We start from the raw sequence: 57,671 nt of genomic DNA, 5'->3' as shown, positions 1-57,671 counted from the left end.
CGACATGAATCGGCTCTTGGGCATTAGGACTCTTCTTGAAGTTTAGCAAGCGACGCGAGATCTTCGAGCGTCGACGTGTCGCCGGCCAACTCCCGGCCGGCCGCGACGTCACGCAGTAAACGACGCATGATCTTTCCGCTGCGGGTTTTCGGCAAGGCCGCCGTGAACCGAATATCGTCAGGCTGGGCCAACGCACCGATCTGCTTGCGGACGTGGAGTTTGAGTTCCTTGAGCAGTTCGTCGTTGCATTCGCGTCCCGTTGTCGTCACGAATGCCGCGATCGCTTGACCCTTCAAATCGTCGGGTCGTCCGACCACCGCCGCTTCGCAAACATCCGGGTGCGAAACCAAAGCACTTTCCACTTCGATCGTGCTGAGCCGGTGACCGGACACATTGATGACGTCGTCGATTCGACCCATGATCCAGTAATACCCGTCGCGATCGCATCGCGCGTTGTCGCCGGTTAAATAGTTCCCCGGCACGTCGGTCCAGTATTGTTCGACGAACCGTTGCTCGTCACCCCAAATGCCTCGCAGCATACCGGGCCATGGCTGGGCAATGCACAGCTTGCCACCGTGTTCGGTATCAACGTCATTGCCTAACTCATCGACGATCATCGGAACGACCCCGGGCAACGGTTTGGTACATGAGCCCGGTTTGGTTGGCGTGATCCCCGGCAACGGACTCATCATGATCCCGCCGGTCTCGGTTTGCCACCACGTATCGACGATCGGACATCGCCCGCCACCGATCTTTTCGTGATACCACATCCAAGCTTCCGGGTTGATCCCTTCCCCGACGCTGCCGAGCAATCGTAAGCTCGACAGATCGTGCTTGTCGACGTGATGGTCGCCCCATTTGATAAACGCTCGCACCGCCGTCGGGGCGGTGTAAAGTATGGTCACTTTGTACTTTTCAACCAGCTCCCAAAAACGATCTTCGGCGGGATGATTGGGTGCCCCCTCGTACATCACACACGTTGCCCCGGCGGACAACGGTCCATACACAATGTAGCTGTGTCCGGTGATCCAACCGCAGTCCGCCGTACACCAATAGACGTCATCCTCGCGATGATCAAACACCCATTGAAAAGTGCGTTTGGCCCACAAGTTATAACCTGCCGTGGTATGCAAAATTCCTTTGGGTTTGCCCGTACTGCCGGACGTGTAAAGAATGAACAGCGGCGTTTCGCTGTCGAGCGGTTTAGCCGCCAGATCGCCCGGTTGTTTGTCGATCACATCGTGCCACCATACATCCCGTCCGGCGGTCATCGGTGTGTCGTCACCGCCGGTGCGGCGAAGTACCAAGCACGTTTGCACGGTCGGGGACTTCGCGAGCGCCTCATCGACGGTTGCTTTTAGCGGCAAAACGTTCCCACGACGGTTCAAACCATCCGACGTGATCACCATTTTGGCCGACGCGTCGTTGTTCCGATCGGCGATCGATTCGGCGCTGAACCCGGCAAAGATCACCGAATGAACCGCACCGATGCGTGCGCACGCCAACATCGCAATTGCCAGTTCCGGCGTCATCGGCATGTAAATGCTGACCACGTCGCCTTGTTGGATCCCGAGTTCCACGAGGCCCTCGGCACACTTGGCGACCTCGGTCTGAAGTTCTCGGTACGTTAGCGTACGCGTATCGCCGGGTTCACCTTCCCAAATGATCGCGAGTTTATCGCCTCGTCCGGCCTGAACGTGCGAATCGACGGCGTTGTAGCAAGCGTTCGTTTTGCCACCGACAAACCAATTCGCGTGCGGTGGTTCCCACCGGCAAACCTCGTCAAAGGGTTCGAACCAATGCAGGTGCTCGTTGGCCTGGTCCCGCCAAAACGCGTCCGGCGTGTCCCGCGCGGCCGCGTACAGTTCTTGGTACTGCTCGACCGTCGAAATCACGGCTTTTTGCGTGAATTCCGGTTTCGGATGAAATAGACGTCGCTCGTGAAGAACGTGATCGATGGAACCGGATTGCGTGGCTTCGGACATAGACTTCGAGTGAATCAGGGGACGGGGAATGAGTGCAGAGGGCGAAATGCGGATTTCGGCGGCCCCAGTCTAATGGATCGCACGCGGGATGTTTTGGGGGCGGGCGAAATTTTAAGAGACGGCATGTTTTTCCGTAATCGCCCGGATCGATTCGTGCAATTTCGTGTTGCTCGCCAAAACGCTCGAACTGGCGATCGGCAGGATGCCTCCTTTAGCATCGGTGATTTGGCCGCCCGCCTCGGTCACGAACAAAGCACCGGCGGCGAAGTCCCACGGCGACAGTTTGAACTCGAAAAACGCGTCGAGCATTCCGCAGCCGACCATGCACAAATCCAGCGACGCCGTTCCGAACCGCCGGATGCCGTGAATGTCATGCGAGAAACACTCGTCGATCGCCGCCAAGGTCGCTCGCATCATCGCACCCCGGTCGTAATAAAAACCGCAACCGATCATGGCCCGTTGCAACGAATCGGCGTCACTAACGCGGACCGGCCGTCCGTTTCGAAACGCGCCCCCGCCCCGAGTCGCCGTGAACAAGTCATCGTTGGCCGGATTGAGCACCGCCCCCGCCATCGCGACACCGTTCTCGTAGTAGCCGATTGAAACGGCAAAGTGTTCGATCCGATGAGCGAAATTATTGGTTCCATCGAGCGGATCGATGATCCACAAATGACTGGCCGTCGCATCGGCACCCTGTAAAGCTTCCTCGCCCAGCAGTTCATGCGTCGGATACGCCTGTCGTAAAAACGCCGCAATCGCCTGCTCGCTTTCTTCGTCCGCGTCGCTGACAAGGTCGTAAGACTTCCCGCCATGGACGGACTTGTCACGAATGGCAACGCCCGCATCAAAATAATGCCGCAAGACCGCACCGCCAGCGCGAGCCGCCCCGACGGCCGTCTCCAAAATCGAATCAATCTCAGGCATCACTGGGTACTTTATCATTCAGGTTAAACGTTCTAACACCGCGCCGAGTCTAAGACAAACAACAGAGAGAACTCTAGCCGTCGTCGCCATCGAGCTAGAAGCCCAGAAGGTGCCACCCACGAATAAGCACCTGCAAGAAGGTGCCACCCACTATTCATCATCGAGCTGGAAGGTGCCACCCACATTTCATTGCATAAAGCTAGATGGTGCCACCCACGAATAGGCGGTTGGAACGCAGCTGGAACGAGCTAGAAGGTGCCACCCACTTTTCATCGCGGTCTGTGCACGGGTTAGTATTGACTTTCTTTCGTGCTCACCATCGCGGTGCTCGTGCTCGTAATCGATTGAAAGACGATTGGAATCGAACCAAGCGTGGTCGAACGCTGGTTCGGCCATAGGTGCAATTCGGTTGGCATTGAATCGCAATGTTGCGTTTTTTGCGTTTGGTATAACGGTCAGCGCAGCGACAAGTCCAACCGATTGGTTCAGCGGCCTGCTTGTACAAACGACGATTAGAAGCAGGCCGACTACGCGAAGCAGGCCGCGCCGCTACCCTGGCCGCGGTAGTGGTGCCGGCCCGTTTGCTCGGCGTGCTGCTTCATGGACTCGGGACGACCCACACAGGCGCTTTTGCCAAAGTAGCGCTGCCAGTTCCATACCAACTCCCGCCACATCGACACGTCAATGCCCAACGCCGCTAAACGCTTCGCCAGCCGTGGAGGCACCTCCGCTTTAACGCCCTGGACACTCTGCTTGGCCGTCCAGCAAAGCAGTTCCCAGTAGTCCTCCCAAGACAGATTCAAGAACCCACGATCACTACTGCGAACGCCACCGGTGTGAACCTCGGCTTCGCCGGACAGGACATTGGGCTTCATTCTCAAAGGACTCAACCAAGCGTCACGCAAGATCCGACGACCGGTCGGATTCCTTCGTTTTGCTTTGCGTTCGTTCCGCAGGTCATCGACCGGTGTCTCGCGGATCTTGCGGCCGGCTTCCTCCGTCGGAATCGGCTTCAGGTCGAACGCGGCGGAGTCGACTTGTTCTCCCTTTTGTGCCTCAGCGCGATCATAAGCACTCGTAAACCGACACCCTTCTGGATCTCCCGCGATTGCCGCCCGCACTGGGTTTAAATCCACGTACATGCTGCAGGCAAGTAACCCGGCGTCATCGATAATTCTTTGCGCCTTGAACCTACCTTCCCAAAATCGCCCCGTGCACTGATCTTGAAAATTAGCCATCCGCGCGATCGGCTCCGAAAGTGCCCTCATGAACCAGGACACATCGCAGAGTCGCCGCCGCACCTCCGCCAGTCGGTTCTTATCCCGGACAAGTGTTTTGACATCATTCTCGGTCGGTTCAGCCAAATGTTCTTCCATCCGTCGACCAGGAAAGACCCGTAACCAGCGAATCGCGACCTCTTCGTCGGACCACTGCGCACAGACATCGGGCCGATTTCGCAGGATCTGGTGTATATGATTGCTCATAATCGCATAGGAAAGCACATCGATCGCGAACACCGAGGCGAGTGCCTCCATTCTCCTACGAATCCATTCTTTCCGGAACGAATAATCGACTCCCGAGACCGGATCGACCCCAGCCAGCCATGCTTTCCGAACACAGCGTTGTATGCAGTGAACATAACAAATCTCTTCTGGCGAGAACTGATCGGAGCGTTGTGGACGAGGCATGGCAATCTCCCGGTTTGAGTAATTTCCCGAATCGTACGCGCCGCCGGGCTACCCGTCAACGATGGGTGGCACCATTTATGATGAATTATGTTTTGTGGGTGGCACCAAATGTTTTCCTTGTGGGTGGCACCAAATTTTTTCCCAATTTTTTTTCCTGGCACGAAAAACTTAGAAATCGCGAAACGGTCCTCGGGGTTCGACAGCTTGCATCGATTGCCGCCAAGTCTCGAACGATGCCTCCAACTCTTGTCGTTTGTCCGGGTGTTGTTGCGATAGGTCGTTGGTTTCACCGATATCGATCGACAGATCAAACAGTCCTCCTCCGGCGGTTCCCATGTCGACCCATTTCCAATCGCCGACCCGAGCGGCTTTGTGATCGCGTCGTTGCCAAAACATTTGGTCACGTGGTGATTCTCCGGCACCTCGTAAACAATCCCACCAATCGAATCCATCGAGGATCAAATCATCAGGAGTAGAAGTCTTGGTCGCCGCGAGCAGACTCGGTACCAGTTCCAGCGACGTTAGAAACGAATCGTTGACGCGTCCCGGTGGAATCCCACCGCTGGGCCAACGGATGATCATGGGAACACGTATGCCGCCTTCCCACATCTGCCCTTTCTTTCCTCGAAGAGGCGTGTTGTCGCTGCCGCCACTGCCGCCATTGTCGGAAAAGAAGATCACGATCGTGTTGTCATAACAAGACTGTTGTTGCAGGACACGAATGATCTCGCCGATCGCTTCGTCCATGCACGTGACGCTAGCGCGATAGTCTCGTTGCCGCGCTTCCGGCGTCGCCACGCGGGCAGTCGCCTTGGCGTACTTGTGTGAAGCTGACGCTTCGCGGTCCTCGTTCTCGACCGACGGGTACATCGCCTTGTACGAATCTGGTGCCTGCACGGTCGAGCGTTTGGCTGGATCGAGTGATGAGGAATTGTGAGGCGCATTGAAGGGAACATACAGAAAAAATGGCCGGTCTCGATCACGGTTCTGCAGGAAGCGAATCGCTTCGCGTTCGAAAAGTTTCGTACAGTAGGTTCCCCGGTCTTGTTCGGTTCTTTGATCGCCGCGATACATGCTCGGCACGCCGTAACGTTCGTGCGTGTAGTAATCGATTCCGGTGTTGACGAAACCGTAGAAGTCGTCGAACCCGCGTGAGGTTGGCAAGAAACGTTTAAGCGATCCCAAGTCCCATTTGCCGTAGATGGCGGTTTGATAACCGACGTGCTGCAATAGCTCGGCCACGATCCGTTCGCGAACGTCCATCCCACCAATACGCTCGAATGTGACTTCATACTCGGCCGATGGGTATTTGTGTCCGTAGTCCGGGGCTTCGTTGCGAATCATGTCGTAGATCCCATTCCGCTGTGGGTAGCGTCCCGTCAAAATCGAACCGCGAGACGGAGTGCATGCCGGCCACGCGACATAGAAATCCGTTAATCGGGTTCCTTCGTGAGCAAGCTGATCCAGCGTGGGTGTGATGATGCCGTTTCCCAAAATCCCAACGTCGTTGTAGCCCTGGTCATCCGAAACAATCAGCAAGATGTTCGGTCGGACAATATCCGCCGCATCAATTAGGTTCGATTGTCCGGCAAGCAAGCCGAAACAAAGGAACGTCAAGCAACACAGCCGACATTTGAAAAGTGTTCTGGAAGACATGGGGACCCGTAAAATAGAGGGTTAGTGGTAAAAGAGTTCTTTTTCCTCGGATTTTCGCACTAATGAATCACGTTTTGAAGCGTCACTCAATCAGGCACGGTTCTTTTTAGACACTTTCGCTTAACGCGTGGTGATAGAATGAGAACGTCGCCTGACACCGGACCCACTTTTGGGAAACCTCTTCTCTTCTTCAGGAACGAAACGATGAAACGCCTTCACTCTCTGTTTGCGACCTTGGCACTACTTTGCCTTTTCGGCAATCCGGTCGCTCCGCATGGTTCCGCGCAAGACGTGACGATCGAAGTGAAAACGGACAACGATTCGACCGTCAAGGTGAAGAAGAAAGGCAAGTCCAAGCCACCCTTCGCGGGGCAACGACCAGAAGTGAATGTCGCCATCCTGCTCGATACGTCCAATTCGATGGACGGATTGATCAACCAAGCGAAGAGCCAATTATGGAACATCGTGCAGGAATTTGCGAAAGCGAAAAAGAACGGGAAAACACCGCTGCTGCGGGTTTCTGTTTTCGAATACGGGAACACACGACTTCCGGCATCGGAGGACTACATTCGACAAGTCGCTCAGTTGACCGATGACCTCGACAAAGTTTCCGAGGCTCTGTTCGCCCTAACGACCAGCGGTGGCGACGAGTATTGCGGCGCGGTGATCGCCGAGTCCGTCAAGCGGCTCGATTGGAGTTCGGAACCCAACGCGTACAAAGCCATCTTTATCGCCGGCAACGAGCCGTTTGATCAGGGATCGGTCGACTTTCAAGGCGCCTGCAAGAATGCCATCCAGAGCGGCATCGTGGTCAATACGATTCACTGCGGCAACTACCAACAGGGAGTCGACGGGAAGTGGCAAAAGGGTGCCCAACTCGCCGAAGGTAAATTCATGAACATCAACCAAGATGAAAAGGTGACGCACATCCCGGCCCCGCAGGACAAAATCATCATCGAATTGAACACGTCGCTGAACCAAACCTACCTGTGGTTTGGCTCGCAAGACAAACGAGAAGGTTACGCGTTGAATCAGATGCAACAAGATTCCAATGCGGGAAGCTCGCTGAGCAGCCGCGCCTTGATCAAGTCAAGTCCGCTGTACCGTAACGTCGGCCGAGATCTCGTCGATACGTTTGAGGAGAACCCGGCTGCGATTGTGAAACTCGGTGACGCTGAATTGCCGAAAGAGCTTCAAGGATTGACGTCAAAACAACGCTTGGCACGAATCGAAGAAATGTCCAAACGCAGGGCGGAGATCAAGTCGCAATTGGCCGACGCCAACCGGCAGCGAGAAGCGTTTATCGCCGACCAACAAGCCAAGCAAGCAGCATCCTCGAGCGAGGTGACGTTAGGCGATGCATTCAAGGCAGCGGTGCAAGAGCAACTGCAAACCTCAGGATTCGAAGTCGAGTAGATTGACGTTCGCAATCTAGCAAGTCTAGGTAAAACAGGGGCCCTTTTTGCCGGTTGCCATGACTCATAGCCATCAAACCTTCAGACTCTCGAGGTCGTCAGGACGCCCGCACTTGACGTAGCCGAGTCTCTCCGAGACTCCAAATCACGTAGCCGACTCTCTCCGAGACTCGTAAAAACCCCAGCGTCGCTGGTAATTGGTCTGGGCATCGTCACCGGGTTTTGAGAACATCGGTTGATGCGTTCGTTGCTCCCCCCCTTTGTCGATTTCATCGCTTACGCTGCGGTTCGTTTGGTCGTGGCGTTCGTTCAAGCGATGCCGCTGGACATGGGCGATCACTTGTGTCGCAACCTTGCGTGGCTTCTATCGGGACCGTTGCCGGTTCGTCGGAAGGAGATCGACGATGCGTTGGATCGAATCTTTCCCGGTGTTGATCCGATCCGCAAACATGAGTTGACCCGGGCGATGTGGCACCACTTGATGTTGATGGTGTGCGAGGTGGCATGGGCACAGCGACGGTTACATCGCAGCAATTGGCGAGAGCATGTCGTCTTCCGTGGCAATCGCGAAATGTTACGAGCAAGTTTTTCACCTCGCCCGGCGGTGATGGTCAGCGGTCATTTCGGCCATTTCGAAATCGGCAGCTACACGATGGGGTTGATGGGGTTGGAAACGCTCGCGATCGCCCGCAATTTGGACAACCGTTTTTTGCACCGCTGGGTGGAAAACTTTCGCGGTGCGAAGGGGCAACAAATTGTCGACAAGAACGGTTGCGCCCCGATCGTTGACGCGCATCTTCGCGGCGGCGGGACGTTATCGTTGCTGGCCGATCAGCACGCCGGCGAAAAAGGATTGTGGGTGGATTTTTGCGGGCAACCCGCGTCCTGCCACAAGGCGCTCGCCTTGTTTTCGCTGGCCAATGACGCCCCGATGCTTGCCGTCTATACCCGGCGGATCGGAGGGCGGCCGATGCAATTCGAGTCGGCCATGTTGGCCCAAGCCGACCCGCGACCAAGCGAACATGGCCACACCGATCCGCACTGCGAGTCGGTGGCGACGTTGACGCATTGGTACAACCGTCAACTCGAGGCGATGATTGACTTAGCCCCTGAGCAATACTGGTGGTTACACCGCAGGTGGCGTACCCCATCGGAGAAGGTAGCGAAGCGACTCGCCAAGCAAACGACGGCGCGAGCGGCCTAACTAGTACTCCGTCAAAATCTAGTTTTAAGGTGAGCCGAAGGCGCCAGCGGACTAAATCAACATCCCGTGTCGCATCGGGTTACGATTAAATCAACAGCCCGCTAGCGTTGGGGGGCGAGTCAACGTGGGCGGCTTCATTATGGCGGGTCGTAGCCACCAGGATTCCATGGGTGGCACCTTCCGATTCGCCGCAATGATGCCCAACCACCCCGTAGTAAGCCGTACTTACGGATCGCGCCGATCGCATAAGAACTGCACGTTGGAGTGAATCGGCAATTCGGTCCCAACAACGGACTGACGAAGATCTGGTACGATCGAATAAGCAACACAAAAACGTGAATCAGTATACGGCCTACGACGCCACGGGGCGGTTGGTCGGGTTCGTCGTTGGCTTGTGCAGGTTCTTTCATCATTCCATTATCGTCCCATGAACTCACGCGAAACTAAAGCCTCCTCCGATTCGGTTATCGACTCCGATATTCATGAACACCGTGTGGATCAAGAAATATGCCGACGCGAATCGGTGGTAACCTCGCAAACCGACTATTCTCTCATCGACCCGAGCGCGTTCATTGCCCCCGGGGCCGTCGTTTTGGGGCAGGTGCACATTGCCGCGGACGCGAGCGTTTGGTTCGGCGCGGTGATGCGTGGGGATACCGAACGGATCGAAATCGGTGCCCGATCGAACGTGCAAGACCAATGCGTGTTGCACTGCGATCCGGGTAAACCGTGCATTATCGGTGCAGACGTCACAATCGGACACGCCGCCATCGTTCACGGTGCCGTGATCGAAGACGAAGCCCTCATCGGCATCGGCGCGATCGTTCTCAACGGTGCTCGAGTAGGACGCGGCGCGATCATCGGGGCGGGAGCACTCGTCACCGAGAACACCGTGATCCCGCCCGGAATGCTGGCCGTCGGCAGCCCCGCAAAACCGATCAAACCGGTTTCCGAAGAACTCGCCCGTCGCTGCCGAGAAGGCACCGCCCATTATGTCGCCTTGGCGGCCGAGTATCGGCAACGTTTCAGCACTGAAGAATAACACTATCGATCCGATCTACCGGTCTCGCATCCGACGAAACAGTGTTTAAGATAGCGATCTACTCCGCATTCGTGCCGAGGTTCGGTTTCCGCCGATCCGCACCTAGCGGGCTGTTGATTTAGTGATCCGACGGGCTAGCGGGCTGTTGATTTAGTCCGAATCGAAACCCGAAGCGTGAGCGAGGGATATATAAAGAGTTGCATCCCTCGCTTACGCTTCGGGTTACGATTGAATCGACAGCCCGCTAGAGCCACCCCCTCTATCGATTCAGAAAAGGCAAGCGTTATCAAGACCGCATTGATCACCGGCATCACCGGCCAGGATGGCTCGTATTTGACCGAGCTTTTGCTTGAAAAGGGATACACGGTTCATGGACTAGTGCGCCGAACCAGCAACACGGTTCGCTCGCGTCTGGATCCGTTGTTTGACGATAAAAATGTTTACAACCATAAGCTTTTTTTGCATTACGCGGACCTGGATGATGCGACCACGATTCGCCGAGTATTGGTCAAGACGCGGCCCGACGAGTTGTATCACTTAGCCGGACAGAGCCATGTGGGAGCGAGTTTCGAGATTCCCGAATCGACTTGCCAGTTCACCGCGATGGGAACACTGAAGTTGCTCGAGATCGTTCGCGATCTTGAAAAATCACCAAGAATTTTGCACATCAGCAGTAGTGAAATCTTTGGTCGTCCAGACGCGTCGCCGCAAGACGAACGAACCGCAATGCGACCGGTTACGCCGTACGGCGTCGCCAAAGCGTTCGCGACCCAGATGGTCCAGGTATATCGCGAATCGTTCGGTTGTTTCGCATGCAATGCGATCTGTTACAACCACGAGTCGCCGCGGCGGGGTGAATCGTTCGTCACTCGCAAGATCACCAGAGCGGCGGCCGCGATCTCGCTCGGACTTCAAAGCGAGCTTCGCTTGGGGGCATTGGATTCTCGCCGCGACTGGGGCTACGCGCCTGATTACGTACGAGCGATGTGGATGATGTTGCAACACGACACGCCCGACGACTACGTGTTGGGGACCGGACTGACCCACAGTATCGAGGATTTCTTGGGATTTGCCTTTGAACGGGTCGGATTGGATTGGCATCAATTCGTGACCACCGATGCCAAATACATGCGACCTTCCGACGTGCGCGACCTTTGTGGGAACGCTGGCAAGGCGGCCCGCAATCTAGGCTGGAAACCTTCGGGAACGTGCCGCGATCTCGCTCATGCGATGGTCGACAACGATCTTTCGTTGCTCAAGCGACAAACGACTACCGTCCGGTAACCAATCGACATTTAGTGATTGGCTGCGAAAGCTTGGCTGGCGAGAATTCCCCAAAACACGTCTTCGAAAAAAGCTCGTCTTGTTTCGGTGTCTAAGTCGGAGTCGCGTTCTAATTCCGCTTTCCAAAAAGGCGAATCCGAGGCGTCGGGTCGGGTGAGCGTCAGCAGGAACAACTGATCCAACACCCAACCGTCGTCGTTGCTATGTCGCAGCAACTGGAAAAGTTTACCGTCAACCGCCGAAACACGATCCTGTAGCAGCGGACCGTTGATCCAGTACAACGCTTGGGCGAGAGACTCACTTGCACCGTTCACGCCCGTGCAATCTGCGGTTCGATCGCAACGACCGAGCAAATCGAGCGTGCGTGACTCGGCAAGATTGTTGGTCAGGTTCACCACGCGGGTCGTCATCGGCGCGTCAAGTTCCAGAGGAATCCCGGTCACGTCGCCGATCGCATCAGCAATCACTTCGGCCTCCAACGGACGTGCTAACTTTCGAGAATAGAACGTCTCGTCGGTTTCGTTGCCTAGCACCGGTTCGCATTGACGTTGGTAAGCTTGCGAATGACAGATTTTGCCAATCGTGTGTTTGAACCGAAATTCGTGGTCGGCAAAATCTTGAGCCAACCACTCGAGCAATTCCGGATGCGTTGCGGGGTTGGTTGCCCTCAAGTCGTCCACGGGTTCGACGAGACCTCGCCCCATCAATTCCCGCCACAAACGATTGACGGTGACGCGAGCCAAATACGGTGTCCGCTCGCGTGTTAGCCAGTCGGCCAAGACCTCACGTCCGTCCTCATCGGCGGTCAAGAACCGCTGTCCTGGAATCCTTGGGATTGCCGGTTGGCCGGTGACGGGGTGCGTGACTTCTCCTCGCTTGGCGATCGATACGATACGCCCCCGTGTCAGTTTCGCAAAGATTGCGGAGAACCCGTGGTAGTCGTCTTGGGTCCAATGGTCGAGCGGATGATTGTGGCAGTTGGCACATTGCAAACGCACTCCCATCAACGAACGTGAGACATGTTCGGCGAGATCGCCGGGACGATTGCCAAACCGAGAAAAATTCGCCGGTCCGATCTCGTAGCTGTCACCTTCGGACAAGATCAATTGCCGTGCAACTTGATTGAATGGTTCGTCGTGGTCGATTCGATCGGCCAACCATCGGTGATATGCCTGAGCACCTTCGGATTGCAATTGGCCAGCGTCGATTCTCAAGATGTTCGCCCATTTGAGCGCCCAATAATCCGCGAAGGCACGCGTTTCGAGTAACTCGTCGGTGCGGATCGCACGCCGATCAGGTCTGGTGTCGGTCACAAAGGTTTCGATTTCCGTCAAAGTGGGCAAACGACCACAAAGATCCAAGGTCACGCGCCGGAGAAAAGCATGGTCATCTGCGAGCGGCGAACTTGGAATTCGCAGTTCCCGAAGTTGGGTATTGATGAACTGATCAATCGGATTGATTCGCTCTGAATCCAATGGCTCGGTGGATGTCTCAGCAAGAGCGTTCGGTTCGACGGTTGTTTGCGAGCCAGTCGGCATCGGCACGGTCAAACGAATCGGCAAAACGCGATCCATGAACCGCGCGATCACGACATGAACACCGGGTCGGTGAACAATCATACGGCTAGTCGGTCGATCGATCGTGACCGCTTCGGCGTCATTGGGAGTCAGCACCGTCCAATCCGAAACGTTCGAACTTGTTTCGTTCCGATTGTGTTCCCGCCAAGTCGCGACGACGGAAAAAGAGACCGAGTCCCCCGGACGATCCAGCACGATGCTTTCCGGAATGGTCGTCAGGGCGACCAACTCTCGAACGCGTTGGCGTCTTGCCCTCTGCTCGATCCAAGCGAACAGCTTTTGAAACGCAGCCGAGTTTTGCTCCAAAACCAAGCCGCCTTCATGACCGATTTGTTCGCTCGGTTTGAGTAACAACAAACTGCGCTCGGGTTGGAAGCGGTTGACACGCCGTCCCTCCAGCGATCGCGTGATCGAGTCGTAATCATTCGCCGCGTCGGATCCCAATAGTGACAGTTTGAAACCGCCTCGACCGATGGCGGCTCCGTGACACGATCCGGCGTTGCATCCGTGCCGGGTCAACAACGGCATGATCTCGGTATCGAAATCGATGACGACTCCTTGAGCCGCCGGCCGCTCCTCAGCCGAGACCGTAACGACGCTGACGATCGATCCAAGGGTAACGAGTTGGAGCATCACCACGACAAACGAAAACAGCTTGGAGATCGAAAATGATCGCATCGGTCATGAACCTACTCGGGCGTTTTCGTTTTCGTCGATCGGTCGTCGGGCGATGTTTCGTTTTGCAAGGCGGCTCGACGGGTCTCTCCGCCGCGACGCATCGCTTGTCCGCGCGGATACGCCAACGCTTCCAACTGCTTTTGATCGGGTGCCGGTTGATCTATTAACGCCGCGATCGGCGAGGCAATCTGCGCGGCCTGTGTGAGACTCGGTTGGATCAACGCAAAGTTGGCGGTGACTTGGTTTTGATTGGCAACCAAAATCGTCAACTCGACATTGCGGTTCAATCCGTAAGCCCCCGGGCCTTCTTCGCCGTCGATCGAAACGCCGACCGGAACGACGAACCGCAACGACGGGGCCGCCCGCCGCAGGTATGCTTCGGCTGCGGCTTGATCGTCGTCTAGCCAGACGATCGTGCATTGAACGTTGTGCGTCTTTTGTGACGCCACGTATTCCGAAATCGCTCGCGTCAACGCCATGCCCGGACGCGTTAGTTGATGGACAAAAATCAACACAGTCGGTTTCTCACTGGCGGACTCGATCGGATCGACGGTCGTCGCTTGAGCATCCTCGCTGACTAACAGGATCTTAAAGCTCGATAACTTTTCGCCAATTTGAGGTCCTGAAAAAACCGGATCCTCTGCTCCCGCGATCGCACTGAGAAATATCAACAAGACAAACGACAAAGCGCCGAGGCGAGACGACTCCACCAAACGATTTCGCTTCTCAAACATCAGGTCGTCCTTTGCTCAGGAGATCGAAGACATCAAAAGTAACCCCAACAATAAGATCATCGTAACGCCACCTATGACCAGAAACAATTTGGCGTACGAAAACGGTGACGAACCGATGATGTAGCGAGCATCCTGGCCGCAGATCACAACACGGTACAGTTCGTTTCGATAGCGATAGGCCAACACGTAGGCGGGAAAAGCGTAGCGTTGAGTGATGAGTTGACGCAGCACGATCGAAACGTGGACATGGCGAAAACGAGTCCCGGGAACGAACTCGTGCTCGACGCGAGCCGCCGCGGTCGAGTTGATTGCCGACGCGATTTGCTGCCGTGCTTGACTGCGCGAAACGTCGAATCGCTCGAGCGTTGGGTGCTCACCGCCACCACTCGGAGACGTCATGGCGGTTTCTAGCTTGAAACCTGGCGTGATCGCATCGGATTCTTTCTGTGTCAAACCTCTCGATCCTGAGACGAGTAGACTTGCGAATCGAATCGGAGTCTGGCCCGAATGCGGTGCCCACGCGGATCGGCCCGCTCCCGCATTGGAATCGGCCGTCCAACTGACGAGCGCCTCGGCATCACAAACCCAGGCAACCCACCACAGCGGTTTGATCTCGGTCAACTTGGACGCTGACGATAAATCGGACGGCTGGAACCATCCGCGAGTGCCAAGCCATGTTTTCAAGGCCGCTCGCGCCTCGTTGGCCGAGACCGTCATCGGAAGATACCACTGCGTCTGCTCCATCGGATCGTCGTTCGTTTCGACTTCCAGCACATCACCACAAAACGAACATGCCGGAGCCTGAAGGTCCGGGTCGTAGGTGATCGCAGCCCCGCATCCTTGGCATCGAAGCAACTTGACTGATACGTGCGACGAAGTGGAGTTCTTGAGATCGGGCGCGGCTTGACCACAGATCGAGCATCGCAAATCACCGGCCTCAAGCGGCGAATCGCATCGCGGACAGTGGATCTGAACATTCGAATTCGCAACGATTGGGGCGTTGGACATCCTCATTGCCTCGCCATTGCGAAGATGAGGAAAACAACACCGATCACAACCAGCACTCCGATCACGGCAAACGCGACTTTGGTCGTGGAGATCGGAACCTTCCCAGCCACTCGGCTTGTTTGACCATTGACCAGTATTTGAATCGGCGGCTGGTCGTTGGCGTATCGGATCGCGTAGACCCAAATCGGAAGCAGTACAAGATCGATGACTTCGTCGGTTAAAGTGGTTTGATGTTGCAGATTTCGATGCTTATCTCCCGGCATGAAATTCGGCAACTTCCCACCGATCTGTGCCAGAGTTTCTTGGCGGGCAAAATCAAAACAAGCCGCTTCCGTCCGCGACGGTTCCTCAGCCAACCAACCCGCAAGGTACGCATCCGAATAGGCACGCAGGGCGCGCAAATCAAACGGTTCAATCGCTTGCAACGCTTCGTTGGTCACACCGTTGGACGCCGTCACGATGACATCGACAATGTAACTGGCGTGTCGGCCGCTGAGAGGACGCCATTCGGTTTTCGTCACCGTCCGGGTTCGTCGCACGGTTTTGCCCTTTGAATCGGTCGTCGTGTAGGTTTCTGTCTCGGTGTAGTTCTCACCGATACTCGCCGAATAAGCTGAATGAGCAACGGCTCCATACAAGTACGCGGGCAGGTAGATGCCGTGCGTCAATTCAGGAACGGCCGACTTGAAATCACTACGTGCAAACAGGTGACTTCGCGATAGCCATTGACGGACCGCGGTGGTCGCTCGCTCATGATTGACCACGAATCCGACCAAAAATGTCGGCGTGGGGCGGTCGGGAGCCGAAGGACGCGTGATGATCGACGGCGAGGCGCAATAGGGACAAGTCGTCGACCGAATGTTCGCGGCCACGTTCAAAATCGCCCCGCAAGACTGACAAGCGATCTCGGTCGATTCTTGCGTAGGAGTAAGAGGAACGGGAGCGGGCATCACGTCAGTCTAACCGACATACTTGGGGGATGGGAAACAAAGATCGATCCGGCGGATCGTACGCAGTGAACCTAGGCTTCGGGTTGTGACGGGAACGAACCGGTCATCGCAACGACGCGCTGACCAATTCACGATCGTTGCGTGCATAGATCACTCCGTCAGCGATTGCCGGATGCGCCCACACAACGCCGTCGCGGCGACGTAATTGTTGCAATGTGGGCTCGAGCAGCTTGGAACGCGAACGAATCTCGATGCCTTGTGGGGACAGCGTGGTCATCAAGAGTTCACCGCGTTCGTTCAACATGATTTCATCGTTGCCGTTCTGGATCATGTGCACCGTCGCCCAACGAGCCTCAGGCACCACGCTCAAGTCCTCCCAAACACGGTCGCCGGTCATCAGGTCGAGACAGCGAAACTGACCATAACTATCGACGCCGTAAATGAATTCACCTTTAATCAACGGGTTGGAGATCATCGAGTGCAGCGAATCGGTGTTCTTTTCATCCGCGCCCCGACGCCACCACAATTGGGAGGCGGCGGGTCGGTCTTGGTTAAGTGCGATCAGCATCGATCCGTCGTAAAAAGATGAAACAAGTAACTTGTTATTTTGGACAACGGGAGTTGGAACGCCGATCGGCATGTTGATTGGTTTCATCGGTTGGGACCAGTATGTTTCGCCGTTGCTGGGATTTAGTCCCGTCACACTTTCGCCGGTCCAGCAAACCAGGACATCTTGTTGGCCCTGTTGAACGATGATGGGGGCGCTGTAGCCCGCTTTTTCATCGATCGCCCGCCAACGTTCTTGACCGGTCTCGAGATCGAACGCGACCAAGCAGGCATCCCCTGTTCCGGCAACGACTTGAATCACCATTCCATCGTGAACCAACGGCGCCGCCGTGATACCCCAAATCGGCATGCGGATTTGATAGTCCGATTCGAGATCGCGGGACCAAATCATCTTGCCGGTTTCGGTTTGCAGGCAACTTAACCGTCCGGTGCCTCCGACGGCGATCGCTTTGTCGCCGTGGATTGTGACGGCGGCACGAGGCCCGGACGCCGAGTAGCCGATCGAATACTCGACGGAATCCTCATGCGTCCATAATGTCTTGCCTGTCTCGGCATCGAAGCACAAGACACGTTCGACGACGTCACGCTCTTCGCCTTGGCGATCAGTCAAATAGACACGTCCGTTGGCAACCGTCGGTCCGCTATAGCCGGGACCCACGGGAACTTTCCATCGCAGTGGCAGTTGGCCGTCGGACAATTTTTTTGCGATCAATGGATCGTCGATTTGGGCGTCACGATTGTCCCCACGCCATTGGGGCCAATCTTCGCCTCGGCAAATCACCGGACTGGCAACGCATAGGACCACGATCAAGCAAATCGGAAGCAGCATCATCTTTGTTGTCAATCGGGACATTTTTGTTCGTGAAGTTGAAAGTGAAAAGTTGAAACGGATTCCCTGACCGAAGAAGTTAGCATGACTCTCTGCGTCGTGCCGACTCGACTTGGAACGCCGAGCTACTTTACCGACCGGTGCCAACGAACCCCGATCGGTGCGGCTACAATGGACTCCGACCGTAATCGAATCGCGTGTCAGCAGTGTTCGGTGATTAACGTGTTCCCCGCCAATCATCCCGCCTTATTGAGAGTATGCCATGTTACATCAATCCAATCGTCGTGAATTTGTACGAAATATCGTAAGTACGGGGAGCGCCATCGCTCTTTCGGCGCTGAGTTACTCACGAGTTCAGGGGGCCAATGATCGTTTTCGAATCGCAAGTATCGGAACCGGCGGCAAAGGTTGGAGCGACCTCACTGGGGTCGCGGCCAGTCCATCGGTCGAGGTTGCCGCGTTATGCAATATCGATCATTCCGCCGAGCATCTCGGACGAGCAGCCGAAACGTATCCCAGTGCGAAGCGAATGACGGACTGGCGAAAACTGCTCGACGACTCCAATGACATCGACGCCGTCATCGTCTCGACACCCGACTTCATGCACGCTCCGATCGCCTTGGCCGCAATGCATCTGCGGAAACACGTGTTCTGCCAAAAACCGCTGACGCACACCGTTTTCGAAGCCCGCCAAATGAATCTTGCGGCGAGATCGTTTGGTTTGGTCACTCAAATGGGTAATCAGATCCAATCGCACACCGCCTATCGCACGGCCGTTAAGGCGGTTCATGACGGAGTGATCGGTCAAGTGATCGAGGTACACTCGTGGCAAGGTGGGTCCCCCTCGTGGCCGCGACACATCGACCGGCCGGTCGGAGCCGACCCGGTTCCGGACCACGTTGATTGGGACCTGTGGCAAGGTGTGGCGGATCGACGTCCGTACAAGAAAGATCTTTACCACGCGTTTTCATGGCGCGGATGGCAAGCATACGGCACAGGCCAACTTGGAGACTTCGGTTGTCATATTCTTGACCCCGTTTTCAAATCGTTGGAACTCACCGCGCCGACTCAATTGGTCGCCGAAGCACCGCCGATCAAAGCGGAGACCTGGACGGATCGAGCGACCATCCGATATCGATTCCCCGGCACAACCCGGACTGCTGGGTCAACGATCGATGTGACCTGGTACGACGCGGTGGGTGCCCGACCGCCGCGCGAACGCCTTTCGCACATTCCGTCCGATTACGAGCTACCCAACGCCGGTTCGGTCTTGGTCGGTGAAAAGGGTTCCCTGGTGATTCCTCATGTCGCGATGCCGCGATTGTTTCTTGGTGATTCGGGGACCGGCAACGGTTCCGACTCGCCACTGACAATCGTCGATGGTGTCGATCATTACGTGCAGTGGGCGGATGCGTGCCGAGGCGTCGACCAAACGACTTCCTCGTTCGACTACTCCGGACCGCTGACCGAAACGGTCTTACTCGGAACGGTGGCGATCCGAATGCCCGGTGAGACGCTTCAATGGGATTCCGATAGCATGCGAATCAGCAATGCTCCGGCTGCCGAAGCCTATCTGAGCAAATCCTACCGCGATGGTTGGGAACCGACCTGGGTTTAGTGCAAAGAACGGGACGTTCTGTTGAAAATGCCGATTGAAAATTAGCCGACACCCGTCGGCTAATTCAATCAGCAGACTTCGAATTCTCAAGGCGACTACGCCGCAAACACATAAGCCCGACGCGCAACGAAGTGTTGATTTAGTCCACATCGAAACCCGAAGCGTGAGCGAGGGATACATACAGACCTTAACGGCGATGAATCCCTCGCTCACGCTTCGGGTTACGATTAAACGACCTCAGCGAAACTGAGCGGACACTACTCGCCCTACTTTCCAACCACCCACAGAATGCCTCGGGTGATCAGATTGAGGTATCGATCATCGCCCACGGTGTCATTGTTGTGCCCGAGCGTGGTGCTAAAGATTTTCGTTTGATTGGGGCCGTAAAGGTTCGTCCACGCGACGACTGCGGTCGCCGCACGAGGCTTCGCGTTCGGATCGGCTTTGAGCTCTTTCTTATTTGGTGTTTGCAACTGATCGCCCCGCGCCAACACTTCGGCACCATCGAACGTGCGAACATTGTTGTAGAGTTCCTCGTTGATCGTCGTCCAATTCTCGAGGCCCGCCACGATCGGGTGCTTTGAATCGGTGTAAGTCACATCGATGGGCAACTGCGGCCCGTGGCCGGTGGACTGCAAACCGAGCATCTCGTACCAACCTGCGTTCTCTGCACCAGGCTCGACCGGTTGGCGATAATCGCCCCAACGATAACTGTGCATCGCACAGTGCAAATTCACCGCCGGGACGCCTTTGCGGTGAGCATTCAAGATTCGATCGACGTACGGCCGTTCGGTCACCGAAGCCGAGCACTCATCATGAATCACGACGTCGAAACCTTCCGCCCAATCGTCCGATTCATAGATCTCGAACCGAGTGTCGGTTCCCTTGCTGGGGTTGTGAACGACCGTCACCTCAGCACTGATACGTTGTTCGATGCCTTCCTTGAGTAACCGCGTTTGGGTCTCATAGTCATGACAGCAACCACCCGCCACGAGCAAGACCTGAAGAGGCTTTTTGGCGTCGGCAGATTCTTCGGCATGAACGAGCACGCCCGATCCCGAAACAAAAGACAGCGAGAGAAATAAAATGGCAAGACGTTTCATGTCAGTCCGATTAAAGCAGAGGTGGGGATAGAATTGAGGCGGGAAAAACGATCAAGCGGTGACCCCGGTTGCTTCTTTGAGCACGCGTTGGGCGACCCATTGACCGATGCCACGGCCGGCTTGCAAGCCAGCCGTGTTGTCGAAGTTGAAGTGAATCCCTCCGTAAATTCGGCTGACGCCGGCCTCGTCGGCCGCTTCGCGGAAGCTATCGAACGACCGTGTTACGATCGAATCAAACGATGCCGGATCGCTTTGCGTTTCGAAGGCTACGTTGTCACCGAACAGCGATGTCAACACCGCGTCGGCGGCACCGCTGAAACTGCTGTGGCCGGACGTGTAAGCAGGGAACGGCGGGTTGATCCATTCGGGCGTCCAGTTTGGATCGGCGGTTGTTTGATCGTTGCCGTCGGCATCGGCGTGTCGAATCGCGTCGATCGGTCGCCAGAGATCGTAAAGATACTTGGCATCCCATGCGGCGATCCCCGCGTCCGCCAATGCGAGGTTCACCAATGCGAAGACGCGAGCGTTGTCAACCAAATCAAGGCCGCGATCGATCAATACGTTGCCTGTAATTTGATTCCAATGGCCCGGCGGAGTGAACGTCCCGTCCGCGTCCGCCCAAAACACGCCGATCTCTTTCTGTTCGGCCGTCCGAATCGTGCTGTCTTTGCCGCCGATCTGCATGACTTCATCGACCGCGTCGGCATACGCTTGGCTGTCCATCGGTGGTGGCGGACCGGGACGAAATTGATCGGCCGAGTCCAAGGTAAACGGAGTCACGCCCGGCCACTGCGGCAACAACCCGTCGGCGAACCCCGGTTCGGTCGGACGCCATCGACCGGGATCACTGGAAGATTGATAATCCGACACCACTTCACTTTGGTCGGTCGCTCGCAACGTCAGCATCGCTTCACCGACCTGATAGCCGAACGTGATGGAGGCCTCCTTGGACGATCCGTCGGGAATCTGACTCAAAGACTCGGCAAAGGTGGATGCCCAAAGATCGGCATATTGCGAATCGGGATAAAGATGTTTTGCAACGTGATAGGCTGCAGCGGCCGCCGCAGCGTCGCGCGATCCCGACGGGGCATTACTCAATCCGACAAGATACGACTCATAAGTGCCATTAAACGCGTTGGCGGCGTCAAACATCGCGGTATGCATCATCGCCATGTTCTTGGCCGCTTGCGGTGGTGGTGTTCGATCGGCACGGATGACATCCAAAATCACCGCGTTCCAATCGGTTACCAAATCAGTGCACCGGACCGTCACCGAGCTTGAGTCCGTCCGACCGAGCGGATCGACGGCTTTCAGCATCACCGTCTGCAAGCCGCGATTGAGGGGGACGTCGACGACAAAACGCCCCTCGGAGTCAGACTGGACTGACTGGGCGACCGGTGCTGAATCGGCCGAGTTGGCTGGGAAGACGTCGACCCGTGATTCTGGCAACGTTACACCCTGCAATCGCATCGAATCCCCGATCACGACACCGTTGCCGTTGGGGTCGTCGGCAACATCCAAATCTGCGGTCACCGAGATCGGGTCGGTGTACCGGTTCAAAGCATTGACGATCAACAACGCGTCCAGGGGCGTGACCCGCTGATCGCCGCTGGTGTCGTAGTACTGATCCGAATCGGGCCGCGTCGCCGGCAAATCCAATGTGTCCGATTGATCAATTCGTTGGAAAACGACCTGGGTGTCCGACAACGAAACATCCTCAGACCGATCGACGTCGAGCGGCAATTGCGGATTCTGCCATGCGGATGCAAAGCAAAGTCGGGGTTCGAGTTTTTCGAATCGTTTGGTCATGGCCGAACAATGATAATCAGAAAACGGCGTTACCGCCGATGGCAGTTTGTTTTTAGCTTTTGGCTTTTGGCTATCCGTTTGCTTTCGAAAAGGTAGCAATTTGGGTTATTTAATGACGCAGGCACTCGTTTGACCGCGTCCCGACTATGCGGGGGTAGACCTTCTGCCGAGCGACTCAAGCTGGAACCGCGAAATCAACCGGGCAAGATCTTGCTCATCAAATGATATCAGGCGCGGCCCCCCACATGCGTCGGGGGAGAGATAAAGGCTGAGACGGCGAGCAGTAACCGAGGCAGACATCACCGTGTCAGTATCCGCGTTTTAAACGCCAACAGCTAAACGCCAACAGCTAAAAGCTAACAATCACCGTGCCGGGTGTTCGTCGCCAAAGCTCTCCTCCACCCAGCCTGCATGGTCTAAACTGATTGACTAGATTGTTTCGTCCGCATTGGCAGAATTGGGTCCGACCGGGATGAGTGCAGCGTTTTACGTCCGAATCCGAGGCCGCGTTCATGGGCCGATCGATCGTGCGAAATTGGACACTCTCGTCGCCCGAGGCCAACTCAGCCGCATCCACGAAATCAGCGGCGATGGACAAAATTGGCGGCCGGCCGCCGCAATGCCGGAGTTGTTCGTCGCGGTAAGCACCGCCCCGGATTCGCGCTCCCCGGTTCCAAAACCGACAACGCGATCGATATCAACGGCTGCCGAAGGCCCAGTCGCCAGCGCGGATCCGGGCTTTGTTCATGTCGACGATCCATGGGAAAACGACTCGGCGTCCCCGGCCGACGATTCCACGTCCTGGTATTACGCCGTCAACGGAGCCCAACAAGGACCGATCGGTTCCGCAGAACTGGTTGAACTGATTCGGACTCGCCGTCTCTCGAACACCGACATGGTCTGGAAGAGTGACATGGAAAACTGGGCCGAAGCCGGCTCGGTCCCCTCTCTCGCCGCCTATTTCCAATCCGCTAGCGGGCGAACGTCCGGTGTGGCTGCGTCTTCAACCACCGCACCCTTCGCCGCGTCCGGCGGTACGGTCGTCGATCAGATCAACTATGAATTACAGCAATGGTCGTCGGCCGTCGGATGGGCTCGCAATGCAGCGTTCCTTTTGGGCGTAGTTCTGATCGGATTTGGCGTGGTTTGCCTTGTCGCTTGTGCAATGCTTTTCTCGATTCCACAATTGGTTCTGGGAGTGGTCCACGTCGTCGTTGGTGCATTCGTCCTTTGGCTAGGCGTCCATTTGGTGGCCTTGAAAAAGGAACTGACTACGGCTGGCGAAGCCAGGTCCGGCGCGACGATCGTCGATGCGATTCGCACGGCGACGACGGCTTGGAAATCGCTGGCGTGGACTCTTGCCGCATTGATGATGGCTTTGGTTGTCCTACTAACTACCGCATTCGCAATCTATCAACCCGTTTGAAAGTCGTCCGTGACAGTCGGTCCGCCTATACCTAACTCGTTTCCTGCGGCTTCCATGCCGGAGCCGTCTTCACGTTTGGTTTGGTCTCTGCGTGACATCGAACAGCGAATGGGATTTCGCGGCAGTCGATTCACGCGGGTCAACGGCTTGCTCAGTTCGCTGATCGCGGCGGCGATGACCATCGCGATCTATGCCACGTTAATGGTGGTCGAGCCGAACGTTTACACCGATATGCTGACCGAACGTGGTTTCACGCCGTATGTGATTGTGTTCTTCACGATCTGGTCATTGGTGATCTTGATGATTAAACTCAGCAAACTGCGATTACAACGACGTGCGCTCGAGTTGGACTTGATCCCCGAAGAAACCGGATTCGTGCTTTCGGTCGCGACCGTTGATCGTGTGATGGATCGATTGTTTCAAGTGAGCGACGATCCCAAAAGTTTCGTGCTGCTCAATCGTGTTCACATCGCACTGTCGAATCTGCGAAATCTCGGGCGGGTGACGGATGTCGGCGAGATCTTGCGCAGCCAAGCGGACCACGACGAGTCGACGATGGAAACCAGTTACAACGCGATCCGTGGTCTGGTATGGGCGATCCCGATTCTCGGTTTCATTGGAACCGTCTCGGGGCTCTCCGCCGCGATCGGCGGTTTCGGCAAAGTGCTCAGCGAAACCGATGACCCGGCGCAGTTGATCGACGCGCTCAAAGGCGTCACCGGAGGGTTGGCCACCGCGTTTGAGACCACGCTTGTCGCCTTGGTCGCCGCGCTCGCCGTCCAAATGCTGATCACGTTTGTCAAGAAACGTGAGGAGGAATTCTTGGACGAGTGCGCCGAGCATTGCCAACGGGTGATCGTCAATCGACTGCGACTCAATCAAATCGAAACGAGCGATTGAGATGGGCCGCCGCCGTCAAGAAAACGCGCTGAGCTTGTTCGCGTTCCAGGACATCATCACCGGTGTCGCCGGCGTGATGTTGTTCATCCTGTTGCTATTGGTCGTTCAACTGGCGATTCCGGCGGCTCAAAAAGTTCGATCGGAGCGGACCGACGGCCCCCTGTTCCCGGTCGCGTCGGACTCCGATATCGAGCACCTCGAACAACTCCGCGAACGACTCGCTTCCTTGCGTTCACAAACCGAGGATCGGCTCGAGGTTCAGTCGATCGGTGCCGATGCGACATTGAGGGAACTGCACAAACGCCTCGACGAAACACTCGCCCGCCAACAAGACTTGAATCGCGATACCGAATCGCTCGCAGAACAGATCACGACAAACGCCAGCAGCGATGAGTTCCAACGAGTCGAACGAGAAGTGGAATCGATGCAGAACGAACTCGCCGTGATCGAAGCCGAATTGCAGCGGTTCGCGGGCGGTGAATTCATCACATTTCGGGCAACCGATTCACGAGCCGATGTTTGGTTGGTTGATGTGCGACGTCGATCGGCTGAGTTAATGAGTTTGCAAGATCCATCGAACAACGATCGCATGGAGTTCGAGGAATCGATCGAGCCGCCCACGCTCGCCAAGCGAATTGCCGAACGATTACGACAAAATCAAGGCTCACTATCGGTTGTCTTGCTGTTTCGTCCCTCCGCGGCGGGCGGGGCGAGCGAGCTGTTAAGGGCGATGCGATCGCTCGGATACAACGTCGCATTGGAACTACTCGATTCCGAAACGCAAATCATCCAACAGCCCTCCGATCGCGGAGTGGCCGCACCATGACCCGTCGTCGCCGAGGAGCGCCCGAAAACGACGATGCGTTGGACCTATTGCTTGATACGGTGTCGAACGTGTTCGGCGGAGTGATGTTCTTGACGCTGCTCGCGGCGCTGATGATCCTCTCTCGGGGTGCCCCAGCGGTGCAACCGGAATCCGTCCCCGAAGCACCCACCCAGGTGCATCCGCCGACGGACGACCGGATCGTTCAGATGGAGATTCGTCAAACCGTTCAAGCGATCGCAACCGAGCAAACCGTCCTAGCGAACTTGCCTGGTGATTCCGAAGACGTGCCCAAGTTGAAAGAAATTAAAGCGATTCGGTCGCTGTTGGACGATGCCACGCGCGCGACCGCGCGGTCGCAGAAAGAATTCGACGCAGCGAGCGAGCGTGCGGATCGCCAACAGTCTGATCATGCCGAAAAGCGAAATCGCCGCGATCAACTTGCCGGAAAATTAGCGACCCGTCGCGATGAACTCGAGCGAGCCGAAAAGGTCGGTCAACGTTCGATCGCTTTCCGGCCACTAGAATTGGCCGACTCGACGGAAACGATCTTGGTGTTGCGGTACGGACGTGTTTATCTGTTCCAAGATTCGCCCAACAGTCGTACGTTCAACGTGAACGATTTTTTCGCGATCGACATCGAACGAAGCAAGACCCGCATCACCCCCAAGCCTCACCGGGGGACACCGGTCACGGCGACAGCGATGAAAGCGTTTGCCGATCGGATTCGTCGCAGCTATCCACCAAGTCGATATCATGTCACGATTGCGGTTTGGGATGATTCGTTCGGTCAATTCAACACGGTGTGCGATGCCTTGCAATCGGTCGGCTATCGTTATCGGACGATCCCTTGCAACGACGAATCGGAATTGTCTTTCGGCTCGTCGGCCAGCCCGTTGGTGCAATAACCGCCCGTTGGTTCAATGACAGCCGATTGGTTCAATGACGGTCCATGGGTTGCTGATACTGGCCCAACGAACATTGCTTTGAAAGGAAACTCGTTTGATCTCCGCCGGAACTTTCATTTGCGCGCTCGCCGGCGCTTTGATTTACACCGCCGGCGTCTTGATGCTCAAGCGTTCGACGATCTGGAATCCCGGGCCTTGGCGTACGACGTTGCTGTGCAATCTTGTCGCCGCGTTGGTGTTCGCTCCCATGCTATTTTGGGGCGATCCGCTGACGGACTATTCGTTGCTTTGGCAGCCGTTTGTCGTGGGTGTCTTTTTTGTCATCGGCCAAACGTTCGTGGTGTTGGCGGTCACGCAAGGCGACGTTTCGGTCGCCACGCCGATCTTAGGATTGAAGATTTTGTTCGTCGCGGCGTTGTTGTTGGTATTCGTCGGGCAAGTTCCCAGCGTTTGGATTTGGCCGGCGTCGGTTTTGGCGATCATCGCGATCGCCTGTTTAAGCTACCAAGGAGGCAACGGATTGACACGTCCGGCGACCGATACGACGCGGTTTTGGGGCGGCCGGATCGGCTTGACGGCCGTGTTGTCATTGGTGGCGGCGTTGGCTTACGCGATCTTTGATTCGATGATCCAAGTTTGGTCGCCGGCGTTCTCGCCCGCCACGTTCTTGCCACTGACGATGTTCTTTTCCGCCGGGATTTCGCTATTGTTGATGATCCCGATGCTCGAGGGCCGTTATTCGGCGATTTCGCGGGCGGCATGGCCTTGGCTGATCAGCGGATCGATTCTGACCGGGTTGCAATCGGTGTTCTTGACCTACGCCATCGGAACGTGGGGACAAGCCGCGTCGGCCAATGTCGTCTACAGCTCGCGCGGTTTGTGGAGCGTGATCGCCGTTGCCACCGTCGGCGGTTTCTTTTCAAGAGAAGAGTTCGCCGCCCCACGATCGGTCAAAGTAATGCGATTGGTCGGGGCGGTTTTGATCACGTTGGCGATCTTGATGCTGATGATCCCAACGGACGATTAGGAGGATGTCACATCGGTTTCGGCCATGTCGCGGGCGTGGTAGCTGCTTCGCACGAACGGGCCGGCGGCGACTTTGGCGAATCCCATCGCCCTTGCTAAATCGGCAATCTCGTCGAACTCTTCCGGCGGAACGTAGCGAACGACCGGTAGGTATTTCTCGCCCGGTTGCAGGTATTGGCCGAGCGTCAAGAAATCCACGCCGTATTCGCGAAGGTCGGCCAAGGCATCGAGCAGTTCGCCGCGCTCTTCGCCCAAGCCCAACATCAAGCCGCTCTTGGTTTTGACCGACGAATCGTACCGTTTGACCTCCCGCATCATCTGCAAGGTCCAGGCGTAATCGCTCTTGGGGCCGCGAACGCGGCGGTACAAACGAGGCACGGTTTCCATATTGTGGTTAAACACATCGGGGCGGGCTTCGATCACACGCTCCAACGCATCCTTGCAGTGAACGAAGTCCGGGGTCAGGACTTCCGTTGTTGCTCCGGTCGCCTCTCGCACGGCAACAACACATTGATAAAAGTGATCCGCCCCGCCGTCGGGAAGGTCGTCCCGCGTGACGCTGGTGATGACGACGTGTTTGAGTCCCAACTTCAGGGCCGCCTGAGCAATCCGGGTCGGTTCGTCGACCGCCGGGGCTTCGGGCGGGCGGCCTCGATGGACGGCGCAGAAACCACAGGGGCGGGTGCAGACGTTGCCCAGGATCATGAACGTGGCGGTCTGTTGGCTGTAGCATTCCATCCGGTTGGGGCATTTGGCGTTCTCACACACCGTTTCTAAATTCAGCTCCTCCATCAATTGATCGGTCAGATGGTTGGAATTGGATTTGGGGATCGGCCGCTTGAGCCAACGAGGCAACCGACCGGTCGCGCTGACCTCGGTTCCGGCGGGCATCTCAGGGGCGGCGATAACGGGCAAACGGAAAGCCATCAGCAGTAGCCAGATCAGGGCAGAATGGAGAGAAGCATAGCGAACGAGCTTATTGTAGCGAATCGGCCAAATCGCACCATGGATGACGATCGGTGCCTCAGCCCTAACGCCAGCCCCGGCCCCATTCGAGGGGCGATGACATGGGACGGGGGTTCACTTTAGAATCCTGCGCCCTTCCCAGCTAACGATAGGATTCGAAACGCAATGAAATGTTCAAGGATGATTCTGCTGGCGGTGTTTTCGTGGCTGGCGTTGAGTGGTATCAGTCGGGCAGCTTTTGTGACGGTCGGGGATTTCAATCCGCAAAATCGCAATACCGACATCGCGAGCAACATTCCTCAATCCGAACCAGCTCGGCTGCAGCTTCAAGGTGAGTTTCGCGACGCGTGGAATGCCGGAATGGGTGGCGTGATCAATTTTGACAACGGCACGTTAGGACCCGATCCGCAAACCGTGATCGGAACCTACGCTAACGGCGGCAAGACAATCACGTTGTTAGGGACACAAGATCCCGGCCCATCTCCGACGAATGCGTTTGCGATTTCCTTTGGGACATCGTCACCTTTCTTCTCAGGCAATCAATGGCTCAACAGCAGGAACAATGTCAGCGTTGATCTATCGCTTTCAAGCACGACCGAAGTGATCAACCGAGTTGCGTTCGCAGTACGTCGGATTGCGTCGAGCACCGATGATGACAATATGGAGATTGAAGTCTTCTATACCGACAGTGCGATGAATTCAAACTCGTTCTCTAGTACGGTGGATTATACGTATAATTTCGGAGGTGTTGCGGTCTTATTTGACTTTCAAGCACCAACCGACGCATCGATTACGGCGATCAACATTGTCGCTCGACCATCGACGACGACCTCTTCTGGCTCTCGTTCCTTCAACATCGACGACTTCGCCTTCACCACGCAAGCGGTCGCCGTGCCTGAACCTTCCGTGTTAGCTTTCCTATTCATAATGGGCGTCGGTGCATCGCTGTTGAGTCGGTTCAAAGATCCGTCGTGGCGACTTTCAGTGGCCTGAGTTTCGAGGAAAACCAGTTAGCGAAGTAACTTCGAAGTGTGAGTTTTAACGCAGAGCACGCTGAGACGCAGAGGTGCGCAGAGATCGGTGACTTGCGTCAAATACCACGCTCTGCGGCCCTCTGCGTCTCGGCGAACTCTGCGTTAACACCTCAGTAATGAATTACGGAAGGTCGTTGACTTTCCAATTCCCATGCATTCACGGACTGATGTGTTTGCTGGCCCGTCGCACTAGGCTTGATCTGGATCGTCGTCAAAGAGCCGCGATATCTGCGTTATGCCGGGTCTACGCCGAAGCGGCTGCGACCCAGCCTACGGGACGAGTGCCATTGAGTGGGATGTTCGATGTGCAATCGCACGCCGGCTTCGAAGAATGCGTTTCGTTCAGCAGGTGATGCGGGGCCGGCTGCGATCTGAAATGCATTCGGTTGCACAGCTTTCAACCAAACGATCTCGCGGATCAACGTGGCGATCCCTTCTCGGTCGATCGACCACACAAACACATCTGCCTTCGTCTTGGCGAGCAACTTCTGGATCTTCTTCGTTGAACTGACGCTCAGAAGTTGAACATGATAATCGTTCGCCTGATCGATCGCGTTTCGTCGGCATTTTAACCAATCGATCAGTCCCCTCAGGTAAGCGGAGTCGTCCTCACCGATCCAACACCAATGATCGGGAACCGGGGCGATCGGCAGCCTTGATGCGAACGTCATTCGCTTTCCAACTTACGCAACAATCGAGCGCGGCTGATGCCCAATCGGCGAGCCGCGTCGGCTTTGTTGCCGCCGGCGGCCTGCATCGCTTTGGTGATCAGTTCCGACTCGTAGGCCGCCAAAGCGGCATCGAGCGACTCGATGCGAAACGCCTGAAGTGGCTCTTCTTTTCTTGTGATCACGACGGACGTTTCGTGGCGAACAGCCTGCGCCGTGGACGTGTTGGAGACGCGAAACGAACGGATGGCGAGCGGGAAATGCTCGCGTGTGATTCGCTCGCCCCGCACGACCTCTTCGGCGAAACGCATTGCGGCGACCAATTCGTCCCATTGTCCCGGCCAAGGATACGTCTGGACCAACTCGATCGCTTCGCGAGATAGCCGCGTCGAACGAGCCAGGCTTTGAGCCATCGCCGGGAGGTCTTCTTGTCGTTCGCGCAGCCGGGGCACCGTGATGGGCAATACGCACATCGCATCGTGCAACTCGTCGCGAAGTTGATCGGCGAGCGGTTCGTCCGAATCGGCGTTCATCATCCCGATCAAACGTAATCGTTCTGGAAACGTTTGAAGAAACTGCACGAGTCTATCCTGCCCGTCGCGAGGCATCTCGTCGAAACGATCCAGGCATAACGTTGATCGGGCCGACTCTGAATCGGACAACGGCACGATCGCGGGCGACGCGTATACCTCCAACAGCTCGGCGTCCATCAACGAAGCGTCCAAACATACGAACGGTTCGTTCGCGCGGTCCGCATCACCGTGATGAATCACCGATGCCAATTCGCTCATGCCGCTACCCGGATCACCGGACAGACCGACATGACTGCGAACGCGACATGCCAAGTCGACTCGGTTTCGAAATCGACGCGAGATTGAAGAGTTTCCAGCCATGAGCGTTTGGCAACGAGCCTTGCGTTCGGCACGCATACTCGAAATCGCATCAGCCGCTTCGGCGGCATCGCGAATGCCCGATTCACCGAACCAAACTTCCCAGGGAATGTCGGCATCGGAAACGAATTCGCCGAGACATCCCAGGATGAGCGTCGGGCAGTCCGAGTCTGGATGAGACTGACCACCACCGAGCACAACGAAATGCGCCGTTGCGGTTTTGAGCGGAACGTGATCCTCGGCCGCCATTGCCGGGATCACGAGGCGGCAGGTTTGATGGCCACGGTCGGAACGAGCCCCGTGGACGGCAGCCGGTAATCCCCGCGCGAACGACGGCGGCAGGAGTGCCTGCACCACCTCGGCGGGCAGGTCCGATTCGATCTCAAGCCAAGCTCGCATCGGGTCGGAAACGAAAACCACGCTCGAGTCGGAATCGATCAGCCACACGCACGCATCGGCGGCGTCGAGCAATCGAACGAGTTGAGCGTTGCGATTGCGTTTCGGTTTCGGCGTCGACGGTGAGTGAGAATCGTCCAGCGTGATTTAGAACGTATCGAGAATGAAGTGATTGCCGCGGTGGAAGCGGCGATTGCTCGGATAGTAGTTGTGCCACTGCTTATTATAAACCGGGATTCGCATCTCGTTGGGATAGCGGTGGTACAAACTATCACTGCTTTTAAAATACTCTTGTCCCCAGAAGTTCTGGGGGTAATAAACGTAGGGGTAGTGATAAAATCGGTTCCAATCGACGTTGGCCGCTGAACTGCCCCAGGCTTGTCCGAAGCCGGGTTGGGTTCCGTAGCCTTGGGCACCAAAACCTTGCGGGTTTTGTGCTCCGTAGCCGGGCACCCCTTGGGCGTTGGATGGTGTGGTCATGGAAGTCGAAATCGCCAGGATCACTGCGGCGACGGACAACAGAATGGATGGACGTATCACGTGAATTTCCCGTTTGGCGACATCGCAACGAACCGAGGCCAACCGACCTCCTAGACAGCAACACCCCTTTCATCGGCACAACCGGGGCGATCAGATGAGTCGTTTCATTGCTAAAATTCCTCACCCGAACCCCACCCCCGCGGTCGGCGTAAACGATGTTTTCTGTTGACCTGCCCAAAACGAGGAGATGGAGCCTGATGCGACGCGGGAAACTGATGCTAACTAGTTTTCTACGTGGAGGCGACTTTCAGTCGCCATTCTCGGAAACGTCGACTGAAAATCGACGCCACGTTAAGAATCCGTCGCTGATCGATCCCACGATGCGACGCATTTGGATGTTGGTGTTAGCCTGTATTTCGGTGACGCTCGCGTCCCCTTCCAGCGGTGCCGAGGTCGACGCGCGGTTGTCGAGCGGGCAAGCCTACGTGAACGATTCGATCGATTTGCAAATCACGATCGAAGACGCCGAAACCTACGAGCCGCCCAAGATTCCGACGGTCGATGGTTTGACGATCGAATCCGCCGGAGTTCCGAGGCGAAGTTCTCAAACGACGATCATCAACGGCCGCATGTCCTCGCGACAATCCGTCACGCTGGTGTACGAGATCACCCCGACGCGACCGGGCACGTTCGAAATTCCGCCGATGGAAGTTTCCGTCGACGGCCGCTTGGTCAAGACATCACCTCTGGGTTTCGTCGCATCCGTCAGCGAAACGGGCGATTTAATGTTGGTCGAAATCGTCGGAAAACAGGATCGCGTCTACGTCGGCGAACCATTGGAACTGACGCTAAAAATTTGGGTGCGTCCCTACCGCGACGAAACGCTCGATCGTTTGCTCAGCGAGGGCGAGATGTGGCAGATGCTGTCCGACCGTACTTCATGGGGCCCTTTCGAGCCCGCCATGACCGACATGGCCCAACAGCGCAAACGCCCCGGTGGTGAGAACGTCGTGCGCAAGACGCCCGAGGGCGAGTCGAAAGGCTATTACCTTTACGAGATCGACACGACGATTTATCCGAACAAGCCCGGAAAAATCGACGCGAGCAACGTGTTGATCGCGATGAATTACCCGCTTGAGCTTCGCATCGAAAAACGCCGCAGCATGTTCGACGAGGCCTTCGGCGGCCAGTTCGGTTCGCCCTTTGGTGACCGGTTTGATTCCGCCATGAGTTCGCGACTGGTGGTCGCGGCAACCCGACCGATCGCCGCGACAGCCGAGGTCGATCAAACTCAGGTCGTACCGATTCCCCGCGAAGGACGACCGGCGTCGTTTCAAGGTGCGGTCGGTCGCTATGAAATGATTGCCAAGACAGATTTGCGACGCGTCAGTGCGGGTGATCCGATTACATTACAATTGGGCGTGTCCGGTGACGGTCCCTTGGATAGCGTCCAAGCCCCGCCACTGGATCACTTGCGGGAAAAGTTTCGCATCGACGGACAACCGCTCGCGGGATTCATTCAGAATGGCGTGAAGTACTTCACGACCACCATCCGCCCGATCGACGAAACCGTGGATTCGATCCCTTCGATCGAAATGAGTTTCTTTGACCCCAAAACGGAAACGTTCGAAACGATCCAAACCGAGCCGATCGCGATCAAGGTGGAAGAGGCTGAAAGATTGGCAATGGATTCGATCGTCGGTCCCGAGGATCGATCCGAATCCACTACATCGAGTGACGAGCCGCTCGCGGTATCGAGCCCCTCGTCGCTGCAGGATTGGTCGCCGTTTCGTTGGTTACTCGCCAATGAATCCGGCCCAGTCGTTCTACAAAATCAACAGCGTGGTTCGCTCAAGGGAATCGTTTGGTTGGTCTATGGTTTGCCGCTGGTGATCGGATTGATTGCAACCTTGGTTCGCCATCGCGGCCATCTTCCATTGATGTTTCAGCGTTTGCGACCGGCAAAACAGTTTGCCGCCAATCAACTTGGTGATGTTTCAACGCCCAATGAGATCCCCGCTATCTTGCAAACTTATGTACAACGAAGCTTCGGTCTTCGTCCTGACGTGGATTGGCATCGCTGCTTGGGCGTCCTGCGATCACACGGCTATTCGGACAAGGCGGCCGAGCTTGAGTCACTAGCCCATCGTTGTCACAACACCGCAACAACAACGATCAATGAGAACGATCAAAGGCGAAGCCTCATCGACGATGCCCAGCAATGGTTGGAAACCATCGCGGCAGCCCAATCAAACAATCGCTTCGTGTTCAAACGCCGTCAAGCGAGTTCCCACGAGTTGGGGTCGGCTCTCGGTACGGTGCGTCGCTCGGTCGCTCCGATGGCTTTGTTCGCGCTAGCAAGTTGGAACCTGATGCCAAACCTTTGGGCAGCGACCTCGGTCGTGCTGCTCGATGAGGCTCAACAGGCGACCGTCCTGAATGAAGCCGATCAAGCGTATCACGCGGCTTCGCAGTGGAAATCGCAAGGCGATGTCGGTCGCGCGAGGACATCATATCTTGACGCTGCGAAGAGGTACCAGATGTTGATCGATAGTGGGATCGACAATGGAGCGATCCACAAGAATCTCGGCAACGTTTACTTTCAAGTCGATCAACTCGGGCGCAGCGTTGCCCACTATCGTATCGCCCAAACGTTCACGCCATGGGACGTGCGGAATCAGGCCAATCTGATCATCGCCCAAGCCCGATTGGGACTCGGGTTCAGGCATTGGTTCATGCCATTGGCGTGGCTCGTTGTCGGCGGGTTGCTTTGGTGGCTTGGTTGGTGGCGACTGGCGGGGAGTCGGAAGGACTCAGGCCGACGCTGGTGGCTTTCGGCCTTGATGCTTGTTGTGTCGATCGGTTGTTGCATCGTGACGCTCGATCAAGTCGAACCACGCAGCGGTTTAGCGATCAGTGTGGTCGACACCTTGGAACTTCGTGGTGGCGACGGCGAGTCGTTCGGAGTGGTCAATGAGTTGGCCGGCGTGGAAGGTCGCTCGTTTGTCATTGGCCAACAGCGTGGCGATTGGTGCCTGATCGAGGGCACGACGTCCCAAAGCGGATGGGCCCGGCGTGATGACTTGGTGCCCATCTGACCCCTGTTCGGATAGGCTCTTAACGCGACAGAACCGTACAAGTCGATGAACCGGTTGCGATCAACTTGCCACGTTGGTCGGTGATGACGCATTCGACGAAACCGATCCGCAGACCGCGTTGGATGACTTTGGCGTCGGCGCTCAGCAGTCCTTCACGAACCGGCCGGATGAAACTGACTTTCATTTCGATCGTCGAAAAGTCTTCGGTATCCAGTAGCGTGCGTCCGAATGCGATTCCCATCGCTGCGTCGGCCAGGGCGGACACCAACCCTCCATGGACACGTCCCATCGGGTTGTGATGTTGTGGACCGCATTGAATGTCGACGATCGCGCGACCGAGAAACTCATTGTTCGAATCAGTTTCTTCCAATGGACGAACTTGAAAGCCGACCAAACGAGAAATGGGTGCGTCCGAAAATCGCTGGCTCACCGAGGTTGCCGTGGGACGCGTGGTTTGTTTTCGGTCTGTTGCGACGTGTGGCTTGCGAGTGATCGCGAGTGGGACGCCACCAACGTAATGAAGACGCCCTGTTGAAGGACCCTGCCGTCGTCACAGATCAGTTTCCTCAACCACGTAATCCGACCGGCACGACGACCGTGAGGTTGAATTTCAGTCACCTCAGTAAGCACATGAACCGTATCGCCGAAAAAGATCGGTTTTTCAAACTGCCAGTCCGTTACGCCGACCAGTGCCAACGTCGCCGCCCGGGGGTATTCGGTACTTAGGCCCGCCAAGATGCTGAGCCCCAAAAGCCCATGAGCGATCGGGCGGCCGAATGGAGAGCCGTCGTTGCCTTTGTGCAAAGGATCAAAGTCGCCCGTCAGTTCCGAAAACGTCTCGACATCGTCCGCCGTAATTTGTCGGCTGGGACTGGTCCACTGCTGCCCCACAACCAGATCTTCGTAATAAAGCAGATCCGAGGCGATCGGCTCGATCGCCGACATCCGAAGTATGTCGTCTTTCTTAATGATCATCAATTCAAACTAACTCTGTGTAAGCAAACGGACTTTCGGATGGCTTGCGTTCGTTGCCTTCTTTTTGGAAACCGAACGCTCCCCTTTGGAGTGTGCCACGGGGGTCAATCAACGGGTACGATTTCTCGGCAAAGGCGGTTAATTCGTTTGGAACTGGGAGCATCTTAGTCCAAATAGTCAGTTTGGGGGAGATTCGAGTTCATGATGTTACTCTGGAAACGGCGGGAAAGTTCTGCTATTTGCGAGACTGGTTTTGCCCATCTGTTCGAATTCATGAGGAATTGGTTGTGTTGATTCATCATCCGCTTCGCCCCACCGCCGGAATCGCCGCCAGAATCGTTGCTTTCGGTTTGACCGTTGTCGCCGGTGCAATCACCCCTGCAGCCTCGCCCGGAGAAACACCTGCTGAGAAACAACAAGCGGGCGGGCCGAGCGTGCTTGTGAAGGCGGATTCAAACTCGCCGTCCGAAACGACCGGCGACGAGACGTATCTGCTTCGCCATAAACTCAATTCCAATCAAAAAATTCGATACGAGGTCACGCACGTTGCCAAGACCAAGACTCGGATCAATGGTACCGAAGAGATCGCCAACGTCCACACCACCAGTGTGCGGTCGTGGGACGTACGCGAGGTCCAACCCACCGAGATGACATTCGATCATCAAATCGAATCCGTATCGATGACCCAAAAGAACGGCGATCAAGACGAAGTTCGATGGGACAGTGTCTCGGGTGAACAGCCGCCAAAGATCTTCAGCGTCGTGGCCGAACAAATCGGAAAGCCCCTCGCCACGGTCACGATCAACCAAAAAGGCGACGAAATTCGTCGCGAAAGTCATGCCGGATCCAAGGCTTCCCTGGGAATGGGCGCATTGACGCTATCGCTACCGGCCGAACCGGTCTCAATCGGGACCAAATGGACAGTTCCCTCGGAGATCCAGGCTCGCACCGATGACGGGTTGGTCAAGGTGATCAAAATCCGACAAGTCTACACGCTCAAGAAAGTCAAAACGGGCGTGGCGACGATCGACGTCAAGAGCGAAACGCTCACGCCGATCACCGAAGAATCGATCAAAGCCCAAGTCGTTCAACAACTCAGCAACGGCAGCATTCGGTTCGACATCGACAACGGCTATTTGCTGGGCAAAGAACTAAATTGGGATGAGACCGTTGTCGGTTTCCAGGGAGCCGGTAGCATGATGGAATATCGCGCCCGAATGACCGAAGAGTTGGTGGCGAACGATACTCCGACGGGCGGCGACACGCAGTCCGCCAAAGCGGATTCGGACGCCAAACAACGCTAACGGTTCGCTCGTCTTCGACAACGAACCCATCCTTCCTTTGAAAGCCCGCTCTTGATCAGCGCTATTGCCGGTAAGCTTGTCCAAGTTGGTGAAACGTCCGTCACGATCGCCGCCTCTCCGTTTGATTACGAAGTCTTTGTGGGCGATTTCACGCGTCGGCAACTGCAGTCCAAGATCGGCCAAGAGGTTCGATTGCACACGCTCGACTACATCGAAGGCAACGCCCAGGGCGGACGTTTGACCCCTCGGCTGGTCGGGTTCTTGACGCTGCCCGAACGCCAGTTTTTTGATCTGTTCTGCAGCGTCGACGGCGTCGGTGTCAAGAAAGCCTTGCGGGCGATGGTCCGTCCGGTTCGGGAGTTGGCGATCTTGATCGAGGAGCAGGACACCAAGTCACTGTCCGCGTTGCCCGGCGTCGGCCCGGCAACCAGTGAACGGATTATCGCCAAACTGCGTCGGAAAATGCCACGCTTCGCGTTGATGGTCGCGGGCGACGAGCTGTCCGAAGGTAGTGGAGAATCATCGCCGGTGATCGAGGAAACTTTCGTCGCGTTGGTGACGCTCGGACACAGCGAAGCGGACGCGCGGAAGCTGATCGACGAAGCGGTCCAAAGTGGCAAGAAATTCAAGGATACCGAGTCTTTGCTGACCGCGATTTACCAAAAATCCAAATAGCGAATTACGGGGCTGCCTCGGGTCGACGAAACGGCTCACTCCGGCGATAACATCGGTCCCAGGCACTCAAGTGCCGATCGTTTTCAATTTCTTGCCATCGGCGCGGCGTCGCTGATGGCGTTTGGTTCGTCTCGTAGAGTTTTCGATGGAAGCCGGAATCGTTGGTTTGCCGAATGTCGGCAAGAGCACGTTGTTCAACGCCCTCACGTGCAGCGTCGCCGCGCAGAGCGCCAACTACCCTTTCTGCACGATCGAGCCGAATGAGGGAATCGTCAGTGTTCCCGATGATCGCTTGAAGCGGATCACGGAATTCATCGTCCCTCAGAAAATCATTCCGGCGGCGCTCAAATTGGTCGACATCGCCGGCATCGTTAAAGGGGCCGCCGAAGGCGAAGGACTGGGCAACAAGTTCCTCTCTCACATCCGCCAAGTCGATGCGATCATGCAAGTGGTGCGTTGTTTCGAGGACCCCGACGTGACTCACGTTGCGGGCAATGTCGATCCGATCGCCGACATCGATACGATCGAGACCGAATTGGTATTGGCCGATATGCAAACGCTCGAAAACGCGCTCGGCAAAGCCCAACGTTCGGCCCGCAGTGGCGACAAGGAAGCGTTGTTGCGGGTTTCGGTGATCGAAAAATGCAACGCTCACTTGGAAAGCGAACAACCGTTGCGAACGCTAACGCTCAATCCCGCCGAATCCAACGCGATCAGCAGCTACGGCTTGATGACCGCCAAGCCGATTTTGTACGTCGCCAACGTCGATGAGAATGATCTCGAAGGCAAGCATCCATTAGTCGAGAAAGTCCGAGCCCATGCCGCCAAATCGGGCGCGGGTGTAGCATGTGTTTGTGCCAAACTCGAAGCCGAGATCGCCGAATTGGACGAAGCCGATCGGGCCGAAATGCTCGCCGACGTGGGTTTGGCCGAACCGTCACTCAACGTCATCGCCCGGGAAACCTATCGCACATTAGGTTTGCAAAGTTATTTCACGGCCGGCGAGAAAGAAGTCCGAGCGTGGCCGTTTGCAATCGGATCGACCGCACCCCAGGCGGCCGGAGTGATCCACAGCGATTTTGAACACAAGTTCATTCGTGCCGAGATCTACAGTCTTGCCGACCTCGAAGAGTACAAGAGTGAAAAAGAAATTCGAGCGGCTGGAAAACTTCGCGCCGAAGGCAAAGCTTACATTATGCAAGACGGTGACATCTGTCATTTCTTGATCAACCCCTAGCGATCGTTACCCGACCTCCCACCTGAGGGATTCATGAACAAAATGTTGATACCCATTCTCTTCGCACTCGGCACGGCTTTCTTTTGGGGTTGTTACGGGCCAACGATCGGTAACGCGCAAGCTCCTCGGCCTGAGGGCGTCCCGTTGTGGTCACCTTTCAAACCCTATGTGTTCATCGGAATCGCGTACCTTGTTATTGCGATTTTCGGCGGGCTCCTGATGATGGGCGTCAAAGGCGATTCATTCAACTTCACAGGCACCCACTTCCCCACCGCCAAGTGGGGTTTCCTTGCCGGATCGCTCGGTGCATTCGGTGCGTTGTGCTTGACTTCCGCGATGATGACCAGCCGTGGCAATGCATTGTTGGTCATGCCGATCGTGTTCGGCGGTGCGGTCTCGGTGACTGCTTTGGTTTCCGTTATTCGACTGCACGCAGGAACGAACGTCAGCCCGTTGTTGTGGGTCGGCATGGCATTGACTGTGGTCGGCGTCGTCCTCGTCGCCATGAATACACCCCATGGTCACGCGCCCGCGAAGCCGGCGACGGAGTCCACGCCGGTGGTCGAATCGACTGAACCGACACTCAAACCTCAAACGCTACCTGCCGAAGAATCCACGACGTGAGTTCGGAGACCGGGTTACCCTCACCGAGCGATCCCGCTGGCGAGTTTCCTAGCGCTAAGCCAAGCGAGTCTTTGGACGACCCGATGTCGCGGGTTCGTTCGATCGATGCTTTGTTGACTCACGTGTGGATGGTTCGCACGTTCTTGAAGCATTGCGATGAAGCCGATGATGACGAAGACCTGCGGGAGGTCGTTCGCGATCTCTACGACTTCATCTTGGCCGTCGGTCCCCTCGACGCCGTTGATGATCCGAAGGCGTACCTGAAGATGGCCAAGAAAAAACTCCGCCGCTTACGCGGAGCGACCGAGTTGTACGAATCGATCCAGCCGGAAGTCAGCGGTCACACGAATTTCGTCATGGCAGCGCGTTCCTTGCGACTGGCCGTCGATGCGATCGAAAAGCTAGTGGTTCGTGACCAATCATAGTTAGGCTTATTGAAGTGAGCCGACGGCACTAGCAGGCGGTTGAGTTAATCGTAACCCGAAGCGTGAGCGAGGGATCATTGATATTGACTCATCCCTCGCTTACGCAGCTCACTGTACCACACATCTGTCGTGTCTTGTGAGGACGACAAAACTGTGGGCAGGACTTTCAGTTCGGCAGGCGAATGATGGTTCACCCAGTGCTCTGGTTCTCTAGGTGATTGACGAGTACCACGATTCCCATGAACCCCTCCCTCTGGGAGGGGTTCTTCTGCCTTGCTCCGCTGGGCAACTTCAAAACTCACGCGTCGGGTATTGAAAACACCGGGCTAGGACTGTTGCCGCAACCACGTTTCCAGCACCAACAGGTTCCACAGCCGATAGCCATGGTTTTGTTGTCCTGATTCATGGGAATGAACCAGATCCGCCACGGCTTCGCGGCGGAAGAAGCGACTGATCTTGGCGTCGTCGGCGAGCATCGTTTCGTGAACGAGCGGGCGGAAGTCCTCGCGGAACCATTTGCCGATCGGGATTCCGAAGCCCATTTTCGGCCGCGTGAAGATCTCGCCCGGGATTCGATCTGCGAACGCATCTTGCAACAACAACTTTCCACGCCGACCGCGAAACTTATATTCGACCGGAAGTGAAGCCGCGAATTCGACGACACGGTAGTCGAGCATCGGTTGCCGCACTTCGAGTCCATGTGCCATCGAGGCGATGTCGACCTTGGTCATCAAGTCGCACGGTAAATACGACAACACATCCGACGTCGAGGCTCGCGTGACGATGTCGCGTCCTTCGCTGCGCGCCCAAACTGATTCTAAAAACGCCAGCGGGTCTTCGCCCGGAAGTTCCGCGACGAACTCGTCCGTGTACAGCGATGCTCGCATCGATTCGGGAAAAATCTGCAACCAATTCAAATACCGCCGAACGACTGGTTGGCCGAGCGCCTCCAAGAATCGCTTGCCGCGACGAACAAGACTGCGTTGTTGGTTCGAATCGGGTAGCCGTTGAATTAATCCGATGCCCGGCATCTTGTGAACCGGAAAAAGCCGCTGCAACTTTTGGCTGAGCCACAGCGCGCGGTAGCGATCGTACCCGGCGAACAATTCGTCGCCGCCATCTCCCGACAAGGCGACCTTCACGCTTTGACGTGTCAGTTCGGACAAGTACCAAGTCGGAACCGCGGACGAGTCACCGAAGGGTTCGTCGTAATGCCATACGAGTTTGTCCAGAATACCGATCGCGTCCGGAGTGACTTCGAACCGCGTGTGTTCGGTTTTGAGATGTCCGGCGACCTTGGCGGCGTAGGCGGTTTCGTCAAAATCGGCGACCGAAAATCCGATGCTGAACGTTCGCAACGGTTGATCGGTGCAGTCGCCCGCTAAAGCGGTAATCAACGACGAATCGATGCCTCCGGACAAAAACGATCCCAAAGGCACGTCGCTCCGCATCCTCAATCGCACCGAGTCGCTGAGCAGTTCCCGCAGACGTTCGACCGCATCGCCGTGACTGATTGCGTGTTCGATCGATGGATCGTAATTCCAGTATCGCTCGACGCGAAACCCGGACGAGTCGAGCACCGCGAAATGGCCCGGCGGCAATTTGTGGACGCCTTTCCAAATCGTGCCGGGGTGAGGAATGTATTGGTAAGTCAGGAACTCATCGACCGCGGCGGGATCGATTTCTTCGCAAATCCCTGGCACGATCGAAAGCGACTTGAGCTCACTGCTGAAGACTAAACGGCCGTCTTTGAACGAATAGAACAACGGCTTTTGACCGATCCGATCGCGAGCCAAAACGAGCCGATTGCGAGTCGCGTCCCAAATCGCGATCGCGAACATTCCGTTGAGTTGCGAAAAGCAATCCGTTCCGATGTCTTCGTACAGATGTAAGATCGATTCGCCGTCGCCTTCGGTGGCGAATCGGTGGCCGGAGCCTTGTAAACGTTGGCGCAGCGTTTGGTAATTGTAGATTTCGCCGTTGAAGACCATTCGGACGCGACCGTCTTCGTTCGCCATCGGCTGTCGAGCGCCTTCCAGATCGATGATCGACAAGCGACGAAAGCCGAGCGCCACGCCCATCGTTCGGCCTTGGCCATCTCGATGAGTCGGGTCGCACCAAGTCTGGGAATCATCAGGGCCGCGGTGTGCGATCACCTGGGTCATCGAACGGATCAACTCGTCGTCAACGCGGCGGTCGTCGCGCAGCCAAACCGAACCGGTAATTCCACACATAAGCGACTAACCGCCCAACGTAGCCAAAAAGTCAGCCAAACGTTGAGGATCGGCACCGTCAACCTTTTCAAGGCCACGAAGAATCTCGATCGATTCGTTGCGTCGTCCCGCGGTGGCGAAAGGGCCGATCGCCTGGTAGGTCGCCATGGCCGCTTGGCCTTCGGGCGAATCGATGTCAAGTTGGTTGGGTGCCAACGCGTGCGCAATGATCAAAGGAATTTGATTGATCGGAAACGTGTTCAGTTGGGGTTTGCCCGACGCATCTTTGCCGCGATTGATTGTCAACTGATTTTCGTTGACTTGATGAACCATCGCCTTCATCGTCTTGGTCACTTGGATTTCTTCGCCAAAAGTCAACGCCGAAACCGCTCGCTGCACCGCGCCTTGGTAAAACGTCGCCAAGTCCGCGAACTGATAAAGGGTTTCGGCGAGCTGTTTTTGTTCGGGGGTAACGGCAGCCGATTCGGATGCTTCGGCGAGCGGCTTCATGGACTCCCAATCGGCGCTGCGAATCGCCTCGAGAGCTTTGTCGATCGCGACCTGACCCATCGAAATTTCCTCGGGTGAGGGTGCATTCATGGTCGCCGGTGGCGGGGTGGGCGTTGGGCTTGGAGCGGGCGCAGGGGTTGGTTCGGGCGTTACCGGAGGATCGCTCGGAACGTTGGCCGGGGGCGTTTGATTGGCCGGCGTCATCGGCTCGGGCATCGTTGGGTTCCCCGTCGTCATGCCCATTGAGTCGGTTGACATGCCCGGATCGTCGGACCGCATGTCGTTGCTCAGAGAATCGGCTGGATTGCCACGAACTGGCGGAGGAGTCATCATCACCCCATCGGATTGCGATGCAGGCGGCGATGAGTTTGGCTCCTGAGGCGGCGACGCGACCGGGGTGGTATCGCGCGTTCCGCCGGTATTGATGATGTACCCATCGTCGGTTTTAACGATGGCGACATTGCCGGGGCCTTTCAAATAAAAGTAGCCCATTCCGCCGACGATCGTCGCGAGCAATCCCAACACCAGTGTGCCGAAAATCAATCCACCCCAGGAGCGACGGCGTCGCACCGGAGTCCGACGCCGAACAATCGGGGTCGCCGGATGTTGGGTGTGTTCGTTAGGCGTTCCGGAGGCGTTCGGCGGGTAAGTCGCAGTAGCGGCTTCCATCCCAGGATCCAAAGCCGACACACCGAAGTCGGGGCCAGGCGGTGCCGGGTTGGGGCCAGGCGTGGGCGGTAACGCCGGCATCACGGCAGCGGGCTCGTTCTGCGCAGCAACCACCGAAGCTGAACGCGATACGTTGGCGCTTGGCGGCAATAAACTCGCCAACGGATCAGCCATCGGTGGCGGATTGGTTGGAGTTTCTAGCCCGTCCGGCTCATGAATGATTCCGAACGACGCATCCAGTTCCGCTTTGGCCTGCGGGTCTTTGAGAGTCTGCTGGGCTGCTACCACTGCCGCAGCGGCTCGTTTCCAGGTTTCCTGACCGACGGTCGTTTTGGCTTGCTTCAACGATGCGATTCTTCGGTTAATCGCATCTTCGATCGTCGCCTGATCCGACTCACCCAGCTCCAATCCAAACAATTGGTAGGCGTTGGGATGGGTGACATCCGAGGGCAAGCCCAACAGTTCTTGGATGGAAGGACCAGACATCAGCTAGCAAAATGCTTTCATTGTTTATTTCTTGCGGTGACGAATTTTGGCTCGCATTCGTCGTTTCTTTCGGCCCACTTTACGTCTTCCCTTACCGGTTCGCTTCGTACCCACCTAGGTCATTCTCCTGTGTTCATGGATCAAAATAGAGGTATTGTAGTTAAAATGTCTCGCCAAAACGATTCAGCGAGACGGAACCCATAGAGCGTAGCAGAACCGACATATCAAACAAGGTCCGTTTCTAGGCCCCCATGAAGCGGCAGCCGGCTTGATGGAAAACATTCATCGAGACCACGACATTCACCACGGCAGGTCGATTTCCCCGGATCGCCACGCTCCGATGAAGTCCGGTAGACTTGGCAGAACGTTGGACGCTTGCGCGATTTCGTCAGGCGTCATCCAAAAGAAATCCGACACTTCTTCGGGATTGGCAGTCGGTTCGACGTTGTCGATGATCTCGGCAATCCACCAGGCTAATTGGGTTCCCCAAGGCGTTACGCTGCGATGGCATAAACGAACCGGATTGACGGGGATCTCCAGTTCTTCCTGCATCTCGCGGACGAGCGCTTCGGTTTCCGATTCGCCACTTTCAATCCCTCCACCGGGCAAACACAGTTTCCCGGGGGCGTTGACCGTCATGGATCGGCGAATCACCAGCAGCCGATCGTCTCGAAAAATCACGCCGATCACGCCACGTTTGCGATTGCGACGACCCAAAGAATAGTCTGTGGGAGGATTCTCGGCAGTGGGACGTGAGTCATTCATGAGCGGGCTTCTACCAACACGAATCTATCCGATCAACCCGGAGTCAAAGAATTCATACGGACGGCGAGATTGGTTGAGTGAAAATTTAGAAATTCATCAAGAAACCCGAACCAATCGGTCGATGCAATACTGTCGGCAAATTTTGCCCAAACCTCCCGATCTTCATAATCGACAACCTCTCCCTGCTCGTGAAGTCCGAAACATGTTTTCTGCTCAAGCCTCCAGCGAATCCGCGAATCGCCCGTCCCGCTCGCTGCCGGTCTTGTTGGGAGTGTTTTGGCTGTCGATCATCGTCGTCGCACCGGGATGCTCAATTTTCTCCGGCGGGGTGATGGGAAAGAGCGGCTTGGGGATGATCGGGCTCGGTGCGTTGAAGTCCGAATCGTCGCAGGACGGAACCTACGTGCCCGTCGGAGGTGACGCCGCATTGCCCTCGGTTTCGTTCAATCAAGAAGCCTACCAAGCGGTTCGCAAAGCCAAGCAAGACAACGCGATCGTGTTGCAAATCCTCGAGAACGATGAACCGCTCCGTGTTCTACCGCTTCCTGCCGGCAACGTCTCCGGTCTCAGTACCCAAGGTTCCGAAACACCGTCATCAGGCGTTTTCGTGAGCACGCTGCTGACCCAAACCGGCGTTTTGCAAAAGTACGGACGCGTGCAAGCGGCGCTCTACCGGCCGTCGCCCTCGAGTTTCGAAGGTGTGCGAATGGATGTCTTGTTCTCGCCGAACGACAAACACCAAGTCCGTCCCGAGTCCGATTACGCGTTGCGACCCGGTGACCGATTGGTCATCCGTAAAGACGACTCGCTCAAGCTCGATTCCATCCTGGGCTTAAAACTGGGACGCTAAAATCACGTAGGCGAGGCTCTAAATCCCCATTTGCGCCAGCATATCGGCGACCCGGCCGACTGAATTGGCGAGAGATGGGTGGGCTTCGCTGAACTGAGACGTTGCCTCGGAAAGGCGTTCGGCCAATGAATGCGAGCTCACCTCTTCTCGGTCTAAGCTTTCTTGGATTTCGTGGACGGCCGCTTGCAAACGGGCTTTCTCGTCCGGTTGCAGCGTATCGATTTCGCTGAGTTGCTGGTGCAGGTGATGTAACGTTTCTTCGAGCTGGGTTCGCATCAAGGTGATTCCTGGGGATCAAGACAACGTCCACCAATCGGACGATTGTCCCATGGCCGCGTCAATGAGGGCGGGTTCATTCGCATCGCCCTTCGTCCGAGACGGAGCGATTAAGCCTTGAGAATGAACAGTCGAGCCAAGATTGTCCGTCATGTGAGGCGAACACGCAATCTGTTTGACCGATGTACGCGACGCTTCGGCGAGCGAATGATTGCCCCTTGTGTCTCGACCCAGACGTTCGCGCAGCGGTAACGCGGGAAATGGCGGACTCACCGGGATCGGTTCGGATTGCGCTGTCGAACCGGCTCGGCCATCCTGGGCGTTGAGGTGATTGATCACCCTCAGAGCGTCGACCGCCGATATCGAGCCGTCCCCGTTGACATCTTCAAACGACATCGGTTGACTCGCCGTGGTCGACGGGTCGTCGTTTCCTCCGTCTGTCTGGTCGAGCGAATTCAGGCGATTGATGACGCGCAGGGCGTCGACGGCGGTCACCTGCCCGTCCGCGTTGACATCGTTAGGGTTCAAGAGATTGAGGAATCCCGAGCGAACGAGGGTTTCTTCACCGGCCGATGATTCAATTAAGTAGCTGACGTCAACCGACGACGCAGGCAACACCAACGCGTACAACTCGCCTGCAGCTAGTTCGGCGGTGAAGACGCCTTGGACGATTTGGCCGACCGAATTCCGGTCGCGGTCGAACGCCTGGACTTGATCGACCGTTAAAGTCGACTCGGCGGACGAAACGGAAAGCGTTGTTTGCACCGTGGCACGAAACTGAATTGCCGTCGGCCGGTTGTCACCGGGTTGCTGGCGGGGCCCGGCGGTGAGACTCGGAGCCACCAACCGAATCGCTGTGGCGGGCTGATCATCGTCCAGAATGGTGATCGTCAAGCGACTTTCGTTCGATAGCGTCGCACCGCTGACGTTCGAAAGCGTCACGTCGATTTGTCTGGTTGGTTCGCCCCGGGCGTTATCAAGGACGTTGATCGAAAGGGTTGTCTGCGACTGACCGGCCGCAATCACAAAACTCGAAATCGGCAATTCGAAATCTTCAGCGATTGCGTTTCCACCGACCGCGAGGTTGCCGCTTACCTCCGTCGCTGCCGGCTTATCGATCGCGATGACAAGGTCAATGGCCTCGGTGCGTGATTCGGAAACGGTCTGGTTCGTCGACACGATCCTGACCACGGGTGGCGTGAGGTCGGGGGCATCTTTGAGAGGCGGCTGGCCATTTCCATCGGCATCGAACAACGGATTGGTCCCGTTGGCCCGCACGGCGTTGATTTGAGCGGTCGTCAACGGGAAGCTCTGCAGCGGCGTCAGATCGATTGTCAGTGGCGGCCCAGCCCCGGCTTCCCACATCAGGTTTCGTGACGTCATCGGCAGGTTCACCGTCGGATCGCCAACAGAGCCTAAACCAGGGTTGCCGATATGTCGCAATCCTAAAGCATGGCCGATTTCATGGGCAAGTGTTCCTCCCAGTACACTGAAGGGAACGCCGGCATTGACCATCACTCCACGACCGGTCGGCGTCGCGTTGAGAGGCGACGGAAGCCCCAATTGGGTTTGCCCCGCGTTGGTCCCTTGGCGCGTCGCGTCGAATCCGGCGGGAAGGTTGATCGTGTTGAGGCTTGGTATCGCTTGGGTGAAAAAGAATTGCAGCCCATCGATGAGAGCCGGTGGTGGCGTTCCACCGGCGGTCCATTGATCGTTTAGCAATTGGTTCATTTCCGAGGCGGTGAGATTCAAAGCCGCCGAATTGTTCCAAGTTCGGTAACTGAATTCGAATTGAATGTCTGCCTGCGACCAAATCTCATTGACCACGTCTTCGTAGGCGTATTCGTTCGGACGCGCGATCGAAACATCACCCGGCCCCAATGCCGTGCACTGGCTCCCGCTGTTATTGCAAACCTGCACGACCTGAATCTCGGCCACCAAACTCGCCAACACCCGCCGGCTTTCAAGAAGGTCCAATCGTGGCGTCCGTAAAGTATTGCATCTCTCCCGTTTCCGGGCGGAACTGCGGATGAAACGTTTTGGCCAATTCAACACAAGATATCGCTTCGTTGTGGGGATATTGTCGAGGACTCACCCCATCGGTTGTTCGGTTTCCACATGCACGATGACGAGTACGTCGCCGGCCGCGAACGAACTCATCGGTCCTGACGACGCCCCCGGTTGGCTCGATAGATTTCCAGAAATCGATAGCACTCGTACGCCCGACTTGCGAATCCATCGATTGATTTGCCGCTCCAATTCCGGCAAATCGGAATCCACACCTTTGAATATCTTAACCTGTTGCATTGACGGTTCCCTTGGCAGAATGGTGAAAAACCGATCGCGTCGCCTGGCAATCGGTTTGCGGTTATCGACGTCCCGATTAGTCTGAACGGTTCGATTTCAATCCCCGCCCGTTGCGGCGACTCGATCCCCAGACAAGATATCTGAAATGTTTCTCCATGACATGCTAGTCGCTTTGTGTCGACCCGTCGGAGTGCCAGTGTGGGGCTGCGTCGTGTTTTTGACGATAAGCGGCAACGCCTGGTGTGAGTCGGACGCGGAACAGCCCGAGGGCTCGGTTCGAATGAGCATCGCCGACGCGCAGGTCGTGCGGATTCAGGACACCGTGATCGCCTCACCGATCGCCGGGGTGGTCGACGAGGTCTTGATTCGAGAAGGCGATCTCGTCGGCGCAGATCAAACGCTCGTTCAAATCAATGCGGACCGGGCCGCCGGTGAATTGGCGGCCGCCCAAGCGGCCTATCATGCGTCACTGATTCAAGCCGAAAACGATGTGAATACCCGCTACGCCCAAAGAACGCTCGACGTCCGCCGACGTGAGATGAGTCAGTCCGTCGAAGCGAACCAGCGTTTCGCCGGAAGTGTGACGGCGACGGAGATCGATCGTCTGCAATTGGTCATCGACCAAGCTCAGTTATCGGTCGAGCAGGCCGAGCACGAACGTGAGGTGGCTCGCGCAAAGGTGGACGAAACCGCCGCCGCCCTGGATCTGGCGAAACTCCGCGTCGCCGAACACCAGATCGTTTCCCGCGTTCCCGGCCGGGTCGCCGAAGCCTCCGTCCAGGTGGGGCAATGGGTCGATGCGGGGGCTCCGGTGGCAAGGCTCGTGTCGCTCGACCCGATCCGCATCAGTGCGTTCGTGGACGGACGCGACTGTGACCGGTCTCTAGTCGGTAGCCGGGCCGAGTTTATTTGGAAAGCTGAATCCGACGAAACGAATCATTCCAACGAAATCCGCCTGCTGGGCAAAATCACGTTCGTTTCGGACGAACTCAATCCGGTCACCTCGCAGGTACGGTTGTGGGCCGAAGTCGCCAACCCAGACGAACGAGTGCGTCCAGGCATGCGAGGACAACTGATCGTCCTCCCCCAAAACTAACCCGACCAGCTCGTCGGCAAAACAACCTAAACCTAAACCTAAACTTAGCAACGCGTGAACAATAAGTGATGGATTCTTAACGTGGCGTCGACTTTCAGTCGACGTTTCAGGGTTTGGCGACTGAAAGTCGCCACCACTTAATGTTCACGCGATGCTTAAACTTAAACGTCCCAAAAACCTCCGTCAGTCGAAAAGTAGAAATCGATCGATGAGCTACCAATAGCCGGTGTTATCGGCGAACCATCCCCTACAGATTCATTCCACAAACGTTGGCCGGTTCGATGAAGGCCAGTCGCGTGATTCCGTAGGTGCGCACATCCCACTGCCCCGGAGGCAAAAGCTCGATATCGAATCGCGTGTCCGTCTCGGCGCACAAGACACTGCCCGGGGGGGCGTTGGACTGGACTTGCCGGATGATCCGGCAGAGTTTGTCGTAAGTTTCCTGTTCTTGCCAAAAAGCGTAGGGAGGGCTGAGGAAGACGATCCACGGCGTGTCGTCGTTGATGCGAGGGCGCAACAGATCATCCGCGACATAGAACGCATCGGCCTGAATCAGGGTGAATTTCGCAGCCACCCCGAGATGGTCGATCGACTTCTTGATCTGGATGACGGCTTGTCGCACCGGCTCGACGGCGGAAACATGAGTCGCACCCCGGGAGATCGCTTCGAAACCGAGGACACCGGTTCCGGCGAACAAGTCGAACGCGATCGCACCTTGGCACGCCCGGCCTAGGATATTGAATAGATTTTCCCGGACACTGTCACGCATCGGCCGGGTGAATTCGGCGCCGTGATACGTCACCGTGCGAGCCCGCATGGTTCCGCCGATGATGCGAAGTTTCGTTGGTTTGGTCGGCTTGGAGGGCGGGTCGGATCGTTCGTTCGACTGCGATTTTCCCTTTGATTTTGATTTCATCTCCCGAGTCTAACAAGCTCGCGCTTCAGCGGGCAATCCGGCGAGTTTTTGTCGACAATCGGTCCCGAGGGTTCGTTCCCCGATTTGACCATGGCGTCACGCCATGTTTTTTTGAGATTCTTCCGGCCTGCTGAAGAAATCAAAGCTAGGTTTGCTCTTAGAGGGCAATTTACCAATCAAACGGCTCTCGCAAACCTAGGCGGATCAACCGCCTTTGCCATTCAAAGACCTAGCTATGTTTTCAGTCAAACGATCCACCCGACGAAGCGATGCCGCGACCGGACAAACCGGCTCGAGACGTTCGGTCCGTCCCTCAAGGTGTCAACGTCGCGCAACGGCGACCGCCGAAGTGGCCATTTGTTTGCCCGTTTTGATGACGTTGACGCTCGCGTCAATCGACTTGTGTTCGATGTTCTTTTTGAAAGAAACCGTCGCGATCGCGGCTTACGAAGGGGCACGATTGGGGATCAACCGCGGCGGCACCAACGCCGCCGCTACGGCGCGAGTTCGCGAAGTCCTCGACGAGCGTGGCGTGTCCTACAACGGCAATGTGGTGACGTTCGATGGAACGACGTTTAACAATGCCGAGACGCTCGAGCATGTCACCTTGGTGGTGACGGTTCCGGCCGCCGGCAATTTGCTTTCACCGGCAAGGTTGTACGGTGATCTCACGTTAACGTCCCGGGTCACCATGCGAAAAGAATTCGCGAATCAGAACTAAATCGCCATGAAACGCACTCGTTCCCGAATCAAACCAACATTTACGCAAGATCGCGCGGCGCGACGTCGTCCAACACGAAAAGGGGCGACCTTGGTCGAGTTCGCGATCGTCTCGAACGTGTTGATCATCACGATCTTCACGTGCATGGAGTTTGCGAGAATGAACATGGCTCGCAACCTGATGCAGGACGCTGCGTATTATGCCGCTCGAGTCGCTATCGTTCCCGGTGCGACACCGGCGGAGGCGGAAGCCGAAGGCAATCGGATCATGGGCGCGATCTTCAATCAGGGCTTCACGGTCCAGTGTTCGCCGCTGAGCGACGACACGGAAGAAGTCTCCGTCCGAGTCGCGGTGCAGTTGGACGAGATCGCGTTGTTTACCCCGATGTTTCTCGGGGGAATCGAACTGGATACGACCGCGAAGATGAGGACCGAGCGTTACAGCGGTTTCTATCAGCAATGAGACCCTACTGAATCAATCCAATTACCAATCAAGACGGCCCGGGGGGGCTTTTCAAGAACTCACTCGAACTCTCTCTTTCACGAGAACCTTGTCATGAACACCTCCCCTCGAATCGTATCATCGATCGCCCCTCGTCGTCTCGGCGGCGTTTCCGTCTTGTTGGCCGTCGTTTTGCCGATGTTGGCAATCTTGACCGCCTTTGCGATCAACTCCGCTCACATGCAAATGGTGCGAACCGAGTTGATGATCGCATCGGATGCCGCCGCTCGTTCCGCAGGGCGAACCTTCAGTGAAGAGCAAACCGTCGCCGACGCGATGGCGGCCGCTCAATCCACCGCAGCGCTCAATAACGTCAACGGCGATCCGGTTCAGTTGGCCATCGGCAACAACTCTCCGGACATCGAGTTTGGATCATCGTCGCAAGCGAATGCCTCAAGCCGATTCGAATTCACCAAAATTCCTACCAGCGAAGTCGACGGCAACGCGCTGTCGGTCAGTTCGATCCGGATCAATGCTAAAAGAAGTGCCGATTCGCCAAATGGTCCGGTTCGCTTCGTGTTCCCGACCATGTTCGCCAAGAGCGACTTCTCACCGGAGTTCTCCAGCATCGCGATGCAGGTTGACCGAGACATCTCATTGGTGCTCGACCGTAGTGGGTCGATGGAATGGCGAACATACGATTGGCCCACCGGATTCAGCCCGTGGAGCACTGCGGCCCTCGATTCAGGAGTCGCGTCAGGTGAACTTTATCGGTACCGCGGCAATCTGTATTACTCAAACGGAAGCAACCAAGACTCATACTTCGCTCACTTGTGGCAAGATCACTTGGGGCTCGGCGCCCTTCCCCCGACTCCGTGGGAAGACCTCGTCGCGGCCGTCGATGCGTTCTTGAACGTCCTCGATCAAACCCCGCAAAACGAACAAGTTTCCGTCGCGAGCTATTCTAGTAGCGGGACTCTCGATCACTGGTTGACCCACGACTTCCAATCGATTCGCAACGAGATTAATACGTTGCAAACCGGAGGAAACACGGGGATCGGCAACGGCATGAACCAAGGCAAGCGAGTATTCGATCACCAGAACGCCCGGCCTTTCGCGTCCAAGACCATGGTTGTCATGACCGACGGCATCCACAACTCGGGAGTGAGTCCCAATACCGTCGCATCCCAATTGATGTCCACTTACAACATGAACATCCAAACGGTGACGTTCGGATCCGGTGCTAATCAAGACGCCATGCGAACCGTCGCTACGATCGGTCAAGGAAAGCACTACCACGCCGATTCGGGTCAGCAACTGGTGAGTGCGTTTGAAGAAATCGCCAATAACTTGCCGACGATTCTGACGAAGTAGTCAACAATAACTCGACAATCACTCAAGAGCGTCCGGCTGATCATGCGATTTGTGAGCTAATCTATAGCATGAGTCGTTATCCCGAATCGAACCGCAACGCGAGCACCGCCTTCCCGAAAGGGGACGGCGGCACGTCGCTGGATCGCGCCGCCATCGGCCACAGGCCGGCGATCCAGCAGCGTATCTCGCGGATCATGATCGTGCTTACGTTCATCGCCTTGTGTATGGTCGGAACAGGCTTGATGCTTCGCTTCGCCGTTTCTCAACTCAACGATCGTCAGCAGATCATCCTTGAGGCAGACGTGCGTCCGACATCGCATCCGATCGAATCGACGTTGAAAGCCCAAGCGGATGCCGCCGAGGCCCTACGCGACCAAGCCCGCGCGTTCGACGAACGGCTACTGAGCGAACGCCGTGACCGACAATGGGTTTACGAAACCCGTGACCTACCCGATTCGGGCGATGCTCGTCGAATGTGGCAAGATCAAGTCGATGAGATCGAAGCCCAAATCGCTGAGGCTGAGCAGTTACAAACGACGATCGAAGCGAATCTCGAGAACTCCGACGATCCCAAGCCATTATTGTTTGAAGAAGGCTCGGTCTTGCACGGTCGCCTCAAACACCTCGAACGACTACGAGAAGACGCCCCGCCGGAATGAGAAGCGAGAAGCGAGAAGCGAGAAGCGAGAAGCGAGAAGCGAGAAGCGAGAAGCGAGAAGCGAGAAGCGAGAAGCGAGAAGCGAGAAGCGAGTGGTGAGTGGCGAGTGGTGAGTGGCGAGTGGTGAGTGGCGAGTGGCGAGTGGCGAGATCGGTCGGATGAGTCCGATCGGACAGATCGGTCCGATCATGGTTTGCCCCACCAACAACCAATAACCAATAACCAATAACTTCTCGCTTCTCGCCACTCGCCACTCCCCTCTAACTCAACCCGCGTTACAATGGGCGGCCATGCCGACCTACCGCACCTCGCCGCCGGGCAAGTTGAACCTGTTTCTTGAAATCCTCGGGAAACGAGATGATGGATTTCATGAATTGGATACCGTCATGGTGGCGATCGATCTACGCGATGAGCTATCGGTGCGACCCATCGAACCGCCCGAGATTTCTTTGAGCGTCGATTGGCTGCCAAGCCGGTCGGCGATCGCGGACGAACTCGGAGTCGCCTCCGACGCATCGGTCTTAGACGTTCCTGCCGATCCGAGTAATTTGGTCCATCGTGCTCTCGACTTGGTCAACCAAGCGAGCGGATATCGGGGCGGATGGGAAGTTGGTTTGGGCAAACGCATCCCCGCCGGTGCCGGGATGGGCGGGGCCAGTAGCGATGCGGCGGCTACCTTGCGACTCGCCGCTGCGGCTATCGAGGATCTGGCCCGATCGCCAGCGTCGGATCGCGTCCGCACGCTTCACGACGCGGATCTGAAGTCCATGGCCGAACAACTCGGTTCGGACGTTCCGTTTTTCTTGAACCCGACTTCCGGACTTGCCCGAGCCCGGGGGCGGGGGGAGAAATTGCAATTCTTCGATCTTCCTCGATCCCACGAATTTGTCGTCGTCTATCCGGGCGTGGCGCTGTCGACTGCTGAAGTTTATCGAAATTGCCACGTTTCCGATCCGGTTCGGACGGGCGATGTGGTGATTGATGCGTTCTGTAACGAACCTAGCACCATCAGTGAAAAGATTCTGTACAATGCGCTACAATCAACCGCCTGCGGGCTTTCACCCCAGGTAGGGGAGGCGCTACACTGGTTAGCGGACACAAGTTCGAATCCTTGTTTGATGACCGGAAGCGGTTCGGCGAGTTTCGTTTGGCTGGCCGATCCGAATGACTCGGGCCGAACGCTCGCCGCTGATCTTGTAAGAACTCGTGACCAAAGAACAAACCGCTTGTCGGAGCAAAGCGGTCCGGAGGCAATGATTGCCGAGGGAAGTTCCGTCCGATCGGGCGGAGCATTGATTCGAGCGGTGTCCACATGCATGGCCGCATCGGAGATTCTTATCGCATAGGGGATGGTGGTGGAAATAACCGAAATCCGCATCAAATTGATGGAAGGGTCGGAAGATCGTTTGCGAGCGTTTTGTTCAATCACGATCGATCAGAGCTTCGTTGTTCGCGACTTGAAAATAATCGATGGGACCAACGGTCCCTTCGTTGCCATGCCCTCGCGCAAGCTGACCGGGCATTGCCCGCGATGCGGGGGCAAGAACCACTTGCGTGCCGGATACTGCAACCAGTGCGGCAACAAACAAAACAATAGTTTCGGGGATTCGCCACAAAAGCTTTACGCCGACGTCGCGCATCCGATCAACAGTGAATGTCGCGAGATGATCCAGAACGCTGTCATCACGGAATTCCAGGCCGAATTGAATCGTGCCGCCCAACCGGGTTACCGAAGTCGTTACGACGATGATTTCGATGCGGGCGATTACGATGCCGCTGATTACGACGATGCGTCAGCCAACGTGCCCGCCGAGAAGGGTCCCACCGTTTCAGCCCCATCACATGCAACCGCGCAATCGGTTACGCTCAACGGGCCGCATCCGGCGAAACAACTCGCCGCTGTCAAGCCATGCACCACCTCGCAACCTGATGAGCCCGCCATGACGTGGAACCAAGATTTCGGAGCCGGATTGTTTGATCCGGTTCCCGAAGCAGTCGAGCCTTCGACTGCGACAGGCGACGCCGTCGCCGATTCGGCGGATCAAGCGAACGACTCGTCGCGGGACGAATCGGACGACCGGTTGGTCCGTGTCGAACGCGGTATGTTGGGCAAAGCCGTCCCTGCTCCTCACATGAACGATCGTTCGCGGGAACATGAGGTCGCTCCGGTGAACGCCAGCGATGCTGAAGCCCAGCCTTCACGCGACGACGATGAGGACGACCGATCCGGTTTCGGTTCGGGTATTTTTGATGACTAAGTCGTCGCGTCCGACTTGGCAGATCGGTATCGCCGCGATGTTGTTGTTGGTACTGGTCAGCGCCGTGTTTTCGGGCGGATTGGTCTACGCGGCTCGGATACCGGAAATCCAAGAAGAGCTCTCGGTGCTGTTCGGGACCGAAGTGACCGCCGACCGCACCCGACGCGGTCCACAAATTTTGTTTATTCTGTTCACGCTGAGTTCGCCGCTGTTAATCGCCGGACTTTTGTCGACCGCCATGACGCTTAAGGAAACCCGTTTCTTGAAGTCGTTGACGAAACGTTGAGACGTAGCAAAAGCAAAAGCAATTCGTCGGCTCGGTCGCGTTCAAAGCAATCCAAGGCTGCTCCGCTCGTATCGCTCGACGCGATCCGTGCGAGCTTGCGATCGGAAAAACTAGGCGACCTGCCGATATCTCCAGACGATGTTGAGCGACTCACCCATGCGGTCTCGATTCGGCACGAGAACGCGATCCGTATCCGCCGCGACCGCACGGTAGACTTCCCCGTCGAGACGCGACCGGTACCATGGTATCCGCAGGCGGTTCGGTACCAACAAGATGTCTCGTACGCGCACACCGAACTGCCGAACGATCAGGGCGGTTATCGACCATCGAAAACCATCGACTACGCGGCCGGCGATTTCTATCTGCAAGACGCCGGATCGCTACTCGCCCTGGCCGCCGCCTCGGCCGATACGCACGAATTGAGCGGCAAGACGGTCTTGGACCTATGCGCCGCCCCGGGTGGTAAAGCGAGCGGTGTGCTCGAAGCGATCGACCAATCGGGGCCCGTCGGCGACCGGGGGCGAGGTTTTCTGCTGGCCAACGAAACGATCGGATCGCGGATCGCTCCATTGGCCTATAATCTCGCCCGAACCGGCAGCGACCGATACGCGATCACGAATCTCGATCCCGACACGCTCGCGGATCGCTTGCCGGGCGTATTCGACGTCGTCCTCGTCGACGCGCCGTGTAGCGGCCAGGCGATGATGGCACGCGGCAAACAGTCCGCGACCTCGGTTTCGGAATCTCAAATCGCCACCAACGTTGCTCGCCAACAACGGATCCTTCGCGCCGCCGATCGGTTGCTCGTACCAGGAGGTCGATTGATCTACAGCACCTGTACGTTCGCGGTCGCCGAGAACGAGGAACAGGTTCAATTCCTGATCGATGACCTCGACTATCTTTCGACTCCAGTGCAGCGTCTCGTCGCACACGCGAGTCCGTTGTCGGAAGCCTCCTACCGGCTGTGGCCGCACCGGGATGAATGCGCCGGAAGTTTCGCCGCGTGTTTGAATAAGCGTGAATCTGATGCGGCTGAGGCGGAGCATCGCCGATCCGACTTGTGGGAACGATCCAAGAACGCCGCGACGGCACCCAGCGATGCGACCGAACAGTTGCCGTTTCTTTTTGCGTCAGCAACGATGTGGTACCAACCGAGAGATTGGATCATCGACGGTTTCCCCCACGATGCCCCGGCTTGGACGAGCGAAGAGTACGTTCTCGGTCCCGAGATCGCTCATCGCACCGGCACGACATGGAAACCGTCCCACGCGGCGGCGCTGCGTCACCCTCACCTGCTCGACGCCGAGCGGACCGAACTCGATGACCATGCGGCGTGGATGTACCTATCCGGCGAGGCGATCCCGACGGCTGTTCGCGGATGGCAAATCGTCGAACACAACAACCGTCCTTTGGGATGGATGAAAGGAGACGGCCGAATCGGCAAAAATCACTTGCCGACCCACGCCCGTGTTCATCGATAAGCTTCCCACCAAGCGTATTCTAGTGCTTCGTCAAACCCTAAAATTAGGGTTAGTGAAGTGAGCCGACGGCACTAGCCGCGGGCATTGCTCAACGCCCGACGGAGCTAGCGGCGTGTTGATTTAATCGTAACCCGAAGCGTGAGCGAGGGATTCATCACCATTAAGTCCTTTGTATGTATCCCTCGCTCACGCTTCGGGTTTCGATGAGGACTAAATCAACAGCCCGCTAGCGCGTTCGGCTCACCCAAAAATTTGATTTTGACGAAGCACTAGTATTCCATCGCAGCTTGGTTTTCGGGTAGAAAAAGGTCTTTAAGCCCCTCTTCCCCCGAGACCACGGACGGTCGAATGTCAAACCGCAAGCTCTATCGTATCAAGCTGACAGACGAAGAACGCGAAACCTTTGCCAAGGTAGCCACCGGTAAACGTGGCAAGCTG

General features: G+C 56.5%; 53 protein-coding genes (1 of these 53 running past the window's edge). 27 read left to right on the top strand and 26 right to left on the bottom strand.

The annotated features are described in order from the left end of the window. The 5 genes from Pla100_RS23555 to Pla100_RS23535 all read right to left on the bottom strand — a co-directional run. Nucleotides 1–6: the 5' portion of a serine/threonine-protein kinase gene (locus Pla100_RS23555; protein ID WP_231603454.1), read on the bottom strand. The gene continues 2,166 nt to the left of window position 1, outside the view; the window shows 6 of its 2,172 coding nt (coding positions 1–6); its start codon is at nt 4–6; its stop codon lies beyond the left edge, outside the window. 17 nt (nt 7–23) lie between these two features. After that, nucleotides 24–1,985, bottom strand: a complete 1,962-nt coding sequence (gene acs, locus Pla100_RS23550) for an acetate--CoA ligase (protein ID WP_146580802.1) — start codon at nt 1,983–1,985, stop codon at nt 24–26. Between the two features lie 111 nt (nt 1,986–2,096). Beyond that, complete coding sequence (locus Pla100_RS23545; RefSeq protein WP_231603452.1) at nt 2,097–2,927, bottom strand: inositol monophosphatase family protein; 831 nt, start codon at nt 2,925–2,927, stop codon at nt 2,097–2,099. 509 nt (nt 2,928–3,436) lie between these two features. Next, nucleotides 3,437–4,597, bottom strand: a complete 1,161-nt coding sequence (locus Pla100_RS23540) for a hypothetical protein (protein ID WP_146580800.1) — start codon at nt 4,595–4,597, stop codon at nt 3,437–3,439. A 168-nt stretch (nt 4,598–4,765) separates the two neighbouring features. Beyond that, complete coding sequence (locus Pla100_RS23535; protein ID WP_146580798.1) at nt 4,766–6,253, bottom strand: sulfatase-like hydrolase/transferase; 1,488 nt, start codon at nt 6,251–6,253, stop codon at nt 4,766–4,768. A gap of 204 nt (nt 6,254–6,457) precedes the next feature. Here Pla100_RS23535 and Pla100_RS23530 point away from each other — a divergent pair, with 204 nt between their 5' ends. After that, nucleotides 6,458–7,669, top strand: coding sequence for a VWA domain-containing protein (locus Pla100_RS23530; protein ID WP_146580796.1), 1,212 nt, complete (start codon nt 6,458–6,460; stop codon nt 7,667–7,669). Nucleotides 7,670–7,906: 237 nt separating this feature from the next. Further along, nucleotides 7,907–8,872, top strand: coding sequence for a lysophospholipid acyltransferase family protein (locus Pla100_RS23525; protein ID WP_146580795.1), 966 nt, complete (start codon nt 7,907–7,909; stop codon nt 8,870–8,872). Nucleotides 8,873–9,009: 137 nt separating this feature from the next. Here the strand turns inward: Pla100_RS23525 and yidD are convergent, their stop codons facing one another. Further along, the gene (gene yidD / locus Pla100_RS23520; protein WP_231603450.1) at nt 9,010–9,285 is read right to left on the bottom strand and encodes a membrane protein insertion efficiency factor YidD; all 276 of its coding nucleotides are present in this window, start codon (nt 9,283–9,285) and stop codon (nt 9,010–9,012) included. A gap of 14 nt (nt 9,286–9,299) precedes the next feature. Here yidD and Pla100_RS23515 point away from each other — a divergent pair, with 14 nt between their 5' ends. Together Pla100_RS23515 and Pla100_RS23510 are read left to right on the top strand one after the other, a co-directional pair. After that, a complete protein-coding gene (locus Pla100_RS23515) occupies nt 9,300–9,914 on the top strand; it encodes a gamma carbonic anhydrase family protein (protein WP_146580793.1) in 615 nt (204 codons plus the stop codon). Between the two features lie 285 nt (nt 9,915–10,199). After that, nucleotides 10,200–11,198, top strand: a complete 999-nt coding sequence (locus tag Pla100_RS23510) for a GDP-mannose 4,6-dehydratase (protein ID WP_146580950.1) — start codon at nt 10,200–10,202, stop codon at nt 11,196–11,198. Nucleotides 11,199–11,209: 11 nt separating this feature from the next. Here Pla100_RS23510 and Pla100_RS23505 read toward each other — a convergent pair whose 3' ends face one another. From Pla100_RS23505 to Pla100_RS23485, 5 genes are all read right to left on the bottom strand, one after another. Then, nucleotides 11,210–13,453 carry a DUF1549 and DUF1553 domain-containing protein gene (locus Pla100_RS23505; protein WP_146580791.1) on the bottom strand — a complete coding sequence of 748 codons (2,244 nt, stop codon included), beginning with the start codon at nt 13,451–13,453 and terminating at the stop codon, nt 11,210–11,212. Between the two features lie 11 nt (nt 13,454–13,464). Next, nucleotides 13,465–14,187, bottom strand: coding sequence for a hypothetical protein (locus Pla100_RS23500; protein ID WP_146580789.1), 723 nt, complete (start codon nt 14,185–14,187; stop codon nt 13,465–13,467). Nucleotides 14,188–14,202: 15 nt separating this feature from the next. Next, on the bottom strand, nt 14,203–15,195 hold the full coding sequence (locus Pla100_RS23495) for a hypothetical protein (RefSeq protein ID WP_146580787.1): 993 nt from the start codon (nt 15,193–15,195) through the stop codon (nt 14,203–14,205). Nucleotides 15,196–15,197: 2 nt separating this feature from the next. Beyond that, the gene (locus tag Pla100_RS23490; RefSeq protein ID WP_146580786.1) at nt 15,198–16,145 is read right to left on the bottom strand and encodes a hypothetical protein; all 948 of its coding nucleotides are present in this window, start codon (nt 16,143–16,145) and stop codon (nt 15,198–15,200) included. 103 nt (nt 16,146–16,248) lie between these two features. Continuing rightward, nucleotides 16,249–17,565 carry a PQQ-binding-like beta-propeller repeat protein gene (locus tag Pla100_RS23485; RefSeq protein WP_231603449.1) on the bottom strand — a complete coding sequence of 439 codons (1,317 nt, stop codon included), beginning with the start codon at nt 17,563–17,565 and terminating at the stop codon, nt 16,249–16,251. A 238-nt stretch (nt 17,566–17,803) separates the two neighbouring features. Here Pla100_RS23485 and Pla100_RS23480 point away from each other — a divergent pair, with 238 nt between their 5' ends. After that, complete coding sequence (locus Pla100_RS23480; RefSeq protein ID WP_146580783.1) at nt 17,804–19,159, top strand: Gfo/Idh/MocA family protein; 1,356 nt, start codon at nt 17,804–17,806, stop codon at nt 19,157–19,159. Between the two features lie 266 nt (nt 19,160–19,425). Here Pla100_RS23480 and Pla100_RS23475 read toward each other — a convergent pair whose 3' ends face one another. Both Pla100_RS23475 and Pla100_RS23470 read right to left on the bottom strand, forming a co-directional pair. Then, the gene (locus Pla100_RS23475; RefSeq protein WP_146580781.1) at nt 19,426–20,262 is read right to left on the bottom strand and encodes a ThuA domain-containing protein; all 837 of its coding nucleotides are present in this window, start codon (nt 20,260–20,262) and stop codon (nt 19,426–19,428) included. Nucleotides 20,263–20,313: 51 nt separating this feature from the next. Further along, nucleotides 20,314–22,071, bottom strand: a complete 1,758-nt coding sequence (locus Pla100_RS23470) for a vanadium-dependent haloperoxidase (protein WP_146580779.1) — start codon at nt 22,069–22,071, stop codon at nt 20,314–20,316. Between the two features lie 472 nt (nt 22,072–22,543). On the opposite strand from Pla100_RS23470, the gene Pla100_RS23465 reads away from it, so the two are divergent. The 5 genes from Pla100_RS23465 to Pla100_RS23445 all read left to right on the top strand — a co-directional run bounded on the left by Pla100_RS23465 (nt 22,544) and on the right by Pla100_RS23445 (nt 27,155). After that, the gene (locus tag Pla100_RS23465) at nt 22,544–23,497 is read left to right on the top strand and encodes a GYF domain-containing protein (RefSeq protein WP_146580777.1); all 954 of its coding nucleotides are present in this window, start codon (nt 22,544–22,546) and stop codon (nt 23,495–23,497) included. Nucleotides 23,498–23,506: 9 nt separating this feature from the next. Beyond that, nucleotides 23,507–24,397 (top strand): MotA/TolQ/ExbB proton channel family protein, encoded by an 891-nt coding sequence (locus Pla100_RS23460; protein WP_231603447.1) that lies wholly within the window; start codon nt 23,507–23,509, stop codon nt 24,395–24,397. 1 nt (nt 24,398) lies between these two features. Then, the gene (locus Pla100_RS23455) at nt 24,399–25,223 is read left to right on the top strand and encodes a hypothetical protein (protein WP_146580775.1); all 825 of its coding nucleotides are present in this window, start codon (nt 24,399–24,401) and stop codon (nt 25,221–25,223) included. Next, nucleotides 25,220–26,128, top strand: a complete 909-nt coding sequence (locus tag Pla100_RS23450) for a hypothetical protein (protein WP_146580773.1) — start codon at nt 25,220–25,222, stop codon at nt 26,126–26,128. The genes Pla100_RS23455 and Pla100_RS23450 overlap by 4 nt, the downstream gene beginning before the upstream one ends. Before the next feature lie 94 nt (nt 26,129–26,222). Next, nucleotides 26,223–27,155, top strand: a complete 933-nt coding sequence (locus Pla100_RS23445; protein WP_146580771.1) for an EamA family transporter — start codon at nt 26,223–26,225, stop codon at nt 27,153–27,155. Here Pla100_RS23445 and lipA read toward each other — a convergent pair. Beyond that, the gene (gene lipA / locus Pla100_RS23440; protein WP_146580769.1) at nt 27,152–28,081 is read right to left on the bottom strand and encodes a lipoyl synthase; all 930 of its coding nucleotides are present in this window, start codon (nt 28,079–28,081) and stop codon (nt 27,152–27,154) included. The genes Pla100_RS23445 and lipA overlap by 4 nt on opposite strands. A gap of 204 nt (nt 28,082–28,285) precedes the next feature. Here lipA and Pla100_RS23435 point away from each other — a divergent pair, with 204 nt between their 5' ends. After that, the gene (locus Pla100_RS23435) at nt 28,286–29,113 is read left to right on the top strand and encodes a hypothetical protein (protein WP_146580767.1); all 828 of its coding nucleotides are present in this window, start codon (nt 28,286–28,288) and stop codon (nt 29,111–29,113) included. 274 nt (nt 29,114–29,387) lie between these two features. Here Pla100_RS23435 and Pla100_RS23430 read toward each other — a convergent pair whose 3' ends face one another. The 3 genes from Pla100_RS23430 to Pla100_RS23420 form a co-directional block, all read right to left on the bottom strand. Then, a complete protein-coding gene (locus tag Pla100_RS23430; protein WP_146580765.1) occupies nt 29,388–29,825 on the bottom strand; it encodes a hypothetical protein in 438 nt (145 codons plus the stop codon). Continuing rightward, nucleotides 29,822–31,183 carry a helix-turn-helix domain-containing protein gene (locus Pla100_RS23425; RefSeq protein ID WP_146580763.1) on the bottom strand — a complete coding sequence of 454 codons (1,362 nt, stop codon included), beginning with the start codon at nt 31,181–31,183 and terminating at the stop codon, nt 29,822–29,824. Before Pla100_RS23425 ends, Pla100_RS23430 begins: the two co-directional genes overlap by 4 nt. A 72-nt stretch (nt 31,184–31,255) precedes the next feature. After that, complete coding sequence (locus Pla100_RS23420; RefSeq protein ID WP_231603446.1) at nt 31,256–31,648, bottom strand: calmodulin-binding protein; 393 nt, start codon at nt 31,646–31,648, stop codon at nt 31,256–31,258. 215 nt (nt 31,649–31,863) lie between these two features. Between Pla100_RS23420 and Pla100_RS23415 the strand changes: the two genes are divergently transcribed. After that, nucleotides 31,864–34,686: a BatD family protein gene (locus Pla100_RS23415; protein ID WP_197168179.1), complete on the top strand. Its 2,823-nt coding sequence runs from the start codon at nt 31,864–31,866 to the stop codon at nt 34,684–34,686. Nucleotides 34,687–34,705: 19 nt separating this feature from the next. Here Pla100_RS23415 and Pla100_RS23410 read toward each other — a convergent pair whose 3' ends face one another. Together Pla100_RS23410 and Pla100_RS23405 are read right to left on the bottom strand one after the other, a co-directional pair. Then, the gene (locus Pla100_RS23410; RefSeq protein ID WP_146580759.1) at nt 34,706–35,116 is read right to left on the bottom strand and encodes a PaaI family thioesterase; all 411 of its coding nucleotides are present in this window, start codon (nt 35,114–35,116) and stop codon (nt 34,706–34,708) included. Further along, complete coding sequence (locus Pla100_RS23405) at nt 35,113–35,661, bottom strand: MaoC family dehydratase (RefSeq protein ID WP_146580757.1); 549 nt, start codon at nt 35,659–35,661, stop codon at nt 35,113–35,115. The genes Pla100_RS23410 and Pla100_RS23405 overlap by 4 nt, the downstream gene beginning before the upstream one ends. 287 nt (nt 35,662–35,948) lie before the next feature. On the opposite strand from Pla100_RS23405, the gene Pla100_RS23400 reads away from it, so the two are divergent. From Pla100_RS23400 to Pla100_RS23380, 5 genes are all read left to right on the top strand, one after another. After that, nucleotides 35,949–36,965: a DUF6263 family protein gene (locus tag Pla100_RS23400; RefSeq protein WP_231603444.1), complete on the top strand. Its 1,017-nt coding sequence runs from the start codon at nt 35,949–35,951 to the stop codon at nt 36,963–36,965. Between the two features lie 51 nt (nt 36,966–37,016). Next, complete coding sequence (gene ruvA / locus Pla100_RS23395) at nt 37,017–37,640, top strand: Holliday junction branch migration protein RuvA (protein ID WP_146580755.1); 624 nt, start codon at nt 37,017–37,019, stop codon at nt 37,638–37,640. Nucleotides 37,641–37,785: 145 nt separating this feature from the next. Further along, nucleotides 37,786–38,877 (top strand): redox-regulated ATPase YchF, encoded by a 1,092-nt coding sequence (gene ychF, locus Pla100_RS23390; RefSeq protein ID WP_146580753.1) that lies wholly within the window; start codon nt 37,786–37,788, stop codon nt 38,875–38,877. 33 nt (nt 38,878–38,910) lie between these two features. Then, nucleotides 38,911–39,501, top strand: coding sequence for a hypothetical protein (locus tag Pla100_RS23385; RefSeq protein ID WP_146580751.1), 591 nt, complete (start codon nt 38,911–38,913; stop codon nt 39,499–39,501). Nucleotides 39,502–39,584: 83 nt separating this feature from the next. Continuing rightward, nucleotides 39,585–39,926 carry an amidohydrolase gene (locus Pla100_RS23380; RefSeq protein ID WP_146580942.1) on the top strand — a complete coding sequence of 114 codons (342 nt, stop codon included), beginning with the start codon at nt 39,585–39,587 and terminating at the stop codon, nt 39,924–39,926. Between the two features lie 326 nt (nt 39,927–40,252). Here the strand turns inward: Pla100_RS23380 and asnB are convergent, their stop codons facing one another. From asnB to Pla100_RS23365, 3 genes are all read right to left on the bottom strand, one after another. Further along, nucleotides 40,253–42,160, bottom strand: a complete 1,908-nt coding sequence (gene asnB, locus Pla100_RS23375) for an asparagine synthase (glutamine-hydrolyzing) (protein WP_146580749.1) — start codon at nt 42,158–42,160, stop codon at nt 40,253–40,255. A gap of 6 nt (nt 42,161–42,166) precedes the next feature. Next, complete coding sequence (locus tag Pla100_RS23370) at nt 42,167–43,804, bottom strand: hypothetical protein (RefSeq protein ID WP_146580747.1); 1,638 nt, start codon at nt 43,802–43,804, stop codon at nt 42,167–42,169. A 300-nt stretch (nt 43,805–44,104) separates the two neighbouring features. Further along, nucleotides 44,105–44,569, bottom strand: a complete 465-nt coding sequence (locus Pla100_RS23365) for an NUDIX hydrolase (RefSeq protein ID WP_146580745.1) — start codon at nt 44,567–44,569, stop codon at nt 44,105–44,107. A 202-nt stretch (nt 44,570–44,771) separates the two neighbouring features. Between Pla100_RS23365 and Pla100_RS23360 the strand changes: the two genes are divergently transcribed. Next, a complete protein-coding gene (locus Pla100_RS23360; RefSeq protein WP_146580743.1) occupies nt 44,772–45,419 on the top strand; it encodes a hypothetical protein in 648 nt (215 codons plus the stop codon). 18 nt (nt 45,420–45,437) lie between these two features. Here Pla100_RS23360 and Pla100_RS23355 read toward each other — a convergent pair whose 3' ends face one another. The 3 genes from Pla100_RS23355 to Pla100_RS23345 form a co-directional block, all read right to left on the bottom strand. Then, the gene (locus Pla100_RS23355; RefSeq protein ID WP_146580741.1) at nt 45,438–45,695 is read right to left on the bottom strand and encodes a DUF4404 family protein; all 258 of its coding nucleotides are present in this window, start codon (nt 45,693–45,695) and stop codon (nt 45,438–45,440) included. Between the two features lie 18 nt (nt 45,696–45,713). Continuing rightward, on the bottom strand, nt 45,714–47,672 hold the full coding sequence (locus Pla100_RS23350; protein ID WP_146580739.1) for a dockerin type I domain-containing protein: 1,959 nt from the start codon (nt 47,670–47,672) through the stop codon (nt 45,714–45,716). A gap of 114 nt (nt 47,673–47,786) precedes the next feature. Continuing rightward, the gene (locus Pla100_RS23345; protein WP_146580737.1) at nt 47,787–48,002 is read right to left on the bottom strand and encodes a hypothetical protein; all 216 of its coding nucleotides are present in this window, start codon (nt 48,000–48,002) and stop codon (nt 47,787–47,789) included. Between the two features lie 145 nt (nt 48,003–48,147). Here Pla100_RS23345 and Pla100_RS23340 point away from each other — a divergent pair, with 145 nt between their 5' ends. After that, nucleotides 48,148–49,098, top strand: a complete 951-nt coding sequence (locus Pla100_RS23340) for an efflux RND transporter periplasmic adaptor subunit (protein ID WP_146580735.1) — start codon at nt 48,148–48,150, stop codon at nt 49,096–49,098. Nucleotides 49,099–49,345: 247 nt separating this feature from the next. Here the strand turns inward: Pla100_RS23340 and Pla100_RS23335 are convergent, their stop codons facing one another. Continuing rightward, nucleotides 49,346–50,014: an RsmD family RNA methyltransferase gene (locus Pla100_RS23335; protein ID WP_146580733.1), complete on the bottom strand. Its 669-nt coding sequence runs from the start codon at nt 50,012–50,014 to the stop codon at nt 49,346–49,348. Nucleotides 50,015–50,249: 235 nt separating this feature from the next. On the opposite strand from Pla100_RS23335, the gene Pla100_RS23330 reads away from it, so the two are divergent. From Pla100_RS23330 to Pla100_RS23290, 8 genes are all read left to right on the top strand, one after another. Further along, entirely contained in the window at nt 50,250–50,735 is a 486-nt protein-coding gene (locus tag Pla100_RS23330) for a TadE/TadG family type IV pilus assembly protein (RefSeq protein WP_146580731.1), read from the top strand. Nucleotides 50,736–50,741: 6 nt separating this feature from the next. Next, a complete protein-coding gene (locus Pla100_RS23325; protein WP_146580730.1) occupies nt 50,742–51,197 on the top strand; it encodes a TadE/TadG family type IV pilus assembly protein in 456 nt (151 codons plus the stop codon). A 93-nt stretch (nt 51,198–51,290) separates the two neighbouring features. Next, nucleotides 51,291–52,550 (top strand): VWA domain-containing protein, encoded by a 1,260-nt coding sequence (locus tag Pla100_RS23320; RefSeq protein WP_146580728.1) that lies wholly within the window; start codon nt 51,291–51,293, stop codon nt 52,548–52,550. 68 nt (nt 52,551–52,618) lie between these two features. Then, nucleotides 52,619–53,209 (top strand): hypothetical protein, encoded by a 591-nt coding sequence (locus tag Pla100_RS23315; protein WP_146580727.1) that lies wholly within the window; start codon nt 52,619–52,621, stop codon nt 53,207–53,209. Nucleotides 53,210–53,498: 289 nt separating this feature from the next. After that, nucleotides 53,499–54,554, top strand: coding sequence for a 4-(cytidine 5'-diphospho)-2-C-methyl-D-erythritol kinase (locus Pla100_RS23305; protein ID WP_146580723.1), 1,056 nt, complete (start codon nt 53,499–53,501; stop codon nt 54,552–54,554). A gap of 3 nt (nt 54,555–54,557) precedes the next feature. Then, nucleotides 54,558–55,466 carry a SpoVG family protein gene (locus Pla100_RS32480; RefSeq protein WP_146580721.1) on the top strand — a complete coding sequence of 303 codons (909 nt, stop codon included), beginning with the start codon at nt 54,558–54,560 and terminating at the stop codon, nt 55,464–55,466. Continuing rightward, nucleotides 55,459–55,752 carry a hypothetical protein gene (locus tag Pla100_RS23295; protein ID WP_146580719.1) on the top strand — a complete coding sequence of 98 codons (294 nt, stop codon included), beginning with the start codon at nt 55,459–55,461 and terminating at the stop codon, nt 55,750–55,752. The genes Pla100_RS32480 and Pla100_RS23295 overlap by 8 nt, the downstream gene beginning before the upstream one ends. Next, entirely contained in the window at nt 55,749–57,233 is a 1,485-nt protein-coding gene (locus tag Pla100_RS23290; protein ID WP_231603442.1) for a methyltransferase RsmF C-terminal domain-like protein, read from the top strand. The genes Pla100_RS23295 and Pla100_RS23290 overlap by 4 nt, the downstream gene beginning before the upstream one ends. The last annotated feature ends 438 nt before the right edge of the window (nt 57,234–57,671 follow it).

The organism is Neorhodopirellula pilleata, from assembly GCF_007859915.1.
Classification (GTDB): domain Bacteria; phylum Planctomycetota; class Planctomycetia; order Pirellulales; family Pirellulaceae; genus Rhodopirellula; species Rhodopirellula pilleata.
The sequence above is the reverse complement of the archived record's forward strand: the minus strand, read 5'-3'. Positions and strand labels throughout refer to the sequence as shown.

Excerpts from the sequence above, each read along its gene's own strand:
- acs (WP_146580802.1), bottom strand. The coding sequence starts at position 1,985 with ATGTCCGAAGCCACGCAATCCGGTTCCATCGATCACGTTCTTCACGAG.
- Pla100_RS23545 (WP_231603452.1), bottom strand. The coding sequence starts at position 2,927 with ATGATAAAGTACCCAGTGATGCCTGAGATTGATTCGATTTTGGAGACG.
- Pla100_RS23540 (WP_146580800.1), bottom strand. The coding sequence starts at position 4,597 with ATGCCTCGTCCACAACGCTCCGATCAGTTCTCGCCAGAAGAGATTTGT.
- Pla100_RS23535 (WP_146580798.1), bottom strand. The coding sequence starts at position 6,253 with ATGTCTTCCAGAACACTTTTCAAATGTCGGCTGTGTTGCTTGACGTTC.
- Pla100_RS23530 (WP_146580796.1), top strand. The coding sequence starts at position 6,458 with ATGAAACGCCTTCACTCTCTGTTTGCGACCTTGGCACTACTTTGCCTT.
- Pla100_RS23525 (WP_146580795.1), top strand. The coding sequence starts at position 7,907 with ATGCGTTCGTTGCTCCCCCCCTTTGTCGATTTCATCGCTTACGCTGCG.
- yidD (WP_231603450.1), bottom strand. The coding sequence starts at position 9,285 with ATGATGAAAGAACCTGCACAAGCCAACGACGAACCCGACCAACCGCCC.
- Pla100_RS23515 (WP_146580793.1), top strand. The coding sequence starts at position 9,300 with ATGAACTCACGCGAAACTAAAGCCTCCTCCGATTCGGTTATCGACTCC.
- Pla100_RS23505 (WP_146580791.1), bottom strand. The coding sequence starts at position 13,453 with ATGCGATCATTTTCGATCTCCAAGCTGTTTTCGTTTGTCGTGGTGATG.
- Pla100_RS23500 (WP_146580789.1), bottom strand. The coding sequence starts at position 14,187 with ATGTTTGAGAAGCGAAATCGTTTGGTGGAGTCGTCTCGCCTCGGCGCT.
- Pla100_RS23495 (WP_146580787.1), bottom strand. The coding sequence starts at position 15,195 with ATGTCCAACGCCCCAATCGTTGCGAATTCGAATGTTCAGATCCACTGT.
- Pla100_RS23490 (WP_146580786.1), bottom strand. The coding sequence starts at position 16,145 with ATGCCCGCTCCCGTTCCTCTTACTCCTACGCAAGAATCGACCGAGATC.
- Pla100_RS23485 (WP_231603449.1), bottom strand. The coding sequence starts at position 17,565 with ATGTCCCGATTGACAACAAAGATGATGCTGCTTCCGATTTGCTTGATC.
- Pla100_RS23480 (WP_146580783.1), top strand. The coding sequence starts at position 17,804 with ATGTTACATCAATCCAATCGTCGTGAATTTGTACGAAATATCGTAAGT.
- Pla100_RS23475 (WP_146580781.1), bottom strand. The coding sequence starts at position 20,262 with ATGAAACGTCTTGCCATTTTATTTCTCTCGCTGTCTTTTGTTTCGGGA.
- Pla100_RS23470 (WP_146580779.1), bottom strand. The coding sequence starts at position 22,071 with ATGACCAAACGATTCGAAAAACTCGAACCCCGACTTTGCTTTGCATCC.
- Pla100_RS23465 (WP_146580777.1), top strand. The coding sequence starts at position 22,544 with ATGAGTGCAGCGTTTTACGTCCGAATCCGAGGCCGCGTTCATGGGCCG.
- Pla100_RS23455 (WP_146580775.1), top strand. The coding sequence starts at position 24,399 with ATGGGCCGCCGCCGTCAAGAAAACGCGCTGAGCTTGTTCGCGTTCCAG.
- Pla100_RS23450 (WP_146580773.1), top strand. The coding sequence starts at position 25,220 with ATGACCCGTCGTCGCCGAGGAGCGCCCGAAAACGACGATGCGTTGGAC.
- lipA (WP_146580769.1), bottom strand. The coding sequence starts at position 28,081 with ATGGCTTTCCGTTTGCCCGTTATCGCCGCCCCTGAGATGCCCGCCGGA.
- Pla100_RS23435 (WP_146580767.1), top strand. The coding sequence starts at position 28,286 with ATGAAATGTTCAAGGATGATTCTGCTGGCGGTGTTTTCGTGGCTGGCG.
- Pla100_RS23430 (WP_146580765.1), bottom strand. The coding sequence starts at position 29,825 with ATGACGTTCGCATCAAGGCTGCCGATCGCCCCGGTTCCCGATCATTGG.
- Pla100_RS23415 (WP_197168179.1), top strand. The coding sequence starts at position 31,864 with ATGCTAACTAGTTTTCTACGTGGAGGCGACTTTCAGTCGCCATTCTCG.
- Pla100_RS23405 (WP_146580757.1), bottom strand. The coding sequence starts at position 35,661 with ATGATCATTAAGAAAGACGACATACTTCGGATGTCGGCGATCGAGCCG.
- ychF (WP_146580753.1), top strand. The coding sequence starts at position 37,786 with ATGGAAGCCGGAATCGTTGGTTTGCCGAATGTCGGCAAGAGCACGTTG.
- Pla100_RS23385 (WP_146580751.1), top strand. The coding sequence starts at position 38,911 with ATGAACAAAATGTTGATACCCATTCTCTTCGCACTCGGCACGGCTTTC.
- Pla100_RS23380 (WP_146580942.1), top strand. The coding sequence starts at position 39,585 with ATGTCGCGGGTTCGTTCGATCGATGCTTTGTTGACTCACGTGTGGATG.
- asnB (WP_146580749.1), bottom strand. The coding sequence starts at position 42,160 with ATGTGTGGAATTACCGGTTCGGTTTGGCTGCGCGACGACCGCCGCGTT.
- Pla100_RS23370 (WP_146580747.1), bottom strand. The coding sequence starts at position 43,804 with ATGTCTGGTCCTTCCATCCAAGAACTGTTGGGCTTGCCCTCGGATGTC.
- Pla100_RS23365 (WP_146580745.1), bottom strand. The coding sequence starts at position 44,569 with ATGAATGACTCACGTCCCACTGCCGAGAATCCTCCCACAGACTATTCT.
- Pla100_RS23360 (WP_146580743.1), top strand. The coding sequence starts at position 44,772 with ATGTTTTCTGCTCAAGCCTCCAGCGAATCCGCGAATCGCCCGTCCCGC.
- Pla100_RS23355 (WP_146580741.1), bottom strand. The coding sequence starts at position 45,695 with ATGCGAACCCAGCTCGAAGAAACGTTACATCACCTGCACCAGCAACTC.
- Pla100_RS23345 (WP_146580737.1), bottom strand. The coding sequence starts at position 48,002 with ATGCAACAGGTTAAGATATTCAAAGGTGTGGATTCCGATTTGCCGGAA.
- Pla100_RS23340 (WP_146580735.1), top strand. The coding sequence starts at position 48,148 with ATGTTTCTCCATGACATGCTAGTCGCTTTGTGTCGACCCGTCGGAGTG.
- Pla100_RS23335 (WP_146580733.1), bottom strand. The coding sequence starts at position 50,014 with ATGAAATCAAAATCAAAGGGAAAATCGCAGTCGAACGAACGATCCGAC.
- Pla100_RS23330 (WP_146580731.1), top strand. The coding sequence starts at position 50,250 with ATGTTTTCAGTCAAACGATCCACCCGACGAAGCGATGCCGCGACCGGA.
- Pla100_RS23325 (WP_146580730.1), top strand. The coding sequence starts at position 50,742 with ATGAAACGCACTCGTTCCCGAATCAAACCAACATTTACGCAAGATCGC.
- Pla100_RS23320 (WP_146580728.1), top strand. The coding sequence starts at position 51,291 with ATGAACACCTCCCCTCGAATCGTATCATCGATCGCCCCTCGTCGTCTC.
- Pla100_RS23315 (WP_146580727.1), top strand. The coding sequence starts at position 52,619 with ATGAGTCGTTATCCCGAATCGAACCGCAACGCGAGCACCGCCTTCCCG.
- Pla100_RS23305 (WP_146580723.1), top strand. The coding sequence starts at position 53,499 with ATGCCGACCTACCGCACCTCGCCGCCGGGCAAGTTGAACCTGTTTCTT.
- Pla100_RS32480 (WP_146580721.1), top strand. The coding sequence starts at position 54,558 with ATGGTGGTGGAAATAACCGAAATCCGCATCAAATTGATGGAAGGGTCG.
- Pla100_RS23295 (WP_146580719.1), top strand. The coding sequence starts at position 55,459 with ATGACTAAGTCGTCGCGTCCGACTTGGCAGATCGGTATCGCCGCGATG.